Source organism: Jeotgalibacillus sp. R-1-5s-1 (assembly GCF_004405105.1).
GTDB lineage: Bacteria > Bacillota > Bacilli > Bacillales > Jeotgalibacillaceae > Jeotgalibacillus.
In genome coordinates this window covers 1-56,236 of sequence record NZ_SORW01000003.1, presented here as the reverse complement: position 1 = coordinate 56,236, position 56,236 = coordinate 1, and the positions used below count along the sequence as shown (strand labels likewise).

Sequence of the window (56,236 nt, the reverse complement as noted above, 5' to 3'; positions counted from 1 at the left end):
GAAATAGAAGATTCCAAAATGGCGTAACGAACACATAAAGGTCTGCTGCCAGAAACTGATCCAGCACATCATCCATGGCTTTAACCTTCTCTTTTTCCGTTTCTGTAAACGGCTCTCCGGAACGATGCTTCCCCCATGATGCCAATACGTCTTCATCAATTTCCTGCAGCTTCATTTCATATAAGTGCGCATATTCCACCTCTACATTTTCCTCAGCTTGTTTCAGCTCCTGGATAAAGGTGTCCGCTATCTCTTCACTGACAGATTTTTTATTGCGGGGATTGGCATTGATGTATAATACCTTCATTTCTCATTCCTCCCTAATTGTGGTCCTGCTACTATCCATATTACCTCTTTTTCTTACTTTTAAAAGCATTCGCACTTTTCAAAGTGCTTATATTTTGGCGATAATGGGTAAAAAGAAGAAACAAGATCCCCCTGCCCCGGCGTATAGTAGAAGTAAAATCTTTTTTTGAAAAGGCGTGGTAACGATGGTGATTATACATCAGAATGAGGATTTTTCACCCGATCGCAAGCCAGGAAACCTCCACAGGGAAGTAACCATTACGCTTCACTATCACCGTTATGATCATGATTATGACGGATGGAACCTGTGGGTGTGGCTCGAAGGACAGAAAGGAAAAATGGTGGAGTTTTCAAGCCAGGATTCCTATGGAAAGAAAGCTGTATTCACAATGGAAGATCCTGCAGGAATTAAGCGTGTAGGCTTTATTATCCGCAAAAGCACAGAAGAAAATGACTGGGCAAGCAAACGTTTCGATGACAGATTCATCTCTTCATTTAATAAGGAAGGTCAGGCGGAAGTCTGGCTGATGCAGGGAATGGAGAAGATTTATACCCATATAAATGATATTACGGTTTATCCGAGTATTTTGAGTGCGAAGTTGAACAAGTGGCATGAAATATGCGTCCGCACGAACCTTGCTTTTGACTGGGACCATGACAACATTGCCGTAAATCTTGAAGGTGCCACCATTAAGGAAATTCGAGTAAATAAAGATCATGAAGCATCTGATCTCGCTCATCATCTGACCATCGTCACAAACGAAAAGCTGTCATTAAGTCAGCGCTACCGTGTTGCGATTTCACATTTTGGTTACTGTGACGTTTCATACGGCGATATTGTCAGAACGAAGCCATTTGATCGCCGTTTCTATTACGACGGTTTTCTCGGATCGTTTTATACTCCGGAGAAAACGTCATTTGCATTCTGGTCACCTTCAGCGCATAAGGCAACGCTGGTTGTGTATCAAAACCGTAAAACGAAGGAGCCGAATCTTTACCAGATGAACAAGGGGTCGAACGGAACGTGGCATTTCGATCTCGATGGGGACTGGCATGAAGCCCGTTATTTATTCAGAGTTAAAATCGGGAAAGAGTGGTTTGAAGCTGTTGACCCATACGCTAAAGCTGTAACGGTGAATGGCACCCGCGGAGTCGTACTCGATATGGGTAAAACCAATCCTTATCACTGGAATCGCACGAAGCCTGCCCTGACATCGCCGACAGATGCTATTATTTATGAACTTCATATTCGCGATGCGTCGATTCATGAGGAAAGCGGGATTTTACAAAAAGGAAAGTATCTTGGCCTCGCAGAGCTTGGCACTGCAACGCCTGACGGATTTTCCACGGGTCTTGATTATATTGCGGATCTTGGTGTCACGCATGTTCAGCTGCTTCCGTTTTTCGATTACTGGACTGTAGATGAAACGATGCTGGATACCCCTCAGTACAATTGGGGATATGACCCGAAGCATTTTAATGCACCTGAAGGCTCTTATTCAACTGACCCTTACGACCCGGCACTTCGGATTAAGGAATTGAAAACATTGATTCAGGCGATTCATGATCGTGGCATGAGAGTGATTATGGACGTCGTCTATAATCATGTGTATGACGTAAATCGTTCTCCATTCCATCTGCTCATGCCGGGCTATTTCTTCCGGTATACCAAAGATGGTCTTTCCAACGGTACAGGAGTTGGAAACGATACAGCATCAGAACGCGCAATGATGCAGCGATACATGATTGACTCAGTCGTCTACTGGGCCAAAGAATACCACATTGACGGCTTTCGCTTTGATCTGATGGGCATACATGACGTGGAAACGATGAATGAAATCAGGCTCGCACTTGATGATGTGGACCCTTCCATTATTATTTTGGGAGAAGGATGGGATCTTCAGACTTCCCTTTCCGGAAATAAAAAAGCCAATCAGGAAAATGCGTATAAAATGCCGGGCATTGCGCATTTTAATGATTCGCTCCGTGATGACCTGAAGGGAAGCAACTTCTCTGATCAGGATAACGGGTTTGTAAATGGCCGCCCGGGCTATCGCCACCGTATGCTGCAGGGAATATCAGCCGGTATGAAAGTGCCTTACGACCGGAAGTCTTTTGTGTCACCTGCCCAGGTCGTTAACTATGTTGAAGCCCACGATAATCACACACTCTGGGATAAGCTGCAGTTGACGAACCCCGGATCATCAGGTATTGAACGCAGAAAAATGCATAAGCTTGCTACCTCCATTGTTTTGCTGTCTCAGGGAATACCTTTTTTACACGCAGGACAGGAATTTATGAGAACGAAACAGGGGGTTCACAACAGCTATCGTTCCCCGGATTCGATTAACCAGCTCGACTGGTTTAGACGCGAGGAATTCAATCAGGACATTGAATTTGTAAAGGGTCTGATCTCCCTGAGGAAGTCAGCACGTGTATTCAGGATGAGATCAATGGAAGAAATCATGCAGAACATGCACATTTATCCGACAGACGATCACTTCATTGCTTATAAGCTTAATGGGGATCAGCACTCTCCATACAGAGAATATATTGTGATTCATAATGCACATGTTCATCCTGTACCTTTTCACCTCGAGAAAAATGGCTCTTGGCATTTGCTGATCGACGGAGAACGTGCCGGCAGAGAACCGCTCAGTATCGTGCGGTCTGATTTGGTTGAGGTACCCGGACTATCCACATGCGTTGTTGCATTACCGTTTAATCCGGGATCATAACGGGAATACACATGTTAGAAAAATGAAAGGCAGATGATATCATGTTATATATTTTGGCCATCTTTTTACCTCCACTGGCTGTCTTGTTCACCGGGAGGTTCGGATCCTTCTTATTAAACATTCTGCTGACAATCCTGGGATACATCCCGGGCCTTATACACGCAGTTATTGTGGTAAGAGATCAGCGGCACCGGAAAGAAATGGACCGCTACATGAACAAAAACTGAGCACGGCAAGAAGCACCGGCCTGTCCGGTGCTTCTTTTTTGAACGAAAAGCGTCAACTTTTTTGAAAAGGATTGATAATGATGAAAGATCCGTTTGCTTTTACTGCTGAGGATAAAAAAATCATGGTGCAAAAAATACAGGGATATTTTATGGATGAATATGAAGAGGATATTGGTCAACTGCGTGCAACCCTCTTACTTGATTTTTTATTAAAGGAAATTGGACCGGCTATTTATAATCAGGGTGTAAATGATTCACACCGTTTTTTTGCTGAGAAACTGGAAGACCTGTTTGAAATTCAAAAATAAGACATCGTTCTTTACAATCCCTGCGTCTCCTTATACGATAGAAATACAATTAACATTCACTATACTCAAAGGAGTTCTTTATATGAATTACGATAAACAACAGCTCAATCGCTTAAAGCGTGCTGAAGGGCAGATTAAAGGGATCATCCGTATGATGGAAGAAGGAAAAGACTGTAAAGATGTCATCACACAGCTTTCTGCTACAAGGACGGCACTTGATCGGACCATTGGCTTAATTGTTGCACGAAACCTTGAAGAATGTCTTCGCAATGCAAAAGAAGGCGAAGAATCCGCTGATTATATCAATGAAGCTGTTCAACTCCTGGTTAAATCAAGATAAAAAAGAGGCTGGAACCTTTCTCCAGCCTCTTTTTTATGCACCGGTTCGAATCCGGTCTTTATATCGTGCAATACTCTTTTCAACGCTTGCTGCAAGCTGTTTTTCTATACGTCTCTCCATCCACCTCGAAGTCAGTGAATGTAAAAACATAAGAATGACAAACGGTACAATGCTTATGTAAATGAGTTGCGAAAATCCCTGGAGGACTCCTTGCAGGATAAACCACCAGTAAACTAGGTAAATCAAAGTAAAAATGAAATTAATCCAACCGTCATGTGAAGATTTTCTTCTTTTTTTACTCATATATTCACCTGCCTATCCCATTTGGTAAGGACATTGTACCATTAATCGTCAGAAAATTCACACCTGTTTATGAAGATTCGACAAGTTACTTTTCCGACACCTTGAAAAGTCAGGCAACCGTGTTATAAACCTGTTCAAGATACTGAATGCTCTGACTTAGTGACACAAGCAATGATACCGCGACCACTACTGTCAGCACAAATAAGCCAAGTGCAATTAAATCCTTTACTTTATAGCCCTCTTCCTTACGATTCTGATAAGCAGGCCATATCCGCTGTACTAAATAAACAATAAAAATCCCGAGCGTCAAAACGAGAATCCAGGATTGAATCGCGCGGTCAACCTCATTTTGATAAAGTACATAACTGAGTGCTTCGTTATCCGCCACCTGATCCGTTACCTGCTCTTTTCCAAACACACCACGCTCAAGCGTAATCTGCTCCGTTTCTTCATTGTAAATATATCCGTAACCACCCGGATAAATATTAAATAAAACGGCCATCGAAATCAGCATGATAATGATGCTGTAGGCTCCTGCTGTATACCAGAAATACTTCTTACTCTTCATCTTAACCCTCCGTGAAAACGCCATTACGCTTCATTTTATCAGACCATTTTTAATAAAGTAAGTTAAATGGTCCACCATCTGAAAATCTTTTTTCGTGAAAATTACAGAAATTTCACCCTATTTAAGAATATTTATAGTAGAATACTTAAGTAATAATGGGGTATATAAAAATGAATGCGTGTACAGTTTAGAAAGTATAAGCATTTGAACGAAAAAAAGTCTGCGTTATAATAGAGCAGACAACCGGATACTTTACTTTAGGATATGGGGTGCTGATGATGACACAGGCAAATGTAGGTCAAAAAATTAAATTTACTCGCCACGGTTTTGATATAACGGGTGAAGTAACCAAAATTCTTGAGCGATCCGTCATTGTAAATATATCAGAAGAAGATGCGCTGTTACTGGATTATGGAACCAACTTCACCGTTGTGTCCCACGAAAATTATGAGATTATCGAAAAATAATCATACATGAACAGCCTAACACCCTGTTCATTCCCTACATTAAAAGCTGCCCTTTCAGGCAGCTTTTTCTCATTGTATTTGTCTACGTCAGAGTTTTTTCCTTTAAATGTTATTGATGGTTTATCTACAATCAAAGTGCCCAAAACACCCTGGGACTTCTTTGTCCTCGGAAAAGATATAACTGCGGTACGATTTTTTTAAATCATACAACAACAAGGAATTGAGATGGACAACCACCTAGGGCTCGACTCACCCGCAGACTCCTGTGGCGGAAAGGGACAGGTGAAACCATTGTGCGAAGCACAAGGGGTTCACCGCCCGGCCTTAGAAAAGCGGAGGCGACTCGTCCAGCCCCGACAAGCATAAGGCGAAGATGAAAAGAGGGCTGACTTTCGCCCTCGTTCATCTTTGACTTATGACCTCGAGGGGCTAGTCGCAGCAGCTAGACAACGGAGCGGAGGGTGAGTCGAGCCCGATTCTTATTTAACCTCTACCATCTCCTCATAATACTCCCCAATCCCCACTTCATCTATCAACCCAACTGACACCATCTCAGGATCAAAATTCGCAATCACAATAAAGATACCCAAAATCATCAAGAGTACAAACACGACAATCCCGATCACAATTTTATTTCCACTCATTTCACTTCACTCGTTTCTTCCACTTTCATCAGCATATCCACATGAGGAATGCCGTCATCAAGATACTCCTCCGAAGTCGCCTTAAATCCGAATGATTCATAAAAATCTCTTAAATACGTTTGAGCCTGAAGCTTAATTTCTCTCTCTCCCCACTCCTCTGTCATAATGTCAATAGAATGCTGGACTAACTGCCGTGCAAGCCCTCTGCCACGAAATTTCTCCGGAACAATGATCCGTCCGATTGAGGCGATATCATATTTGACGCCTTTTTCTAATAACCTTGAATAAGCAGCAAGCTCTCCATCTATTTTTAAGGACAAGTGCCAACAATCCGGATCATGCCCGTCAATTTCATGATACGCACATTCCTGTTCCACCACAAAAATGGCGTTTCTGGCCTGCAAAATCGTGTAAAGTTCTCGCGTTGTCAAATCGTCAAACTGCTTTAATTCCCAATCCATTCCGATTCCTCCGTTCTTTCATCCAATACATGAATCCATTATAATCAAAGAACACAAAACTTTCATGTACAGATGAGTGAAAGCCTTAGATGTTAATGATGAATGTATTCATAAGGAGGATTTTTATGGATTCAGCCATAGACTGGATATATCAGCTCTTAATCGGAGCCGGCCTTATTTTCATATTGGGTACCGGTCTGATTTTTATGCTGCTCCTGCAAAAACAAAAGAATAAGCATCCTGACGATGATCACCGTTAGGATGCTTATTCTTTTTACTGATCAAGCTCAAGCGTTTGCGGGTCTTCACCCGAATTCATCAGGCGTATAGATGTCGGTTCAATTTCCAGCACAACATATTTCGGGTCATCCGGGCCTTCGAACCAATTTGAAAACCGGTCATTCCAAAGCTTATGCCTGATCTCCTCTGAATCCCTGATGACAGCGGTGCCTTCAATTTCCACGTAGGAATCTGCGTAGCCTTCCCCATCATATCCAAGAAGAATATGTACAAAAGGATTTTCATCGATTTCCTCAGCTTTATGTGTCTCGCTGCTTGTTGGTGTATGAAGAACAAACCCCTCATTATAAAATGTCATATAGCGCGAGTGCGGACGTTTGTTTTTAACCGTGGCAAGTGTTCCAACCTTATTATTTTCGAGTACGCTCAAAATATGATCTTTTAATTCCTTTTGATTCATGCCAAACATCTCCTTTTTTATCGTCTGCTTATAGTATTTCCACGAAAAGGGAGATTGAAAACATAACAGTGTTTTTTAACACCATCTTTTGCGATGAAAGCAAATCTGTGTCATCATAAAAAAAAATACGCAGGATAATTTCACACAGCCTGTCATGATATTTCAAAAGGAGCTGTCACACCATGACCGACGCATCTCTGTATAAGATCATCGAAGAAGCATTGCCGATAAAAATCGGCCATCCGCAGGCAGGACCAGCGTGGAACGTATCAGACTGGCTTACGGGGAACGCCGATGCAGATATCAAAAGCATACAGTCTGTGCAGAATGCATCAAAGATGATGACAGCCGGCTCCCTCGCGATAAAAAGAACCGCCCATACAGTGATTGCCGCTTTACTCGCTTATTATAAAGAAGGTGTGCAATGGGACTTATCTGAATCAAACGTGATCATTGCACATGAAAAAGAGGCACCGCTTTGTTTGAGAGTGTATTTGAACCATACCGTCTCATATGCAGAGAGAATGGATCAGAGCGCATTTATGAGACGGCTTTATTTTGACTGGTGCAAACCGCTAATTTTATCAGTTTCTGCGGTTTCCAACGTTAATAAGCTCGTCTTATGGGAAAACATCTATATTTATATTCGTTCATTTTACCTCAAAACGGCTCCACAGCTGGAAGGGCTCGTTCAGCTGGACTGGCAGAAAGAACTGGATGAGCTGACTCATGAGGATTTTTTCGGGATTGACGAACCGAATCCCTTTCATCATCTTCATCACTTTAAAGCCAAACGGGTTATGGAAGACGGCAGCCGGGTCAGAAGTACATGCTGCTATAAGGTGCAGCTGCCTGGAGGTAAAAACTGCAAAACGTGCTGCCAGCTTAAAGCATAAAAAAAGTGCCCGGAGTCTCCCGGGCACTTTTTTATCGCTTATAAAGGTCTCATCTGGTCATCTTCCTGATAAACCGTTGTCTGTTCAACTACCTTCGGCTTGCGTGCAAAACACATAATTCCTGCGATCAGGAATAGAAGCGCCGGCAACCAGCCTAACAGAAGCGTTGCCACTCCTACAAGCAGCGCACTGGCAATGAGAAGACTACCTGCAAGCTTTGGCTTTTTATTGCGTCTCATGGCAAATAATGCAACAAAGCTCAAAATAATACTAATGACCACAACAATATTAAAAGCAGCACCAAGGCCGTCAATTAAATCGAACAGCTGTTGTGGTGTGAATCCTGCTTCTGCTAAGGCAGGATCAGACTGAAATTGCAATTCAAATTCCTGACGCGCGATTGGGTCATTTAACAAAGCGATGAAAAATAATGCCCCGCCAATCATAAAAAAGTTAATCACAATACCAATAATCGTCAACACACCTTCAGCGGTACGTTTCATTATAAAACCTCCTTAAAATATGTATGGAATAATTTCCTTTCCCCTTTTTTACGGCTGCTTACACTTAAAAGTTTCAAAGAACGGAAAAAATTTCTTTCAGGCGGCTGATCGTGTGCGTCGGCTGTCCGTCAACGTCCTGCTGCGGGGAAGCTGAAGGATCGTGCCGGATCCAGACACTTTCAATACCTGAACGGTTTGCTCCGAGAATATCGGTTTTCAGATTGTCTCCAATCATCAGAACGTTATCCGGAGCCTCCTCTGTCAATCTTAGGGCATGATCAAACACAGCTTTTTCCGGTTTCCCTTCTCCGACGTTTCCTGAAATCACGATGTGTTCAAAATACGGCACGAGCTCCGGGGTAATCCGAAGTTTTTCCAGCTGCAGGGAAGGTGCACCATTTGTGACCATGACAAGACGGTGCTTACGCTGTTTCAGCTCCTCTAACACATCAAACGTTTCTTCGTATAAGAATGGAGAAGCTTTCCGGTATTCAATAAATTTATCACGAAATGTATCACTCTCCCCATTAACACCAAGGTTGTTAATGGCGGTTTTCCAGACGAGCCTCTGATAGCCGGGCACTTCCTCCCCCATCTTCCTGAAGCCATGATGAATCGCATCCCCAAATTCACCCCAGAGTCCTTCAAAGGGATTGATACCGATTTTCTTCGTAAACTCATAACTTGAAAGCCTGCTATAAAGCTCAGGGGCCACTTTTCTCACTTGCGCGACAAGCTCACCTGAATCAAGTTCGTACCGTTCTGCTGCATCATCAGCCGTTTTCCCGAGGGCTGTATCAATGCTTTTTTTATCCCATAAAAGCGTGTCATCTAAATCAAAAAACAGTGTTTTCGGCAAAACGCTCACTCCTTCACAATGGTTTTATTCATTGTCACAAAATTCAGGATGAAAAGCAATAAACGCAATAAACGAACGACAGCTGTTTTACCAAAATAAAAAGACCCAATCCGCAGATCAGGCCTTCCAAACATATTAAGACGGGTTCAACACCCGGTCCAGAAACTGTTTCGTTCGTGCTTCTTTTGGAGATTTTAAGATCTCTTCCGGTGGTCCCTGTTCGACGATCACGCCACCATCAATAAACATCACGTGATCTGCGACATCCTCAGCAAACTTGAGCTCGTGTGTCACAACAGCCATCGTCTGTCCTTCCTTCGCAAGCTCACGCATTACGCTCAGTACTTCCCCCACAAGCTCAGGATCAAGCGCAGAGGTCGGCTCATCAAATAGCATGAGTTCAGGTTCAATCGCCAGCGCACGGGCAATCCCTACACGCTGCTGCTGTCCGCCTGACAACTGGTGAGGGTATAGGTGCATTTTTTCAGCCAGTCCCACTTTTTTCAACAGTTCTTCTGCTTTTACGCGAACCTCTTCTTTCTTTTTCCGCTGGACAATCACCGGGCCCTCCATGACGTTTTCAAGCGCGGTTTTGTGTGGAAATAAGTTATAGGATTGAAACACCATCCCGGACTTTCTGCGAAGCTTTAAGATTTCTTCTTTTTTCGGTGAACGGGCAAAATCAAGTTCAAATCCGTCAGAAAATGAAAAGGTTCCCTTATTCGGCATTTCAAGTGCATTCAGACAGCGCAAAAAGGTTGTCTTCCCTGAACCGGAAGGACCGATAATCGCTACAACATTTCCTTTAGGAATCTCCAGATCGACTCCACGTAAAACGTCGAGATCACCAAATGACTTATGAAGATTTTTCACACTGATCAGCATCATTGTCCCTCCCTATTTTGCGACATAACGATCCAGCCTTTTTTCAATTCTGCCTTGTATAATCGATAGAATAAAGCAGATGATCCAGTATAGAAGTGCTGCTGTTAAATAAAGCTGCAGGAAATCATACGTCCTTGCTGCAATTTCCTGAGAACGTCTGAACAGCTCCACCACCAAGATTTGAGAGGCAAGGGAAGTATCCTTCACCAGACTGATAAACGAGTTTGATAAAGGCGGAATCGATACCCTTGTTGCCTGAGGTAGAATAATACGGAACAGCGTCTGACGATACGTCATTCCGATTGTGTAACCAGCTTCCCATTGTCCTTTAGGAACTGAAAGTATCGATGCACGGATAATTTCTGAAGCGTAAGCACCTACATTTAGTGAAAAGGCAATACAAGCGCTCGGAAAAGGATCGAGCACAAAGGCATTCCCAAGGTTCGGAAGTCCGTAAAAAATAATAAACAGCTGAACAAGCAGAGGCGTTCCACGGATGGCTGATACATACACGCGTGCAATGCCAGCGAGGATCTTACTTGTTGAAATACGTGCCAATGCTGTCAGGACAGCAATGACCAGACCACATGCAAAGGAAATAAGAGTAAGCGGAATCGTATTTTTGATTCCGCCTTCAATCATCGGTCCAAGTGAGGACCAGAATAAGTCCCAGTCCACAATTGGAGCCGCATTATTTATAATCAGTTCATTGAGAAACATCTTCGCCAAACCACTTCTCAGAGATTTCTGCTAATGTTCCATCTTCCTGCATTTCTTCAAGGTGTTTATTGAACTCTTCTACAAGCTCTACATTTCCTTTGCGGAACATAAATCCACTTTCTGCAACATCGCTTTCTTCAGCAGCAATTTTAATCCCTGCATCCGGCTGCTGCTTCTGGAAATCAAGAATCGCAAGCTTATCATTTACCGTCACTTCTGCACGGCCTGTTTTAATCAGTTCAATCGCCTGCGCCAACCCTTCAACCTGTACAAGCTCTGCGCCATATTCGGTCGCGATATCAGCGTAGTTACTTGTCAGTGACTGTGCAGATTGCAGTCCTTCAAGATCTTCAAACGATGCAACATCAGCATTTTCTTCAGGTACGACTACGACTGCTGAAGATAGTGTGTAAGGAATTGAGAAATCATATTCTGCCAGTCGGTCTTCACGGATCCCCACCTGATTGGCAATGACATCAAAACGCTCGGAATTTAAACCCTCGAACATAGAATCCCACTGTGTCTCCATGTATTCAATTTCGACACCCATACGCTCTGCTACTTCATTCATGACCTCAACGTCATAACCTGTCAATGTATCTGACTCATCGTGAAATGTGAAAGGTGCATACGTCCCTTCCGTTCCAACTTTAATGACTCCTTCTTCCTGGATCTGTTCTAAAAGAGTCAGATCCTCTGAACCCTCACTGCTACTTGATCCGTTCGTGCTGCTTCCCTCATCAGTTGAACCACAGGCTGCTAAAAGTCCCGCTAAAGCAAATGCTGAAAATGCAAATCGTTTCTTCAAAATGAAAACCACCTATTCTTATCGGATTTATAAACATACGCATGATTGTACTCCGATTCGTTAAAAATGTAAATAACTTTTTCAAACTTTGTTCTTGCTTTTATGTAATGAAGATGATTTAATACAAATATACCCCACAGGGTATTAATCATAAATAATTTCTGTGACTATTCAAGGAGGAGTGTAACGTATGTTATTCCGTTCTTATTTTGATGAAAAACTTGCACAATATTCATATCTTGTCGGTTGTCAGCGCACAGGAGAAGCCATCCTGATTGATCCGCCGCGAAGCGTTGAAGCCATACTGGCGGATGCCAAAAAAGAAGGACTTTCCGTTTCTGCTGCTGCGGAAACACATATCCATGCAGACTTCGTGTCAGGCGCACGGCAACTTGCTGAAAAACATGGTGTAAAGCTTTACCTTTCTGATGAGGGGGATGAAAATTGGAAATATCAATATACAGATAATCTTAATGTAGAGCCGGTAACAGATGGTAGCACCTTCAAGATCGGAAACATTGAATTCAAGGTGCTGCATACTCCGGGTCATACCCCTGAGAGTATCTCTTTTATCCTGACAGATCAAGGTGGCGGCGCAGACAAACCAATGGGCATTTTTACAGGAGACTTTGTCTTTGTTGGAGATATCGGCCGTCCGGACCTGCTTGAAAAAGCTGCCGGGGCTGCAGGTACAGCCGAAAGTGGAGCAAAAGCGATGTTTCAATCTGTCCAACGATTTAAGGAACTGCCTGATTATCTGATGGTATGGCCTGGCCACGGTGCAGGAAGCGCCTGTGGCAAATCACTTGGTGCTGTGCCGCAATCAACAGTCGGCTACGAGAAGCAATTCAACTGGGCGATGAAAGAGACAAACGAAGCTGCATTTATTGAAGAGCTACTGAAAGACCAGCCTGAAGCACCAGCTTATTTTGCTGAAATGAAAAAGGTCAACAAACTTGGCCCAGCCGTTCTTGATAAGGCAAACGTTGAATGGTTTGACAGTGCAGACGACCTGGCAGCTTTCAGTCAACAACCAGGAAACATCGTGATTGATACACGTCCTTCAAAAGAAGCTGAGAAAGGACTGGTGCCAGGCTCCATCAATATCCCATTTGGAAAGATGCTGCCGAACTGGGCTGGCTGGTTAATCAACTACGATGAAGATATTGCACTCATCGTCAAACCTGAACAGGCTGAAGAAGCTATCCAGACACTGCAGTCCATTCATTTAGACCGCATCGTTAAGCTTGCTGATCCGGCACTCATAGCTTCTGTTGCAACTGAAACATACACATCTGTTGATACGGAAGCATTTGCAAAGCTGAAAGATGAAATAGACTATCAGGTCATTGACGTGAGAAATGACAGCGAGTGGAAAAATGGACGAATTGAAGGAACCGAGCACAAAATGCTTGGCCACTTACGAAAAGAAGGATCAAAACTGGATCCAAATAAACCGGTACTGATCCATTGTCAGTCAGGCGCACGCTCTGCGATCGCAGCAAGTGTCATGCTTGGTCTTGGCTATAAAGACGTGACGCACCTGACCGGAGGATTCAATGCATGGTCAAAGAATCGTCCTCAGGAAGTACTCGTGTAATGGAGGGCTCGTCATAAATGGAATGGATCTTAATCGGAGCCGTTGTCCTCTTTTTTATCTGGCGTATGATGCCTGCTAAAGGAGTCAAGACGATCTCAGCAGACGAACTGAAAACATTAAAAAAGACAAAGAATTCCCAGTGGATTGATGTGAGGACCCCTGGAGAATTCAAAGCGCGCAACATGAGAGGGTTTCAAAATATACCATTAGGGAGTCTGCCCCAGCAGGCATCCTCGTTAGATAAAAACAAAGAAGTCGTCCTGCTGTGCCAAAGCGGAATGAGAAGCACACAGGCAGCAAAAGTACTAAAAAAACAAGGTTTCACACGCATTGTTAACGTACGCGGCGGAATGAACCAATTATAAGGAGTGTTTTGAATCAATGAATGCTGATCACAAACTGGATGCCAAGGGACTCGCCTGCCCGATGCCAATCGTACGCACTAAAAAAGCGATGGCTAACCTGCAGGAAGGAGAAATTCTTGAAATCATTACAACAGATAAAGGCTCAATGGCTGATATCCCTGCATGGTGTAAAAGCACAGGAAATGAATATTTATCAGGTTCCGAGGATGGAAACGTTCAAACTCATTATGTAAAACGTGCTGTACGGAAAAAAGTTGCACCTGTCGGAGATGTAAAAACCATTTCTAACGAAGAGCTGGAATCAACATTAAAAACGGGTCCGGTTATCTTACTGGATGTACGTGAGCCTGAGGAGTATGCAGGTGGTCATATTCCCGGCGCCCATTCAGTACCGCTTGCACAGGTGGAGCAGTATATAGCGGCGATTCCTGAATCAGAGCCGGTGTATGTGCTATGTAAATCAGGGATGCGCAGTCAGATGGCATGTGACAACCTGATGGTGAATGGACGATCCAATATCATCCGCGTCGCACCGGGGATGAGTGAGTGGAATGGCCCGATTACGAGTGAACTGCTGGCGACGGCGGGGATGAAATAATATAAACCGGGCCGGACTCATCCTTCCGCGGCCGGACTGTGAACCCGTACGCACCAAGCTGTCTCACCTGTCGCTTTTCTGACGGAAGAATCTGCGGATGCGTCTGGTATTAGCAACATCTAATTGATTTGAGAAAATAGAACAGGACCCTGTATCCCCTTTTTCACGGCTGCGTGATGAGGGGATACAGGGTCCTATTGTTTATATAAAAAGTATTTTTATTGAGTAAGTGTGGAGTAGGAAGCTGTACTGGGCTTGTTAGTCTCCGCGCATAGGTCAATTGGTACAATTCTCCGAAAGTGATGCGGGATTTTGTGAAACGAGCCAAAAATCCTTCGAAACATCCTTGAAATTCCGCGAACATCAGCTCACATTCTGCGAACCCTGTCCATTATTTTACGAACCTGTCCCCGCGATCAACCCACCTGCGGGAATCTCATCCTCACAGTCCCCTTGTAGGAGAGAATTGTGCCGAACAGAGGCTGATAAATATGAATGTGGACGTCGAACAGGTCTTTTTCCTGGTTGTATTCTTCTATAACTGTTGCTTTCACGCCAAGAAAAGATGGTATTTTAATGACATTGCCAAAAAGGTGGGCCGTCATGGTTCTTGAGGTCAGCAGCATGCCACCTGTTTTCGTAACTTTCAGGTCAAGCGGCAACCGGACAATTCCCCATTGGTCAGTCAGATTATCGACTGTATCCGGTGAATCTCCTTCTTTCATTTCATCGTGAAAATAGCGGACGGTTTTTGGAAACCGGAATGTTCTTTTCCATGTCATACTTTCTTTCCCTCGATGATCTATATATGCCTTATTTTCCATGTAAAAAGGGATTTCATCTCCGCGCTCCGGAAAAGCGAAATTAAGCTTCGTGCCAAGAATCGATACTTTTCTGACCAGTAAAGATCCTCCTTTAATTTCATGCATGGTTCCTTCTGTGATGACCATATAGCCGGACTCGCTATGGAGGGCGTATTTCTTTTGAAGATCAGGGTGCATCTGGTTAAACTGTTCTCCGATGGCCTTTTCAAACATTGATTTCATCTCAGGTCCTCCTGATAAGTGAAATGGGTATTATCAGTATAGCACCGCAATCGTTATTTCAAGAGAATGTGTGTGTTCGTTTATTGCTTCATCTGTTTTTAGACATTTAACCTTAGAGACGTGGGAGTGACATCCTTCGCGGCTGTGGCCTGGCGGTGAGTCAACTTGCGCTTTGCGCTACATTGGCTCACCTTTCGCGTCTCTGCCACAGGCGTCTTCGGATGTCACTTTTCATCTAGAGGCAGTCTCGTTATAAATGAGGATTGTTAAATAACATTAAATAGTTGTTAAATAACGTCCGGGAGTTGTCTAATAAGCTAAAAGAGTTGTTATATTACGCTCAAGAGTTGTCAAATAACCAAAAAAAGTTGTCAAATCACCCTTCCCGTCTAGCTCAAAATAAAAAATCCGGCCGAAGCCGGATTTTTAACGGTAGTGCGCTTTTTGCTGCTGGGAAATTTTCTTCCACTTCTTTTTCTCCAGGAGCTGTTCTTTTTTATTTGTTTTACGCTCCAGGTAAGCAAGCTCTCTCTGCAGTTTGACATAGCTGTCGAATCGGGATTGATCTATTTCGCCATTATTTATTGCCCGGGAAATAGCGCAGCCTGGTTCTGATTCGTGATGGCAGTCCCTGAACTGACATTGTTCAGCAATCTGTTCAATGTCCTGAAAGCTGTGGGACAGACCGCTTTCTGATTCCCAAAGCTGCAGCTCTCTCATCCCTGGTGTATCAATAATTACTCCATGTTCAGGAAGTAATAGCAGCTCTCTGTGTGTTGTCGTATGCTTTCCTTTTCCGTCATCTTCCCTGATTTCGTGGGTCAGCATCCGCTCTTCTCCAAGCAGTGAATTGATAATGGAGGACTTCCCGACACCGGATGATCCCATGACAGCGATCGTCATTCCCTCTTTGATGTAGGATTTCACCTCTTCAATACCGGTACCATTTTTCGCACTTGTGATCGTGATCGGTACACCCATGGCAACCGATTCAGCCTCAGCTAACTTCTCATCCGGATCCAAGCATAAGTCTGCTTTAGACAAAATCACGACTGGATTCGCACCACTTTCCCATGTTGAAAGCAGATAACGCTCGAGACGTCTTAAATTAAAGTCCTGATTTAATGCCATAACTAGAAAAACAGTATCGATATTCACAGCCACTATTTGTTCTTCAGTAGTATCTCCTGGTGCCTTTCGTGAAAACTTCGAGGTTCTCGGCAGAATTTCATGGATTGTCGCTTTTCCTTCTTCCGGGCGGATGTCTGCCATCACCCAGTCTCCGACAGCAGGATAGTCTTCACGTGAAATCGCCTGGTGTCGGAATTTCCCTGAGACTTCACCAATTAATAACCCATGTTCCGTTTGAATACGGTAAATGTGTTTATGCTCCGTAATAATTCTGCCTGGAGTCAGTTCTGTTTTAAAAATTTTATTTTCCCAATCCTGATTCCAGCCCATTTTTGATAATAAAGTTGTCAATGTAATTCCTCCTGATTTTTCAAATATAAAAAAGCCCGCTAATTTGTGAATGTACACAAACCCGCGGACTTCTGATTTGAAAAATAACAGAAGAATCCTATTCCTGAATGGAAGACCTCAAATGGTCATACGGGTTGTGTACGTTTAAGACAATGATCATATATACGCTGTTTGTCATATTCAACACACCCTTTCCATTTACTTCTTTTTTAGTATAATTGAAAGCGCTCCATCTGACCAGCACTTTTTATATATTTATTAAAGGAGGATTTGTTTAATGAAAAAGATTCTGATTATCGGATCCGGCGGTGCCGGGAAATCGACCATAGCCAGAAGGCTTTCAAACATTTTAAGCATCCCGGTGTATCACCTTGACGCTTTATTCTGGAAACCCGGCTGGGAACAGAGTGACCGGGAGGAGTTTCGTCATAAAATACAGGACATTATGATGCAGAAAACATGGATACTGGACGGAAACTTCAACAGCACGATGGAGCAGAGGCTGGAAATGTGCGACACCGTAATTTTCCTGCACTACTCACGTTTCGTCTGTACAAGTCGCGCAATCAAAAGAAGGCTGCAGTATGCCAACCGCTCCCGTCCGGATATGACAGAGGGCTGCAAGGAAAAACTGGACATGGATTTTTTGAAATGGATCTGGTTTTATAATGACCGTCATGCTCCTGTTGTCATGGATCGCCTGAATAAAACAGATGCCAGGATCATTATTCTACAGTCACCATCTGAGACTGCCAAATGGCTTAATGATCTCTCTTCCTTTTAAAAGCAACAGCTGCCACGGCAAGCTCAGGCCAAAATCTTCTGTAGGAAAGAGTCACATGCTCAAATCCTGCTTTTGTAAGACGTTGATATAGTTCATTACCCATCATGCGGGTCAGATTCGGACTTGCTGTATCTTCACGTGGCTGCATCGTAATAACAATCCTTCCATCTTCCTTTAATGCATGATACAGCTTTTTCAGTCCCTGATCAGGATCTTCCCAAATGGTAAAGTTGTTAACGGATAAAATTTTGTCATAATAATTTTCAGGCAGATGAATGTGTTCAACCTTACCCTGCATCACTCTTGCCTTCCCGCTTTCGATGGATTGCTCCAATCTTTTCCCCGCCTGTTCCGCCATTGCCGCAGAAGCATCAATACCATCAATGGTGATATTTTTCTTAATGATCTCTTTCATACATGCACCCGGCCCATAGCCGATTTCAAGAATTCTTTCACCGTTTTTCACATCAAGACAGCCCGCAGACCAGCGATTCAGCTTTTTGTTTTCCTTTGACATAATGTATCCCGCCACTTTCCCCATTGCACCTTTTGGACGGCTGAACTGTTTAAAAAAGGGAACACTCATCCTCGCACCTTCTCCGTTTAAATTTTGATAGTTTATTATTGACTGATTCTCTCCAATTCAAACACATATTTTCCGTTTAATGAGAAGCCCTACAGGGAAATAAGGACTAGAGCACGTAAACATTCAACTACGAAAGGAGACAACATGAAGAAAGAAAAAAAATCACTTGGACTCGTTTTTTATGTATCAGCTGCCATCATTACGGTGTTAGTGCTGATTGGAGCATTCCTTCCTGCACAGTTTTCTGCGGGTGCGAATGCTGCGTTCGGATTCACAACAGAATCATTTGGATGGCTATATTTATTGGCGGTATTCTTTTTTGTTTTATTTCTGCTGTTTTTAGCGTTGACCAGATATGGAAGGGTCAGACTTGGAGGTGATGATGATCGTCCTGAATATCCGTTCTTCACCTGGATCGGAATGCTGTTTTCAGCAGGCTTTGGCGTCGGTCTCGTATTCTGGGGAATCGCTGAACCAATGAGCCACTTTTTCACTTCTCCTGAAGCATCAACAGAGCCTTTAACTGAACAGGGCGCCAGACTTGCCATGGCTTACTCCTTTTTTCACTGGGGAATCAGCCAGTGGTCCGTGTTCGCTATTGTCGGATTGATTATTGCTTATTTTCAGTTCAGACGAAAAGAGAACGGGCTGATTTCGACCAGTCTGTCACCTTTGGTTAAAGAACGCTCCTACAAAAAACCTCTGAATCAGACGATTGATATCCTGGCTGTCATAGCCACTGTTATGGGTGTCGCTACCTCAGTCGGGCTCGGTGTCCTTCAAATTAACGGGGGACTTAACAGCGTGTTTGATGTTCCGAATAACGGAGCCACGCAATTGATCATCATGGTGGTCCTTACTGCCCTCTTCATCATTTCCACAACTACAGGGATCGATCGTGGAATTAAATGGCTGAGTAACGTGAACCTTGGTGTTGCGTTACTGTTAATGCTATTTGTTTTTTTCGCTGGTCCTACTGTTTTTATTCTCGAAACCTTTGTTTTAGGTCTCGGAGACTACATTACGAATTTTGTCCGCTACAGCTTACGTCTGCAGCCATATCAGGGTGGAACATGGGTGAATGACTGGACCATTTTCTACTGGGCATGGGCGATCGCCTGGTCACCGTTTGTTGGAGCGTTTATTGCCCGCGTATCAAAAGGCCGTACAATCCGCGAATTTATTGTAGGTGTGTTAATTGTTCCTCCGGTTATTGCCATTCTGTGGATTGCAGTCTTTGGTGGAACTGCGCTGCATCTGGATTTATTTCAGGGGACAAATATAGCTGAAGCCGTTAATGATGACATTACAAGCGCATTATTCGTAACATTCAACGAGCTGCCGCTTTCATTGGTTCTTTCAATCCTGGCCATTTCGCTTATTTTCACCTTCCTGATTACATCTGCTGACTCTGCCACATATATCATCAGCAGCATGACAACAACAGGTGGACTGAATCCCCCGCTGATCGTCCGCATTATTTGGGGCGTACTGATTGGAGCCATTACACTTGTCCTTCTCGTTGCGGGTGAAAATGGACTCGAAGCCCTGCAGACAGCCTCATTGGTCTCAGCACTGCCATTTACCATCATCCTGATTCTGATGGTCTATACATTGTTCAGGCTTTTGCGAAAGGAGTTTCCTGCTCCTCCTATTCGAAAAGCGAAGAAGAGAAGTGGTGAGTAAGAAGTTGATGAGACTGGAGATGATGGCACATTGCGATCATCTCCAGCTCTTTTTTATAAGTGATTCATAGTGAAATTCATCTTTTTAAGCTATTCTGATAAAAGAACCGTTCATTATTATGAGTAAAGTAGGGATCATCATGTTAAAGAAAATTACTGAACTGAAAACACTTTGTGAGCAAACGGATGGAGTCCAATTAAAACTGAACGAGGATACCATACAATCAGGTGAAGGTGTTAAGATGTTTTATCACTTTAAAGGTGATGAACTGATCGCTTATCTGGGCGTTTATTATTTTGGCTCCGTAGGCGAGGTTTGTGGAATGGTTCACCCCGATTACAGAAGACAGGGTCTTTTTTCAGCTCTGTTCAAAGAAGCCTGCGATGCGGTACCTGATATGGGCATTAAAACAATGCTGCTGAATACTCCGGCTCAATCCGAATCAGGGCAGGCATTCGTTAAATCGGTAAAAGCCACTTATAAAATGACGGAATATCAAATGAAGTGGGAACCACAGATCATTCCTGCTGCTTCAGAGGCAGTATCAATCCGTCAGGCTGAAGAAAAAGATCGTCAATTCCAAATCAAGCTCGATGCGAAAGGCTTTTCCGTGCCGGTGGAGGACGCTGAACAATTTCTGAACGCAGAACGCAACGATCCTTCCACCATCACTTATATCATTGAGTGGAATGGTGTACCGGCCGGAAAAATCCGAATCCATTCAAACGATGATCAGAAATGGATTTACGGATTTGTAGTCTCATCAGATCTAAGAGGAAAAGGGATTGGCCGAAATGCATTGCTTCTTGTTCTGAACCAGCTTCAGCAGGAAAATGCTGAGGTACATCTTGAAGTTGAAGCTGAGAATAAAGGTCCTTTAAAGCTTTATGAGTCATGTGGATTCAAGGTTTACCATGCCCAGGATTATTTTAACTTTCCGCTGAGCTGACGTTAAGGAAGCAGGAACATAAAAAAGAAGCCGGAGAGAAATCCCGGCTTCTTTTTCAATCACGCGTGCTTCACTTTTGAATTGACTAATGTACCCTCTTCATTTCTCTTAATTAAATCGGCTGTCAGCTGACCGGATAACGTGACCATTGGCACACCGCCACCTGGATGAGTTGAGCCACCTACGAAATACAGGTTTTCATACAGCTCACTCTTGGCAGGGATTTTAAATCCACCATTCTTTTTCTTGTCAGACGCAATGCCATAAATTGAGCCGCCATTTGGACCGTAAAGCTCCTCAAGGTCTTCCGGTGTAAAGCGGTACTCAAATTCAATGGAGTCGCGCAGCCCTTTTGCTCCCATTCGCTCAAGCTTGTCCAGAACAAGCTCACGGTATTCTGCCCAGTCATATTTGCCCTGATCACCTTCTTTAAGAGGCGGGACGTGTGTAAGAACGAACAGATTGTCTTTTCCGGCAGGTGCCTGTGAGTCATCTGAGCGGGAAGAGATTCCTACATAGACCGTTGGATCATCTGAAGGTATACCCTTTTCGAAAATATCACTGAATTCCTTTTCCGGGTCTTCTGAGAAAAAGAAATTGTGATGCTTCAGGTTTGTGAACTGACGGTCCACGCCAAGAAGAAGGACAAGTCCTGACACGCTTGGTACGAACGTTTTATTCAGCTTTTTCGCTTCTTTTTTACCTTCTTTGTGCGGAACAAGGTTGCGATAGGCAGGGATCGCTTCCAGGTTCGAAACAACGATATCGGCTTCATGAAGTGTACCATCAGTTGTTCTGACTCCTGTTACTGTTTTGCCTTCGAACACAAGATGATCAACAGGAGAGTTCAGCTGAACGTCCACGCGGAGTTCATCAAGAAGCTTTTTCATCCCGATCGCAATATTATACATGCCGCCTTTTACATAATGAATACCCAGACCCAGCTGGACGTAAATGAGCTGGTTCAAAATAGCCGGAGCCTGATATGGATTGGAACCAACGTACATCACAAAGAAGTTAAACAGCTGTTCCAGATGCTTATTGTTCAACTTTTTCTTCGTTCCTTCCGCCACTGTATTCAGCGGGTCCATAGACATTAAATCTTTTAGCGTATGATATTTTTTCAGATCTTTTAAATCTGCAAGACTATATTTATAAAAACTCTTCATACAGAGGTCGTACATCTTTTCTGAATAGTTGATGAGTTCACTGATGCTGGCATCTGTGTTGCCACTCACTTTTTTCATTTCATCAATCATGGTAGGAAGATCGCTCGTGACATCCAGCTGGACGCCATCTTCAAAGAATGTCCGCCACTGGGGCTCAATTCTCTCGATCGTTATGTAGTCCTCAATCCGGCGGTGTACACTTGAAAACAACTGCTCAAGTACCCACGGCATCGTCAGAATAGATGGTCCTGTATCAAACGTAAAACCTTTTCCTTCACGGCGATTCAGCTTACCACCCACGTTACTGTTTTTCTCAATAATCTTCACGTCGTACCCGTCAGCTGTTAATCTGATTGCTGCTGACATACCTGCTAAACCTGCACCAATAACCAATGCTTTCTTCTTCATTCTGCCACTCCCCTTTTTCAATATATAAATGGAATCAGCCTGTACCGGCTTTTCATCCATTCTTGATACTCTGGTCCAAACTGCGAAATCAGCAACTTCTCCTCATATTGAATCCGGTATAAAAGTGTGAAAAGTAAAGCAACGGAACCGAATGCGGCGGCTATCAGACTCATGAAAAACAGCGTCATGCCGATACCGATTAAAAAGAGACCGGTATACAGCGGATGTCTCAGCTTACGGTAGGGTCCTGAGCTGACGATACGGTCCCCCTCGCGGACGGTTACATGACGTGTAAACTGCGCTTTTAGATGAAGAATGCCCCAGTAGCGCAGGAAAACGCCTCCCGCAAAAAGAATGAGACCTGTCCATCTCAATGCTGTTTCCAGCCCGCTTCCTCTCATCTCCTGAAGTGTGAGTGCAAGAGCGATGGCACCGAGCAGACTTCCGAGAATGTAGAAAAAAGACCGCGTTTCAAGCGGATCACCTTTTCCGGTGCCTCGGTTCCGGAAGAATATAAATTCCCCCACCCATGCGGCACTGACAAGGATGAAGATCCATTCTGCTATAGACATTGGCCTCTCCCCCCGCTCCTTTAAATATAAAGAATTTTCAGACTTAATACAATGAGGAATTATTGCACATATTCCTGTTATTGCCTACTTCATGTATAAAAAAACCTCCCTTCATCAGAAAGGAGGTCATACGGGAAAATATTTATGGGTCTAGTGCAAATCAGAGGAACGTTAAGGCAGTATTCCTCAAAACAGGACAGCAACTGGATCATTATTCGTCACTGTACTGTTTTGAGGAACCTTTCAGGCGACACAACCTGAAAGGCCTCTATATTAAACCCTAAACTCACATTTTTTATGCAGTCTGATCAAACTCGTCATCCACTACGATCGGACGAAGACCTGAATCGTTTGCTGCCAATCTTGCCTTTACTGTATAGAAGAAAGCAACAATGGCACCGATTGTGATGAGAGCTGCTCCTGCATATGAGACTTCAATCGGCAGTCTGAGGCCAATTTCAGCATTCAGGATATACGTAAAAGTAGCCATTGTGATAAAGGCCGCCGGTACAGCTGCAATCCAGAAATTTTTACGCTGAAGTGCAAGGTACATCGCACCAACCCAAAGCGCAATCATCGCAGTTGACTGGTTCGCCCAGGAGAAGTAGCGCCATAGAATATTGAAATCAATCTGAGTTAACACAACTGAGATCACAAAAAGTGGAATCGCAATCCAAAGTCTGCTCATAATCTTCTTTTGTCCAACCTTAATATAATCCGCAATAATCATACGTGCACTTCTGAAAGCTGTATCGCCTGATGTAATAGGCAGTACGATAACCCCGATAATCGCAAGCGTTCCACCAATTGCGCCAAGCGTTGTAATCGATACTTCACGAACGACTGCAGCAGGACCGCCTGCAGCAAGAATTTCATTTAGATCCGCACCATTGAACAGTGCCATACCGGCAGCTGCCCAGATCATCGCGATAATCCCCTCTAGAATCATCATGCCGTAGAAGATTTTTCTTCCCTGGCTTTCTTTCTGTGTAGTTCTTGAAATGATTGGCGACTGTGTTGCATGGAATCCTGATAAAGCTCCACATGAGATTGTCAGGAATAATAACGGGAAGATCGCCAGTCCACCCGGATGCATGTTCTCTAATGTCATTTCCGGAATCGGGTGCCCCTGAACGACAAGTGCTCCACCGACTCCTATCGCACTGATCAGAAGAAGAGCACCAAAGATCGGATAAAGACGTCCAATGATTTTATCAACCGGAAGCAATGTGGCAAAAATATAATACAAGAATATCGCAGCAATAATTACGCCCATTGTAATCCAGGCCGGCGTCAGGTCTGCGATCAATGCAGCCGGTGCCGTGACAAAAACGGTTCCGACAAGTACAAGAAGTAAAATGGAGAAAGCATTTACTACGTGCTTGAAGGCCTTACCTAAAAATTTTCCTGCAAGCTCGGGAAGGTGAGCCCCTTTGTTCCGGATTGAAATCATACCGGTCAGATAATCGTGAACCGCACCGGCAAAAATACAGCCGAATACAATCCATAAAAACGCAACCGGACCGTATAATGCCCCCATAATCGGACCGAAGATCGGTCCAACCCCAGCGATATTTAACAGCTGGATCATGGAATTTCTCTTTGTATCCATCGGTACATAGTCCACGCCATCCGCATGGGAATAAGCAGGTGTGAGGCGCTGTTCTTTTACCCCGAATACTTTCTCTACAAATTTTCCGTACGTAAAATACCCAACAATTAAAATAGCGATAGCGACGAGAAATGTAACCATCTGTTGTTTCCCCCTCACGCATTTTGTATACGCTTTCATTTTAGCGGGAGAGAGCCTTTTTGAGATCAAATATGGATAACATGTTTGTATAAAAGTCTGAAAAGTAAAAAATAACGCCTGACGTGTAAAGAGGGTGCTCAAAGCCCCCTCTTACAATTCAAGCGTTTCCCGTAATTCTTTTACATAATTGCGACTGACTGGTATGGATTCAGCCCTGTTACGCACTTTCAGCTCAAAAACGTTTGTGCTCCAGGAAACAAGCTCCTCCACCTTTTTTATATTGACGAGGTATCCCTTATGGACACGGAAAAAAGAGAAGCTTTTCAGCTTTATTTCAAGATCCTTAAGCGCAGCCTTTGTTGGATAAGTTCCCTTTTCACTCACCACAAAGGTATCTCTTCCTTCTCTGTAGACATATAAAATCTCTTCAGGCTTTAAATAAATAATCCGGTCCTCACTCTGCACAGCCAATCTTCCTGCACCGGGAGAAGAAACTTTTACCTCAGGAGGAGCGAGACGCTGCTTCAGTCTGTTAACAGCCTGTTCGAGCTGGATTTCATCAAATGGCTTGAGCAAATAATCAACGGCTTCTACACGAAATGCTTTGACTGCATAATCCGGATAAGCGGTCGCAAAAATAATCGCAGGCGGTTTTTTCATCCGCTGAAGCGCTTCAGCGAGTTCAACACCATTCATCCCTGTCATTTCAATATCCAGAAACAATGCATCCGGCTCTTCTTTCAATACAATCTCAAGTCCCTTTTCAGCTGAGGAAGCTTCGGCAATCACACTGATTTCAGGATGCATGCCGAGGAGGTGAAGCAATTCCTGTCTGCTAAGCGGTTCATCATCAATGATGACAGCTTTAATCTCCATTTCACATCACCTCTCCTATGAACTCGTCTGCAGGAGCCGGAACAGAAAAACGGACGGTTGTACCATTCCCTTTTTCAGAACTGACCGCAAGCCCCGCCTCCTCATCGATGACTTTAATTAAACGTTCGTTTAAGTTATATAAGCCGATTCCTGTGCCTTTTTCAGAGGGAACGGCAGAGGAGATCAGGGAATGAAGACGTTCTGTCTCCATGCCAAGACCATTATCTTCTATTTCTATTTTAACGCGGTCACCCTCTTTATATACCCGCACAACCAGCCTGCCTCCTTCACTTTTACCTTTCAGCCCATGCTTTATGGCATTTTCCACTAGCGGCTGCAGGGTCATAGGTGGCACGGCAGCCGACAAAGCATCCGGGTCCACGTCATACGAAACATCCAGCCTGTCATAAAAGCGTGCTTCCTCAATCGACAGATAAGCTTTTACATGCTCTATTTCCTCACTTACCGTCGAAATTTTTTTTGTTGTCCCGGACAGGTTTTGCCTGAAGAATGCTGATAATGAGATCAACAGTTTTCTGGCATGATCCGGGTTCGTTCTCGTCAGTGAGACGATTGTATTCAACGCATTAAACAGGAAATGTGGACTGACCTGGGCCTGCAGCATCCGGATTTCTGACTCTCTGGCCAGTTCTTTATGTTTTTCCCCATCTGCAATTTCAAGCTGATGACTCAGTAATGTTGATAACCCACGGATCAGCTCCAGCATGATCGGAGAAATCATCCGCTCAGATGAAAAATAAACCTTGAGTGTTCCGATCGTTTTATCTTTCTGCTTAAGTGGAGCAATAACAGCGGCCTGAAGCGGGCAGTCAGGATCATCACATTGTATAGACTGCTTCCCAACGGTAATGCCCTGTCCGGTTTCGATCACATATTTAGTCGCTTCCGTACGGATTTCCTCCCCTGTTCCATGATGATCAAGACCGTTACCGATATGTGATAAAATCGTGGTCCGGTCTGTAATCGCAACTGCCAGCGAAGGAATTTCCTTATACAAAATAGCACAGACTTCAGCTGCTGAAACAGGCGTCAAACCTTTTCTCATGTGAGTCAGTGTCAGGTTTGCAATGCGTAAGGCTTTCTGTGACTGAACCGCTCCCATCCGTTCCTCTTCCTGAATAACACTTCTGATAATCAGAACAAAAAGTGCGGTACCAATTCCATTAGCCACAATCATCGGGATCCCAATATCCTGCACAAGTGCCCACGCCCGGTCAAACGGCCTTGCCATTCCCAGTATAATCAACATTTGAACAGCTTCAGCTGAAGCCCCCACTACAAGTGCTGCCTTCGGTGTGATGATGCGGCTTTTTTTCTGCTTTGAGGAGATGATACCTGCCATAGCACCTGCCACAATCGTCGCAAGGCCGCAGGCAATGCCTGTGAATCCTCCAAGGAAAAAACGGTGTACGCCGGCAATCAAACCTGCTCCGACACCAATACGCCACCCTCCTAAAAGCCCGGCTACTACGACACCGAGCACGCGCGAATTCGCAATAGCCTCATCATCATTTAACACCCGGGTCCAGCGGTCAATCGAATCCTCCATCGGATTGATAATGATGCCTGTGTAAGTGCCGATAATTCCAAAACAGCCAAATACGATGACCAGCAGAATTCGCTGCTTCACATCAATTTGCCCGTGAGAATCGAAAAGTCTTCTAAAAAAAGATAAACGAGTCAGTAAAAATGCCACCGTGACAATGATGCCCAGACGTTCGATCATCGCAAGAATCAGCATCCAATCACCTTCATCCCTTTATTGTTAACGCTATCATAACACCTTTTACTGAATAGAGAGAAGCTGCATTTCCTTCCTTTATGATAAGATAAAAGAAAAAATGGTGATCTCACATGACGATTCAGCATAAAGTAAACATTCACGGTACAAATGTCTATGGACCGCAGATTGACCATGAAACAAGATGTACACATTATCATACCCAACTCGATATTATTGCCATTAAATTTTACTGCTGCGGTCGCTATTATCCATGCAAAAGCTGTCACGATGAAGCCGGCTGCGGAAAGCATCAGGTCTGGCCTGCTGATCAGTTTGATCAAAAAGCCATTCTCTGCGGGGCCTGTGGAACAGAATTAACGATAAACGAATACCTGAATTGTGACGCTGTCTGTCCTTCTTGCCATGCTTCTTTTAACCCGGGCTGCAGCCTGCATAAACACTATTATTTCCAAGTGGTCTGACCGCTTTTTAGTTGATTCATAGAGCCTCAATATGTTTAGATTAATAGAGTATAAAAAAAGGGGTAACGACACGTGCTTCATTACAGAACCTATCAAAATAACGAATCTCTTCCATGGGTTACTTTTATTCACGGTGCCGGTGGAAGCTCCAGTATCTGGTTTAAGCAAATCAAGGAATTCAGAAAACATTTCAACGTCATTGTCGTCGATCTGCGTGGTCACGGCCAGTCTGAGCGGGGCCGCTGGAAAAAAGGGGATACCTTTAAAGAAGTCTCTAAAGAAGTGATTGACGTTTTAAATCATTTACAAGTAAAACAATCACATTTTATCGGAATTTCATTAGGAACAATCGTTGTTCAAACGATCACAAGTGAGTTCCCTCAATATGTCCGCTCACAGATCTTATGCGGAGCGATTATTAAGCTTGATATCCGCACCAAGTTTTTATTATGGTTCGGCCGGACAACGAAACGGTTCATTCCATACATGCTGCTGTACAAGCTATTCGCCTGGATCATTATGCCGAATCGCCGGCATGAAGAATCCCGCTTAGCTTTCGTTAATTCAGCCAAAAAAATGTGTCAGAAGGAATTCATTAAGTGGTTCTCACTGACTAAAATGATTAACCCTTATTTATCAAAACTTCAGCTTGATCATAAAGGAATTCCGACGTTTTTTGTAATGGGACAGGAAGATTACCTCTTCCGTGCACCTGTAGAAGAGCTCGTCAGACGGGACCACACTCTTCAGTACATTACAATCCGCCGTTCGGGTCATGTATGCAATATCGATCAGCCGGAGGAATTTAACCTTCAGACGATTGATTATATTTATAAGCAGGAAAACAAAAGTAAGCAATTGGCTACTGGATAATGAGACAGGATGGAGCATGGCTTCATCCTGTTTTTTGTCTATTCAAATATGTACTATCTTTTCCCCTTTTCTATTTTTATAATAAAAAGAAAAGGCGGTGATCATATGTTGAAGGAATTTAAAGAGTTTGCAATGAGGGGAAATGTACTGGATCTTGCGATTGCGGTCGTTCTCGGTGCGGCATTCGGAAAAATTGTTACTGCACTTGTTGAGAACATTATCACTCCGCTGATTGGCATTTTAATGGGCGGTGTTAATTTTTCAGGACTTGCCCTCACGATTGGTGATGCAGCTGTAACATATGGTGTGTTTATTCAAGCTATTATTGATTTTATTATTGTAGCGTTTGCTATTTTCCTTTTTGTGAAGCTGCTGAATCGTTTTAAGCGAAAGGAAGAGGCAAAGGAAGCCGTTCCTGTGCCGGATCCTCAGGTTGAGCTTTTGCGTGAGATCAGGGATTTGTTGAAAGAGGAGAAGACGCTTTAGTTTATAAATCGGGCAGCAGCAGGCATTTGTTCTCAGGATTTCGGTTGAGGTTCGTGGAATGTTGCCGGTGGTTCACAGGATTTGCGCCCTGGTTCGGAGGATTATACGACACGTTCGTAAGGTTTTCAGATTTGTTCGAAGAATCGTGCCATTTGACCTATACCCTGTCCCCACCAGCAAATCATAGACAAACATCTATATACCATGTAAAACAAAAAATTCGCCGGCATCACCGGCGAATTTTTTTATGTTTTCATTTTAGGGTCAAGTGCGTCACGCAGACCGTCACCCATCAGGTTGAAGCCCAATACGGCCAGCATGATGGCCAGACCCGGGAAGAATAGCGTCCATGGTGCCTGAACGAGCAGGGCACGTGACGCTGCAAGCATGGCTCCCCACTCCGGCTGCGGTACCTGAGCACCAAGCCCGAGGAATCCTAATGCTGCTGCTTCCAGTATGGCTGTTGCAACGGCAAGTGATCCCTGTACAATGATTGGTGTCATTGAATTCGGCAGAACGTGTGAGAATAAAATCCGTGCATCACTCATCCCAATTGCTTTCGCTGCCATAATATATTCCTCTTCTTTTACACTCAGAACCCTTGAGCGGATCAGTCGTCCAAAGTTCGGTATATTAATGATCGCAATGGCAATTAACGCATTTCGCAGGGATGGGCCAAGAATGGAAACGACTGCAATCGCCAGCAAAATACTTGGAAATGCAAGCATGATATCAAATAGACGTGAGATAATGGTATCTACCCAGCGTCCATAATATCCGGCCAGAATGCCAAGCAGACTTCCAACAGCTGCAGACCCTACTACCGCCAAAAATCCAACGGTCAGAGAGATTCGCGCTCCATACACAACGCGCGAGAAAATATCACGGCCAAAATCATCGGTTCCAAACCAGAATTCAGACGATGGCGGCTGAAGACGATTTGGCAGGTCCTGTTCATTGATTCCCTGAGGAGCAATCCATGGTGCAAAGATTGCCATCAGGACAAAGAACAAAACAATACTCGTCCCTACTAGAGCAATTTTATTTTTGCGAAATTTTCTCCATCCTTCTTTCCATGGAGAAATCGTTTCTTCTTGTGGCTGCACTGGAGCTGGCGGCTCCTGTATTTTGGCTGGTTCACCCATACAAACACTCCTCTCTTACGTGAAATCCCATCAGTTGTAGCGAATCCTAGGATCAATAATTGAGTAAAGGATATCGACAATCAGATTGATCATGACAAAAATAAAGGCAACGACCAGAATGCCTGATTGAATAACCGGATAGTCACGGGATGAAATACCTTCATAGATGTAGCGTCCGATTCCAGGCAAGCTGAAAATGGTTTCTGTCAGAATCGCTCCGCCGAGCAGTAATCCTGTCTGCAGACCGATTACTGTCAGAACGGGAATAACAGCATTCTTGAGAGAGTGCTTATAAACAACCCAGAACATTTTTTCACCCTTCGCACGTGCAGTACGAATATAATCTGATTTCATGACCTCAAGCATGCTTGACCTTGTCATACGCGCAATGATTGCCATTGGAATCGTTGCAAGTGCAATACCCGGCATGATCAGATGCTTAAGCACCGTCCAGAACTGATCGAATCTTCCCTGGATTAATGTATCGAGTAAATACAAATTTGTAATAGCAGTTACAGGGTCCCGAACATCCTCACGACCTGATGTCGGCAGCCAGTCCCACTGAAGGGAAAACTGATACTGCATCATCAAACCAAGCCAGAAGATAGGCATTGACACACCTACAAGTGCTAAAATCATCGCTGTATAATCGAACCATGAATTTTGAAACCATGCTGAGATAATCCCTGCATTAACGCCAATAATAACGGCAATTAAAATCGCAAAAAATGAAAGCTCAAACGTTGTAGCAAGATAAGGCCAGATTTCTTCGTTTACAGGGGTACGCGTCCGGATTGATTCCCCAAGGTCTCCTGTAAACAAGTTACCAAGATACTGAAAATATTGAACATACCACGGTTCATCCAAACCAAGAGATGCCCTTAATGCGGCCACGGCCTCCTCTGTAGCCTGCTGTCCCAGAATCACCAATGCAGGGTCTCCGGGAATCGCCCGTATGATTAAAAACACAATAAACGTCATTCCGAGTAATACCGGTATGAGCTGCAGCAATCTTCTAATGATGTATTGAAGCATCTTTTTTCACCTCTCAACACTTCTATTCAATATGTAGTTCTAACCATAGAAAAAGGAGGAAGGCGAATGATCACCTTCCCCCGCAATGGTGTTACTGATTATTCAAAGTATACTCTGTGAAGATCATCAGAGCCTGTTGGGTGAGCAAGGAAATCCTGAAGTGCTGCAGACCCTGCCATCAAAGGTGTAGAGTGAGCAAGCGGTACCCAAGGAGCATCCGCATGAATCAGTTCCTGTGCTTCCATGTAAAGCTGGTTACGCGTATCTTCATCTGTTTCAGACTGTGCCTGAATTAACAGATCATGTACTTCCTGATTTTCGTAATACGTATAGTTGTTGCTTCCGATGTTATCCTGATCCAGAAGAACATACAGGAAGTTATCCGCATCACCATTGTCTCCAGTCCATCCAAGAAGGAATGCATCCGCTTCTCCAAGACGGGCCTTTTCAAGGTAAGTCGCCCACTCATACGTTACGATTTCAGCTGTAATCCCTACCTCAGCAAGGTTACTCTGGATTGCTTCAGCAACCTTCTGTCCATCCGGCATGTATGGACGTGGAACCGGCATTGCCCAAAGTTCCATTTCAAAACCGTCGCCAAGACCTGCTTCTTCAAGAAGCTGCTTCGCTTTTTCAGGATCATACTCATAACCTTCAATTTCATCGTTGTAGCCTGAAATTACAGGTGGCATAGGGTTTTTAGCCACTTCTGCACGGCCTTCAAAGAATGCATCCACGATCGCCTGACGGTCAATTGCGTGGTTCATTGCCTGACGTACTTTCGGATCGTCAAATGGCTCACGAGTTGCTGTAAGACCAAGGTAGCCAATGTTCATTGATGGACGTTCGAACAGCTGAAGCTGATCATTCCCTTCAATCTGTGCAGCATCACTTGGATTAATACCGTCAGCAAGATCAATCTCATTATTTAATAGTGCATTCAAACGTGCTGAGTTTTCAGGAATTGAACGGAAAATAATCTGGTTCAGCTTCGGATAGCCTTCCTGCCAGTAATCTTCGTTCTTTTCAACCACAATACGCTCATTTCTTCTCCACTCAACAAATTTGAATGGACCTGTACCAACCGGTGCCTCATTGAATCCTTCGTCACCAAGCTCTTCAACCGCAGCCGGACTCGCAATACCGAACGGGCTCATCGCAAGGTTCTTCAGGAATGGCGCCTGTGGACGCTTCAGTTTAATTTCAACTGTCATATCATCGACTGCTGTAACAGATTCGATTACGTGACCTTCGTCATCACCAAACCCACCGAACATTGATTTGTAATAGTAGAACTTATCTTCTGTTCCGTTAGCCCAGCGGTCAAAGTTAAACACAACCGCATCCGCATTAAATTCAGTACCATCGTGGAATGTTACACCTTCCTGAAGCATGAAAGTATAAGTCAGACCATCTTCAGAAACTTCCCAGTCTGCAGCAAGTCCAGGCTGGATTTCTGTATCCTGCTCACCGAAGAAAATCAGTGTGTCAAAGATGTTTTTTGTTACTTTGAAAGATTCACCATCTGTTACTGTAATTGGATCAAGTCCGACTGAGTCGCCCCCGCGTCCAAAGACAAGTGTATCTTGTGTTTCTTCAGCAGAATCGCCGCCCCCATCATTTCCTGAGCCATCTTCTGACGCCCCATCCTCACTGGAACAACCAAATAATGCAGTTGAAACCGTAAGAAGCAATACGAAAAATAATAACCATGCTTTCTTATTCATGCTTTCCCTCCTCAAGTACTTGTGTATTTTGACTCGCTGCACTACCGTTCTCTGTATATAAATGGCAGGCAACGTAATGTCCTGACTCATGCTCCCTTAATTCGGGAACCTTCTGAGCACAAACATCCATTTTAAATGGACATCTTGTGTGGAATGTACAGCCTGATGGCGGATTCGATGGACTTGGAATATCTCCTTCGAGCACCACAGACTCTTTTTCAAACAGTGGATCCGGAATTGGAACGGCTGATAATAATGCCTGTGTATACGGATGTAATGGATTTTCATAGAGCCTTTCACTGTCAGCAAGCTCAGCCATCTTACCCAGATACATCACACCGACGCGGTCACTGATATGGCGAACGACACCGAGATCATGCGCAATCACGATATACGTTAGCTGAAATTCTTTTTGCAAATCCTGCATCAGGTTCAGCACCTGAGATTGGATTGATACATCCAGCGCTGACACCGGTTCATCCGCGATAATTAATTTAGGGCGGGTCATCAGTGCACGGGCGATGCCAATCCGCTGACGCTGCCCACCGCTGAACTGATGCGGATAACGCTTAGCGTGATAACTGCTCAGCCCTACGATTTCAAGTAATTCCCTTACTTTCTGTTTACGTTCTTTTGGTGTTCCAATCCCGTGAACCTTTAACGGCTCTTCAAGAATCTTTTCAACCGTATGTCGCGGATTGAGTGAAGCAAATGGATCCTGAAATACCATCTGCATATCACGTCTAAGCTTACGCATTTCAGATGTGCTTAATGTCGTGACGTCCTGGCCTTCAAAATAAACTTTCCCGTCTGTAGGCTCAATCAGTCTGAGCAGCATTCGTCCTGTTGTGGACTTTCCACAGCCCGACTCTCCAACAATACCAAGCGTTTCCCCTTTATGTACGGTAAACGATACACCTTCAACTGCTTTTACACTGCCAACTTCTTTACCTAAAATTCCCCCACGAACAGGGAAATGCTTTTTAAGATTTTCAACTTTCAACAGTGGCTCTGCTGTCATGAGCTGCGCCCTCCTTTTCATCGAACAGGAAACATCTTGTGGAGCGGCCTTCCGCCGTATGATACAGTGGCGGGTCTTCCTGTCTGCAACGGTCAAATGCAAATTCACAGCGGTCTGCAAAGCGGCAACCCGTTTTTATTGAGCCCGGTTTCGGAACGTTACCAGGAATCGAATATAGTCTCTGCTTTTTGTATCTCATATCAGGCACCGATTGAATCAAACCTCTTGTATAAGGATGTTGAGGATCTTTAAAGATATCAATGGATGCACCTGTTTCTACTACTTTTCCTGCATACATGACTACGATACGCTCACATGTTTCAGCCACGACACCAAGGTCATGTGTAATTAACATGATCGCTGTGTTTAACTCCACGTTCAGGCGTTTCATCAGCTTTAGAATCTGTGCCTGAATCGTCACGTCCAATGCTGTTGTCGGTTCATCCGCAATCAGCAGCTTCGGATCACAGACCATCGCCATTGCAATCATGACACGCTGTCTCATACCACCCGACAGCTGGTGAGGATAATCATTCATTAATTCCTCAGCACGTGGCAATCCAACAAGTTTAAGCATATCGATCGCCCGTTTTTTCGCCTCGCGTTTATTTCCTTTTTTATGTATAAGCATGGAATCCATCAGCTGATTCCCAATTGTAAAAAGCGGGTTCAGTGACGTCATCGGCTCCTGAAAGATCATGGCAATATCATTTCCCCTGATTTGCCGCATCCTTTTTTCGGAAGCCTTCGTTAACTCCTCATCGTTCAGCTTGATACTACCTCCGACAATTTTACCGGGAGGACTTGGGATCAGTCCCATTACTGATAAGGACGTGACACTTTTGCCACAGCCCGACTCTCCAACAATTCCGAGAACTTCACCTTTTCGGACGTAAAAATCGATATCGTCAACTGCCGGCACTTCCCCATCATCTGTAAAGAAGGAAACCTTGAGCCCCTTGACGTCAAGCACCTTTTCCTGCGTGTTCATGGTAATCCCCCTCGAAATCTAAATCATTTTTATTTTTCTAATATACTTAGTTTTCTGAATTTGATAAGCCTAATTATACGATGTTACAAGAATATTTCAATACTAATTTTTTAATTTTTCTGTAGATTGCATAATTTTGCATTGAGTATAAATATGACAAACCCTTCTAAATCAAAGATAAGTCCATCTTTTCCTTTGTACAAAGATAATAAAAGATCCGTATCAAACGAGAAATGTTGGCATGAACCTTTACGTATTCTTTATTTTCATTTTCTCACTTGTATATTTATGAACAAATCATGACTATACAAGGAAAATGTATTGAGCAGAAGACGACTTACTGCCTGATACTTAAAAAAACTCCCCGGTATATCCGGAGAGTTTTGAATTGGTTTTCTTATGGAGTTGATTCATCCTCTGTTCCGCCACCAAAAATGCCTGAAATGGCGTCGATGATCCCCTGGAAGAAGTCGCGTACTCCCTGCCAAAAGCCTTCATCATTGATCACGTCGCTGAGCTGATCCTGGATCGCTGTGGATAAATCATTCAGCTGCTGTGATACGTTATCAAAATTGATATTTAAATTTCTCATCTGTTCAAACAGGTCTGTTAATCTTTGACGATCTTCCTCACTCAGATTAATTTCAAGATTTGTCAGCTGATCGTTAACAATCTGCTCGACATCTTCACGAGTTGCCGGATTCTGCTCAGCAATCGCCTGTTTGATTTCTGTTAAGAGTTCACTTACTTTTTCCTGATCAATGCCTTCTTCGTTTGCAAGGTCCGTTGCCAGATTTAATTCATCGTTGGCTACTTCAAGTCTTGCTGTATCAAGCTCTTCACCACTGACTTCATACGCTTTATAAATTCCTGTCAGAGCAGAGTGCCCACTTACCTTTACAGGAGAAGCGATTTCAACTGTGGCATTTTCAATCCCTGCTGTTAAAAGGGCATTGGCATACATGCTGTCCGTTACTTCTGTAATGTTTTCCGGATTCACGCGTTCAATGACAAGCCCGTGCCCATCATCTTCACGGGTAATTTTAGCAGAAGAAAACATACGCGCATTGCGATCTTCTCCGTCAATATAACGTACAAGATCTTCACCCGTGACAACCACTTCCTCTACCATCTCAGGATCGGTTACTTCAAGCATTTCACGGACTTCCTGTTTTTGATCCTCAGAAAGCGTTCCACCAAGTACCAGAATAGGCAGACCGAAGCGCTCATCAATACTTTCTTCCGTGTTATGGTCAGATGCTCCTGCGTTAAAAGCAGGTATCAAAAGCATAACCGCCATTGCAGATATGAATATGCGTTTTAACATGTTATTTCTCCTTTTGATTTCCATATTTAGCAGAGCAGTCGTATTGACTGTCTCTTATATAGACGTTTTTTCTGAACAAAAGGTTTCAGGATTATTTTTTCAGGTTAGCCATCAGGTCATTTGCCTGTCCTTTTACCTCATCGGCAAAGGATTGGATGTCGTTAAATGTTTGTTCTAATCTGTTCATGGAATCAATGATGCCTTCAATACTTTGATCATTTTCTGATGCGTGCTGCTGCAGTACCTGCATGGCTTCGTGAACAGACTGTCCGCTTTGAGCGGAACCCTTTGATGCCTCAATCACCTGATTGAGCTGCTGCTTGAGTTGTTCCTGGCGCACAATCAGCTGCTGAAAAACAGAAGCGGTGTCATGGATGGAAGCCATACTGATATCGATTTTCCCTTTTGTGCTATTCAACGACTGAACAACTTCCTCTTTAGCGTTTGAGATATCGGATACGATCGCTCTGATGTGTTCAGAAGAAACAGAGGATTGCTCTGCAAGCTTTCTCACTTCATCTGCTACAATTGCAAATCCTTTTCCATGCTCACCTGCTCTTGCCGCTTCAATGGATGCATTCAGTGCCAGAAGATTTGTCTGATCAGCGATTCCTTCAATTAAATTCAATGCCTGATCGATTTCCTTCGTTTTTTCATCCAGAACCTGAACGGTATCAACGGATTTTTCAGACGAACTTTGGACTTCTGACATCTGTCTGATTGTATCCTTTAAATTTGACTGATTTTGAGCGGCAGTATGGATCACTTCATCTGTTAAAAGGTGCATCTCATCTGTACGCGCTGATACATTTCTGACCTCATTGATAATGCCATCAGCATGCTGTTCGGCAGCTGCTGAAGATTCTCGGTAATGCAATGATACCGCTTCCATTTTTTCCAACTGTCTGCTTACAGAACTAACAGCCTGTGATGATCCATCTAACTGATCAGTCAGGCTCTCAACTTTCCCTTCCAGTTCAACAGCGGTATTTTCCACTTTTCCAAGCATTTTTTGCAGCGCTTCTTTCAGTTCTTCACTTTGTTCAGTTTTGATCCGTGCACGACGTACAGCATATAAAAGAATAATTGCGATCGGAACATATTGAACGATATGATAGGCTCCTGTTAAAATGGCAAATTCCATAGACGTCGTAACGGTCATCGGCTCTGCAAAATACAAATGAACAAACTGAGCCACTCCCAGCAGAACCGCGGTCGCAATCAATGCTTTTTTCATCAGCTTTGCATCCGCATAAACCGCTGCAATTCCCAGTGGTACAAACCAGAAATACGGAACATTCACCCAGGCGTTTGAATAAAAAATAAACGCCAATAAAAGAGTGGACAAAACAGATAACTCCTTAAAATAGACCGGTTCCCTGGACAATTTATAGTAAAGAGGCGGTAAGATCAGCAGCAGGAACTGTGTGTTATACAATACATTCATTACCGTCAAATCAGGTATTCCATATAGCAAAACCTGCGCAACCATATTGACAACCATTAAAGCAGCAGAAACAATAAATATTTTGCAAAGAAGACCTGACAGTTTGTGTTCTGTCTCACGCTTCTCTACTCCCCCATTTGTCATAAAAATAATCCCCCTATATGTATCTATGTAAGTCAATTAACCTAATTATAGTGTGATCATTATGGGATGAAAAGGAATTTTTATAAAATTCAATCGACTTTTCTTTCGACTTCTTTCGAAATGGCGTATGATCAATAATGACTAAAACTGAATTGGAGGTTTGCATCATGAATATTCTAATTGCCGGTGCCGGGGGAATTGGAGGCTATTTCGGTGGGAGACTGATGGAAAAAGGACAGGAAGTAACGTTTCTTGTCCGTGAAAACCGCAAGCGTCAGCTGCAGCAAATGGACCTCGTCATCAAAAGCCCCCATGGAGATTATTCAGCAGCGCCTATTTTACTGACTGCTCAGGATCAGGGCGAGACGTTTGACCTCATCATTCTGACAACCAAAGCTTATCATCTCGATCAGGTGATCAAGGATATTACTCCTTTTGTCCATAATGAAACCATGATCCTTCCATTGCTGAATGGTATCGCTCACCTCGATCCATTGATTGAAGCGTTCGGAGAGAATCGTGTTCTTGGAGGACTCTGTTTTATTGAAACGACACTTGATGAAAATGGAGCCGTTGTTCAATCGAGCCCTGTTCACGATCTCGTATACGGCGAACGGGATGGCCGTCAAACTGACAGAATTACAGCATTGGAAGAAATTTTTAATGGGACGAAGGCATCCTTTAAAAGAAGTGACACGATTATGCAGGAGATGTGGCACAAATATTCTTTCATCACAGCAATGTCCGGAATTACTACGCTCATGCGCGCTCCGGTCGGCCCTGCCGTTGAAATTCCTGCTGCCAAACAAACCCTGGAGCGTCTATTTAAAGAAATTTCACTGATCATGAAAGCGATTGAAGCTCCGATTGCTCATAATTTGCCGGACATTCAGATGAAGAGAATGCAGGAGATGGAATACGGTATGAAATCTTCCATGCAGCGCGATATGGAAAAGGGACTTCAGACTGAAACTCATCACCTGCAGGGCTGGCTGCTGGAAAAAGCCAGCCAGCATCAACTGGAAGCACCTGTTTTGGAAGCAGCATATGCCAACGTGAAAATATACGAAACGCTGTTAAACCGCTGAAGATGACGAACCCCGTCCTCCTCCTGTATACTTAGATTGACTAAACGCATCTTTCATATAAAGGAGGGAAAAGGATGGCCGCGATGTCTTTATGTCCCAAATTCGAGCAGGCGTTTCAAATTCTCGGCAAACGCTGGAATGGTGTGATTATCCGTGTACTTGCCGAAGGACCTAAACGCTTTTCGGAAATTGCAGAGCCGATCCCTCAGATCAGCAATAAAATTTTAACGGAACGTTTAAAGGAACTGGAGGAACATGGTCTCGTTTCAAGAGACGTCTACCCTGAAACTCCAGTACGAATTGAATATAGTCTGACTGACAAAGGACACTCGCTCACTCCTATTCTGGATGGCGTACAGAAGTGGGCGGATGAATGGATTGACTCCAGTCATTGAATACAAAAAAACAGCGGGGAATTTTCCGCTGTTTTTTTGTCTGTCATTCTGCTTCCTGGTATTCCAGCCGTTTTATTTTCATCTGACCGTTCTCATCTGTGATCAAAAAGCGGTAGGAGTAAAGTTTTTTTTCAGATTTACCTGAAACAATTTCCTCTTTTTCAACAGTGGCTCTCACTTCTACCTCCCCAGAGATCGCAATACCCTCAGAGGACTTCAACGAAATAGAAAGAAGGTTTCTAAACTCGTCTTTAAACGTGTTAAAGCTTGTCTCATTCTGATAATCTGCTCCCAGCAAAGAATAAGCCGTGACATAGTCTCCAAATTCAATACTGGATAAGTAATATTGTGCAATATACAATGCCTGTTCTTCTAATGTTGGAACGACAGCATCCTGTGGCTGATCAGCATAATTCTCAAATGACGGAAGCTCCTGCATCGGTGAGGCGATCCATTCATCAATCTGATCCTTTACATCAGTAATGGGGATACTATAACCAAGATTTTGTTCAGGTTCCTCCGCTGAATTAATACCGATTACCTTCATGGTATCTGAATTCAGTAAAGGACCACCGCTATTTCCCGGAGAAATCGCAGCAGTAAACTGATCAATATTCTCGTATATAAACGGCTCGATGGTGAATGAACGGTTTATCCCGTTGATCTCACCTGCTGTTACCGTATTTTGAAAGCCAAGCGGACTTCCCAGCGCCAGCACCTGATCAAGTACCTGCGCTTCCCTGTTCAGTTCCAGTTCCAACGGCTCTTTTCCCTGTAATTCATCAACCTGTATCACGGCGATATCCTCTGTCTCGCTGATGCCAATGACAATACCAGTGTAACGTGCAGAGTCAGCCGTAATGACAGTCACTTCAGAGGCATTTGCAACGACATGGGCATTCGTGACAACTGCCCCTTCCGTGTTATAAATAAATCCTGATCCTATTGAACCAATAGGGGTTTCGATCTGAATGACTTTCTGTTGCGCTTCAAAAAGTGCCTCTTCACGATTAAGAGAAAGCTGTTCAATAAAATTCCGCTGTGAGGAATCCAGCTGGTTACTAATCAGATAAGAAGGTTCTTCTCTAACGTTTTGCTGTATTTCTTCCCTAAGCATAAGGCCTCCCCAAACCGTAAGAACAATTAAAGCAATGGAGACAAGTATGCTGGAAATCCAATTTTTCTTCATACTTCACCCCTATTCCAAATACCATGTAATGGATGTAATCTCCACTTTTTCATAGTCTCCTGACAAATTTAATTCATCTTTAAATGAGCCCTGTCCTTCAGGTAAGACATATTCGGGGTCCACTACCGTCAGACTCTCGGACAACACCTGTCCATCCTTCCCTGTAACGGTCCATTCAATCTCAATCCAGCTGATCGGTCTTGTTCCGATATTCTTAATCGTACCTGTCAATTGAATGGTGTCATTAATATTTTTCACTTCCCATTCTTCTACTGACACTGCTTCAGTACGGTTAAAATGATCTTGTCTTTCAGCTTCTTCCTGCGCTTCAGCAAGTCTGATATATTCCTCTTCCTGATAGGCATTACGCTCAGCTTCAATGGTTTTCTTGTAGCTGATCAATTCTTCATGTAATGGCGCATACCCAAGTCCGATTTCGACAATGTTTAAAGCCTCAGTAAAATGAAACTTATCGAGTTCAACAGATGCCTGCTCAATAGAAAGGCCTGCTATCTGGTTACGTATAAGATTTTGCACTTCATCTGCTTCCGGATGGTTAATTTCAGAAACCTCGAGCAGTTTCCCGGCGAGTGCCTGAATGGATAACGGCTCTTTAATTTCGTTTTTAATAGAGCTAACCAGCGACGCTTCCTTTAAGGACATGATCTTTTCCTGTTCGAGAAAGAGAAGGCTATTTTTAGATTTTTGAAGTGTCTCCCGGATATCGCGGATCTCATTTTCCACTTGTTCAACCTGTCCGGCCGCTAACTGCTCTTCCAATCGGGCAATTCTATTTTCAAATAAACGGGCATCTCTGACTGCTGACAGGCTTTGATGAACCGATTCATACTCAGGGCGTACAGAAGCCGCTTGCGCCAGATCTCTTTCCGCGTCTTTCCACTGTTTATTATAAGCAGCATTTTCTGCTGATGTCTTCCATGCTTCAACCTGCTGATTTCTCCATGTCTCATAGGCATACACTGCTGCAAGAGACAATATACAGATAACAAAAACCATCACGACCAGCATTGACGGTCTGAAAAAAGGTTTTGAAGGTGTACTGTAATCTTTTGAAGGAGATTTGGACGATGGTTGATCTGAAGATGATTGCTGGGAATGTCTGTTACTCATCGTGTCACCCTCCTCTATTCTTTTATTCTACTACCCTTTCTTACCATTTTTCACTCTATTTCCAGAGAATTCAATGATAATTGTGTGAAGAATACATTTTGTGATAAAACGTTAATTCTGCCCCTTCTCTTCGTATTTTTCAAGTTTGAGCCTCATCTCCACCTTACATTTACAGATTACAGACTTTTCCTAAAATCATGCGCCGAAAAAAATATCTCGAATTCGAGAGAAATGTGTTGACTTTCTTTTTACCGCAGAATATACTAATTACAAATACTAACCAAGTTACTTAATGTAACTTATACAAGGAGGATTTTTTTATGACAAAAAAATGGGCAGTAGACGCAGCACACTCAAGTATCGATTTTTCAGTAAAGCACATGATGATCTCAAAAGTGAAGGGTTCTTTCCACGACTTTTCAGCAGATGTAACAGCTGATCCGGCTGATCTTACTGGAGCTGACATCCGCTTTTCGATTACAGTAAATTCAATTGACACACGTAATCAGGACCGTGATAATCACCTTCGCTCAGCTGATTTCTTTGAAGTTGAGCAATTTCCAAACATCACGTTTGTTTCAACTGATGTTAAGAAAATCGGTGACGATGAATACGAGTTAACTGGTGATGTAACGATCAAGGATGTAACTCGCAAAGAAACGTTCACTGTGGAATATGAAGGTGCAGGAAAAGATCCATGGGGGAATGAAAAAGTCGGTTTCTCTGCTACTGGTAAACTGAACCGTAAGGAATACGGCTTAACGTGGAACCAGGCGCTTGAAACAGGCGGCGTGCTTGTAGGAGAAGATATCAAAATCAACCTTCAGATTCAGGCACAGGAAGCGTAAATCAGTTATAAAAAGTAAAAAGGGTCAAACATGACACGATCATGTTTGACTCTTTTTATAGTATAAGTAAACCGTGCCGTGTCATTCCTTTGCTTTTCTTTGTGTCTAGCTGCGACGGGCAGGGACTAGCAAACTTCCCATCCTCTCGTTCGATAAATCAACATCGGCTCACTATGCCGTGTTTCCTTTATCTCCGTCGGGGCCAGTCCAGTATGCACATCCCTTTACGCCCGCCTCCGCTTTTCCTGATGTCCAGCTCCGGCGGCTAGCCCCTCGAGGTCATAAGTCAAAGCTGAACGAGGGCGAAGATCAGCCCTCTTTTCATCTTCGCCTTATGCTTGTCGGGGCTGAACGAGCCGCCTCCGCTTTTCAAAGTGAAGTCTAAATGTCGCTTCAAATGTTCTAGGAGTTATATCAGACCTCCAAACAAATAAAATATGAAGACCACATATAAAACGCCTAGTGGAATAGATGTTAACGAAATATATTTAAGAACTCCTTTTTCCTTTTTAAAGAAGGCAATGATGCCATATGTTACCCCTATCAAAAAAATGAAAAATCCAATTGGAATTGCTAGCATTGATCCTTTACCCAAGGATATATTAAATGGCGGAAAGATCATGTAGGCAACAAAAAGACCAACGATGGTTAAAATCAGAGCGTAAATACTATTTTTCATCTTAGCCTCCTTTTCAGTTTGATCATAATCGATTAATGATCAATTCACCATCTTCCCATCCTTATCCCAGAATTCTTTTCGCAGCACGACTTTTTGAATTTTCCCTGATGCTGTTTTTGGAAGCTGATCAGTGAAGCTGAAGCTTTTTGGAATTTTAAATCGTGCCAGCTTTTCATTCGCAAAAGCAATGACTTCTTCCTCTGTTAACTCATAGCCTTCTCTCTTCACAATGACTGCATGCGGAACTTCTCCCCATTTTTCATGAGGGACAGCAATTACCGCTGCCTCAAGAATCGCTGGGTGATCGTATAGAGCGGCCTCTACTTCAATAGAAGAGATATTCTCACCACCGCTGATAATGACATCTTTTTTGCGGTCTACAATTTCGATATACCCCTGGTCATCCACAATCGCCATATCTCCTGTATACAGCCAGCCATCGCGGATCGCTGCTGAGGTAGCTTCCGGATTTTTAAAGTAGCCCTCCATCACGTTGTTGGAGCGGACCGCAATCTCACCGATGGCTTTTCCATCATGAGGTACTTCCACCCCAAGTTCGTCAAGCACCCGCACCTTTGACCCGATGAGTTCATACCCCGTTTTAGATTTTAATTTAGCTGAATGGGCTGCGTCCTTTACTTGCGTATTACTCCGGTGAGCTGACATCGTGACGAGCGGTGAAATCTCTGTCATGCCGTATACCTGAATAAATTCCCACCCGAGTTCCTCTTCCACTTTCCTGACAAAAGCCGGAGGTGGTGCAGAGCCGGCTATGACTACTCTTAAGGCGTGATCAAATTTTGCGTTCGTGTGGGCTGCTTCTTCAATAAGCATATTTAAAACGGTCGGTGCCATATGCATAATGCTGACCTGATGTTTAGCCACATTTTCAAGGATGGCTTTCGGATCCACTTTACGCTGCATCACCTGTGTGGCACCATTTGCCGTGTAATAAAATGGTGATCCCCATCCGTTCACGTGAAACATCGGCAGGACGTGAAGCAGTGTATCCTGATCACTGATTTTTAAGTGATGCATTGTCGTTAAAGCATGGAGATAGTTTGATCGATGTGACAGGAGCACTCCTTTTGGATCTCCCGTTGTCCCACTCGTATAAAGAAGCGAAGCGATATCCGTTTCTTCAAGTGGTACTCTGTCATAAGCTTCTTCTGAATAGCCCGACAGCCATTTTTCATAAGAAAGACAGCCTTCCGCATCCCTGCCCTGGATAATAAATGTATGTACAGTCTCAAGATTTGTCCGGATTGATTCAATGAGCGGATATAAATCTGCATCTACAAAAAGCACTTTACTTTCACTATGATTTAAAATGAACTGATAATCCTCCGGACGAAGCCTCGTGTTGAGTGATGTCATCACAGCCCCCACCTGGTACAGTCCATAAAACCCTTCAAACATCTCCAGCGAATTCGGCGTCAAATAAGCTACTTTATCACCTTTTTTAATACCGAGTTCAGCTAATCCCCTTGATAATTGATTAACCCTTTTTTCAATGTCACGGTAAGTCAATGAGCGCTCCCCGTCAATAACGGCTGTTTTACCACCGTAAAGTGTAACAGCGCGATCAAGAAAATCCGTTAAAATTAATGGCACATGCATATTCCCATCCCCTTTTGATCGTTCTATGATTGCCTTAACCCTTATGATAAATCCTGTAAGATATGCTGTATTGTATCCGTTTTCATAAAAGAAATCAAATATTGACAGAAATTTCAGAGTAATGATCCTGGAGAATAAAATGATTTATTTTAATGATACTAATTTAAAAAGGAGGAGATTAACCATGAGCTATAAAAAGAAAACGCAAATTGAAGAATCATTCGCTGAAGAACAAATCCAGCGCATGTACGAAGAAGGCACCGTTGACCGGAAAGAAAGAAATGCCGGAATGATAAAAGATAAAAAACTGGAAGGACCGGATCAGCCAGCCACATAGAAAAGCAGAAGCAGGCGTTTAGGGACGTACAAACTGGACTGGCCTCGACGAAGATAAAGGAAACACGGCGAACGAAGTGAACCGATGTTGACTTATCGAACGAGAGGACGGGAAGTTTGCTAGTCCCTGCCCGGTGGAGCTAGACAAGAAAAGCGGAGGGGGGCTGAGTTTGGTCACTTTATTGCCTCGCTTGGACATTTTCGCAGGCTATTTGGTCACTTTATGCCCGAACTTGGACACTTTCGCAGGCTATTTGGTCACTTTATGCCCGAACTTGGACACTTACGTGAAAAAACCACAGGCCGCGATATGTTGAGGAGGCGGGCTGAGCTTGGACACTTTTGTGAAAATCTCGCGGTCTCAGAGTGAACGCGACCTGGCAAAGTTGATATTCAGTTCCATAAAAAATTCCTCCCCACACACGTGGGGAGGAATTTTTTATGAGCGGTTCACAGTCAATGTGCAGCATCTAAATGAGCCGCCTGATTTAATAATTTCTGAGATATCCAGTTCAAGAACGTCATAGCCGGCCCGTTTCAGTTTTCGGTTCACTTCTTTATTGACCGGTAGACTGATGACTTTATCATTTCCAATGGATAATACATTTGGTCCCATTGTGAATTGTTCATCCTCATTGACCGACATCAATTCATATCTTTCCGCAAAACGGTCGATGGTTTTCTGATCGAATGCTTCTTTGTAAATAAGTGCATCATTGTCTGAAACAATGTTGAACAGGCAATCCAGGTGAAGGAATTGGGAGTCGAATGGGACTTCAATGACTTCATATTCCGGCAGGGCAGTGCGCAATTCTTCAACAGCCTCAATAGTGGTTCGGCTGCTGATGCCTACCCAGATCGTTTTCCCATCAACCACGACATCTCCACCTTCAATGGAGGAAGTTTTGATTTTCTTATGAGGAACACCTGATTCTCTCAGCCAATCAAGCAGAATGGATTCCTCACCATCTCTCATTTCTGTGCCCATTGACGAAATAAAAACGGTATCTCCGATTGTAAAGCCGATATCACGTGTAAAAACCTGTTCCGGATAAACGGAAAGTGGCGGTAGCTGTACAACGTCAGCTCCATGTTCATGAAGGAGCTGAATAAATGCTTTATGCTGCTCCATCGCTTTTTCCTGATCAATATTATCCTTCAGAAAGTGCTTTTGAGTTTCGTTAATCGCTTCTTCGATTTTCATAAAGGCCGGTGGACAGACTAATACACGTTCGAGGGTTCCATATTCGTTTTCACAGCCGGCGCGTTTGTTACTCTCTTTTCGTTCCATTAACATATCCAGTCCTCCGAATTTTCTCTTTTTGTGTATTATTCCTTTTTTAAAAGAGATTAAACGGAAATAGCTGGATTTTATTTTGCGGTCTGGGCTTTAGCCTTGCCATGACTGCCCTCAAGAATTGAAAAGATTTTTTCCTTATAGACAGTAAGATTAATGTCGCTGCGGCTTCTCGGCTTTGGCTGTTTTATTTTCAGCTCGGCGGCAATCGTGCCGGGCTGACCGCTCATCACGAGCACCCGGTCACACAGATAAAGCGCTTCGTCTATATCGTGAGTGACAATGGCCATCGTTGTTTTTTCCTGCTCCCATATATCAAGCAGCAGATCCTGCAGCTGCATTTTAGTGAAAGCGTCCAGTGCGCTGAACGGTTCGTCTAAAAGCAATACCGAAGGCTTCGATGCGAGTGCTCTGGCAATCGCTGTACGCTGCGCCATCCCACCTGATAAGTCTCGTGGCAGAGATTTCGCAAAATCTTTTAATCCAACAAGTGATAAATAGTGGCCGGCTTTATCCGTATGTTTTTTCGGCTGCTCAAAGCCAAACAATACGTTGTCTTCAACTGAAAGCCACGGCATTAATCTCGGTTCCTGAAAAATCATCCCCCCAGCCTGCTGACTTCCCTGCTCGTCTCCGGTATGAATGGTCCCGCTGTCTGACTGCTCAAGACCTGACAACACCCTCAGAAGCGTACTTTTCCCACATCCGCTTGTACCGAGAATCCCGACAATTTCGCCTTTTTGTATCGTAAAACTGACGTCTTTGAAACCCGCTGTTCCACCCTTAAATAACTTTGATGCTTTTTTGACTGTCAGCATATGCTTTCACCTCTTTACTGAGCGTTTTGAAGATTATCCTGCCATTTCAGCGAGCGGACTTCCACCTGCTTCAATAAGGCATCTGTTCCTTTTCCTAAGGCAGCAAACAGTAAAATACTCGCAATAATCAGTTCAGGGGATGACGTATTCTGTCCGAGCACAAGCAAATAACCAAGTCCTTCACTGGCACCAAGAAGTTCAGCTGCTACAACAAACATCCAGCCAAGTCCAAGCCCGCTCCGGATACCGACTAAAAAGGATGGGAGCGAGGCAGGAAGAATGATTCTTTTAACAAGCTGGAATGAACTGAAACGGTAAACCTTCCCTACCTCAATCAGCTTTCTGTCGACCCCCTGGATACCTGAGACAATGTTCAGATAAACCGGGAAAAAGACACCGACTGCAATCAGCGTTACCTTCGACGGCTCCCCGATTCCCATCCATAAAAGAAACAGCGGAACCCATGCAAGGGAAGGAATGGAACGGAAAGCCTGAAGGATCGGGTCCATCAGCTGCTCGAACCGTCTGAAATAGCCGACTGCTGAACCAATGACAAGCGCTGCAGCCGTTCCTATCAAAAATCCGATCAGTACACGGTACAGCGTGATCGATACGTGCCCCCATAACGTGCCGTCCTGCGCCATATCAATGATGGAAACAACGACAACCGTTGGGGCAGGCAGGAGATAAGGCTCAATCAAGCCTAGTCTCGCCGCTCCCTCCCAAATCACCAAAAGTAAAACGGGCAGTACGAGTCCAATTCCAAATACCGATAATCTTTTATTGACCTGTTTCATAAACGAGCCTCCTATTCAGATCCCAGTGACTCTGTAAATGAGGGATTTAACAATTCATCAACAAGTGATTCCACATCGGCATCCGCATCAATGACCTCTTCATTCCTAAGTACTTCTCCTGCCGCAATCAGGGCTTCTGTATGTTCAGAACCTATAACGGGATTTGAAAAATCGTTTCGTGCGACGCTTGCTTTGGCCACTTCAATATTCATATCTGCTTCCTCAGACAGAATAGCCGCTGCTTCATCCGGATTTTCAATCGTCCATTCTCTTGCGATTTCATATTGCTCAATGACCGTCTCCACCAGTTCAGGGTAATCCTCAGCAAAATCTGACCGGACATTCAGCGTACCGTATGTGTTAAAGTCAGCATTTCGGTAAAACAGCTCTGCCCCTGTATCAAGTTCGGCTCTCGCCATATGCGGATCAAGTCCTGCCCATGCATCCACCTGTCCGGAGCTTAACGCATTTGCTCCATCCGGATGCTGAAGGTTTACAATTTCAACGTCCTCTGATGAAAGCCCGGCCTCTTCCAATGCTCTTAGTAAAAAGATATAAGGATCAGTCCCGAGTGTTGCAGCTACTTTTTTACCTGCTAAATCCTCTACGCTCTGAATGTCAGATCCTTCAGCGGCAACAAGTGCTGTCCACTCAGGCTTGGCATATAAGTAAACCGATTCAATCGGTGAACCGTTCGATTTGGCAATCAACGCCGCAGCACCGGCTGTTGAGCCGAAATCCACACTGCGTGAATTGAGGAACTCAAGTGCCTTATTACTGCCCTGACTCAGCACCCACTCTACTTCTACACCTTCATCAGCAAGCGCCTCCTCAACAAGTCCCTGTTCCTTCAGTACTAAGCTGGTAGGCGAATAATAAGCATAATCAAGGGTGATTTTATCAGGTAATTCATCCGAATCCGCATTCGCAGAGCAGCCAGCGAGGACTCCAATTGCCGCTATGGATAAAATAAAGCCTTTTGTTTTTTTATTCATCATAATTCCTCCCTGTTTACTCTGTTTTATGTTTAAAAGAAAGAGGCAGCCTGACTGCCTATTCTTTGTTTTCAAAATGATGTTTAATCACCGGTCCCCATTTATCAAATTCAACTAAAAATCCGTCGTGTCCGAAATGGGTGTCCACTTCATGATAGGAACCACCTTTCACCAGCGCTGAAAAACGTCTGATATCCTCCGGCGGATAAAGAAGATCTCCCTTAAATCCAACACCTAAAAACTTTCCTTTAATTCTGGCAGCTGCCTGGTCAATCCCACCTCTGCCACGTCCGATATCATGATGATTCATGGCATAGAGAAGCGTTAAATAACTGTTTGGATCAAACCTTCTGGTGATTTTCTCACCCTGGTAACGCAGATACGATTCGACCTGATAATAAGGCTGCTTTTCCTCAGACAGTTTTTCCTCCCGTTTAAAACGGCCTGTGAAAAGCGCCGGACTCCTGTAGGTGACAAGCCCGATCATTCTGGCTACTTCAAAGCCCTTAACCTCTGAAGCATGCTCATAATTGCCCTGTTTCCACCCCGGGTCATTTTCAATCGCATGAATACCAATTCTGTTAAAAGCGATGCCGTAATCACTCAATGACGGCGTTGCAGCCAGCAGCACGATTTTATCCATAAAATCAGGATACGTTACGCTCCATTCAAGCACCTGCATGCCTCCAAGCGATCCGCCAATGATGCCATGCAGTCGGTGGATCCCGAGTTCATTTAACGCTTTATGCTGGGCATTAACAATATCTTTGATGGATACAAAGGGAAAATCCGAGCGATAAAGTTCATTGTCGGGATTGAGGGAAGCCGGCCCGGTTGAGCCACTGCATCCCCCGATCACATTAAAGGTAATAACCTGAAACCTCGTCAGATCTACAGAACCGCCTTCTGAGATAAAGCCTCTCCACCACCCCGGATCTTCCTCTGTACCGTAGGATTGATGAGTACCTGTTAGCGCATGACAGATCAGGATAACAGGAAGCGATGGATCTCCAGCCCGCTCATAGCGGAGAGAAACGTCCCGGAGTATCTTTCCGGACTCGAGCACTAATGAGCCAATATGAACAGTCCCCTCACTCTGCCTCGTTTTCTCTGTCACAGGTGTCTCTCCCATTCCTGATTCCTCCTCCATTTATGAATGTGCAGGAACTGCTGATTTTTCAATCGCCTGATTTAAATCATGAATTAAATCTTCCACCGATTCGATCCCCACTGAGAGGCGAATCTGCTCCTCTTTGACGCCGGCTGCCTCGAGATCTGCTCCTCTTAGCTGGGCATGAGTGGTTGTTGCCGGATGAATAATCAGTGATTTTGCATCTCCAACGTTGGCTACATGAGACCAAAGCTTCGTGTTATCAATGACTTTTCTTCCCGCTTCACGTCCACCTTTAATGCCGAACACAATAATCGAGCCCGGTCCTTTAGGCAGATATTTTTTCGCAAGCTCATGTGAAGGGTGATCCTTCAGTCCCGGATACTGAACCCATTCGACGGATGGATGAGCTGCCAGGTATTCAGCAACCTTTTGGGCATTTTCAACATGTCGTTCGAGGCGCAAATGCAACGTTTCAAGCCCCTGCAGTAAATAGAATGCATTTTGCGGACTCAGGCACGCCCCTGTATCACGAAGCAGGTTAACGCGAAGCTTTGCAATAAACGCCGCTTCCTCTAAATCAACGAAACGCAGTCCGTTATAGCTTGGGTCCGGCGTTGTAAAATCCGGGAACCGGCCATTATCATAATTGAACTTGCCTGCATCAACCACGACACCACCAATCGTTGTTCCATGACCGCCAATCCATTTTGTTGCCGAGTGAACCACAATATCTGCCCCATGCTCAAATGGTTTATTCAAATAAGGTGTCGCAAACGTGCTGTCCACAATGAGCGGTACACCTTCTTCATGAGCCACCTTCGCAACCGCTTCTGTATCCAGCACATGCAAACTCGGATTTCCAATCACTTCAGCAAACACTGCCTTCGTTTTCGGACCAATGGCTTTCCGCACATTTTCCGGGTCCGAAACATCAACAAACGTTACATTGACGCCATAACGGGGCAACGTTTGCGCAAATAAATTATAGGTTCCACCGTATAAGTTCGTAGCTGCAACAATATCATCACCCGCACTCGCCAGATTCAACACTGCATAAGTGATCGCAGCCATTCCGGACGAAACAGCAACAGCCCCCACTCCGCCTTCTAAAAGAGCAATCCTGTTTTCAAAAGCCGCAACAGTCGGATTCCCGATACGCGTATAAATATTGCCTGCTTCCTCTAAAGAAAACAGCTTCTGCGCATGCTCAGCACTGTCAAACACATACGACGTTGTCTGATAAACAGGAATCGCACGTGAACCAGTCGTTGGATCCGCTTCTGTAGCACCGTGTAATAATAACGTTTCAATATTGTACTGCGGGTTTTCGTTTGTCATGATCAAATCTCTCCTTTAGTGGTTGAATAAGTTGTCGAGTGGCTGCGGCAAAGGGATAAAGGAGAAGAGGGAAAAAGAAAAACCCCCTTCATAAGAAGAGGGTTTTGATCCTCCTCTTATCTTTCAGATCAGTCTGATCTGTAGGAATTAGCACCTTTCCAAGTCAAGGCTGACTCGTTGGTTGCCGGGCATCGCAGGGCCTAGTCCCTCCGCCACTCTGGATAAGAGTTTATTAAGTTATGGTTTTGGTATGCATTGATGTTAATCTCTTGTTGAGGATTATAGAGCGGTTAGAAACAGAAGTCAACCTTTTTCTGAATATTTTATTTTTTGATTTTAGCTTTAATTTTTATAAAAAGGCGGGCAGAGACCATCCTCCGCTTTCCTTTGTCTAGCTCCAGCTGGCAGGGACTAGCAAACTTCCCGTCCTCTCGTTCGATAAGTCAACATCGGATCGCTAACGCTCTCCGTGTTTCCTTTATCTTCGTCGAGGACAGTCCAGTTTGTACGTCCCTAAACGCCCGCCACAGCTTTTCTTGGTGTCTAGCTCCGGCGACTAGCCCCTCGAGGTCATAAGTCAAAGCTGAACGAGGGCGAAGATCAGCCCTCTTTTCATCTTCGCCTTATGCTTGTCGGGGCTGGACGAGTCGCCTCCACTTTTCCAAGGCCGGGCGGTGAACCCGCCTGTGCTTTAGCCGGTTTCACCTGACCCTTTCCGCCACAGGAGTCTGCGGATGGTCTCTGCCCTTATGATATTACAAAGTGAAAGCAGAATTTTGATCGACAGTTGATTTCTTGAAAACCTAAACCGAAGTAGAGTATTAATTAGAAATCGGTCAGGGGGCCTCCTGACCTTGGGCGTAGTTTTAGAAACATGTAAATCGCACTGAATTTGTTAAAGGTAGTCAGTTCTCAAATTCATAGATTGGTACGTTTGGATCGTAGTTGAGCTGTGTGTTTTCAGGAATCTGAATGTGATAGAAATCACCGCCTGACTGGAAGTTGAAGTTCCAGTCTCTGTTTGATCGGTCATCACTGAATTGACTTCCCGGGATTGGCATTTGAAACTCTGCAAATTCCAGGTTCACATAGTCTCTTGTCAGATTGTTGACGATGATTTCTCCGTTGTCGTAACGCATGTCCGCAGCTTCAAATTCTTCTGAGATATCAATACCATTAATACTGAATGGTACCCTGTAGTAATCAATAATGATTTCTCCTTTTACATCAGGGTCTTTAGTGACGACGATGTTATAAGAGTAGGTATCCATATTCTGATCGGCAAAACGGATAGACAACTCATCTGAATCGAGTCCGATTTTTTCCTGTCCAAAATAGTATTTGTCATCAATCTCATCAAATTGTCTGTTAAATATTTTTTGATGCAAATCAAAGTCTTCACTTTCAACTGATGATTCAATCTCCCTGCCTGCTACCTCTTCACTTTGCCCGATCATATAATACGTAACCAGACTTAACAATAAGATTCCCACATAAGCACTGAGCATATATTTGAGCGGAATACGGGAGGTTTGTCTACGAAAGGATTTGTTCCTCGTCATAAAAAACACCAGGATAAGTCCTATCATTATAACCGGCAATAGTGTAATAACGGCTACCATGTCCGCACCTCCTTTTTAGCTGAAAGCAACCACCCCAACATGAAAAGGAGGATTGCTGTGATGAGCACTTTCATTGTAAACATCATGACAGAGGTTTCAGTAGTGAAAAAGGTAACAACGTCTGTAAGAATAGGAACCTGAACATTCATAAAGCCGGGTAAAAATATCAAGACGGGAATCACTAAACTGAATATCCTACTAATCTGAACGAGCGCACCAATGATATATCCAACTGATGAGGCTAACAGAAGATATCCCCAAACTGCTGCAAATGAGGATAGGATTTCTGAAAAATCCCCAATTGTATTCGATCCGTACAGTATATTTACATCCTGTGTCAAATACATCACCATAAAAATGAAATAGGAGCTAAGCATCGTAAAGATGGCTGCTATAGTCGTGATCGAGGCAACAAACAGAATCGCTGAAACAGCGCTTGTTGTACGATTACTCACATAAGAAAAATCCTCATACGTATAACTGTTGGTTGTGACTAAAAACGATGCAATAAAAGCCCAGAACACAGTAAAGAAAAAAACAACATCAACTGAATAATTCGTGACATTTATACTGTAAAAGTCACCTGATGTAGTCCCTCCACCTGTTGAAAATGAAGAAATGGCAAGTGCGATTAATTGAGTGATGATCAGGCTTTTCCAGGCATCTCTATAAGAAGTCATTTTGTGAATGTATTGCTTTTTTATGATGTTAGCTGTACTGACGTTTGTTAAAGACATCATCAATCCCTCCTTTTTCACGGTTTGTCAGGTAAATCGACATATCGCTGGCTGATACCGGGGAAAACCTTAATCCGGCAGCCGTTGCCTTGTCAGCTGCTGTAAAGTCATTTTTAACGATCACGGTAACCATTCCCGAAGCTTCTTCTTTTCTAGCGATGACTGTCTTGTGCTGAATCCAGTTATTCACGGCTGCTGCCGGACCCGAGATCGCCATCCCGAATTCCTTCAATTCTTCAACCGGCAGATGCAGAATTATTTTACCAAGATCAATTAAAACGATATCTTCCAAAAGGTCCTCTATCTCATCAAGGTGATGGCTGGAAATCAGAATCGTTCTCGGGTGAGTCAGATAATCCTTTAACAGCGCCCTGTAGAAATCTTTTCTCACAGAAGCGTCCATCCCTGTGGTCGGTTCATCAAAAATGGTTAACGGGCATCTTGCGGCAAGACCTATGATTCCGTGTAACGTGTTTCTCTGACCTTTAGACAAGCTTCCACGGACTGCTTTTTGAGAAATGGAGAAATAAGCGAGCAGTTCCACTGCAAGCTGCTGATCCCAGTTTGGATAAAACCTTCTGTGATGTTGAAACAGTTCGCCAATCGGAGTAGAATCTGAATACACCGTAAACTCATCCAGGTACATACTGTTAGCAGAAACTTTCAGGCTATTAAACGGCCTTTCACCAAACACTTTCACTTCTCCTCCAGTGGGCTTCAGGTAGCCTGCAAGCATTTTTAGCAAAGTCGTTTTACCTGCACCATTACGACCAATCACACCTGTTATCGTATTTTCACGAATGGTGAAATCAGCATGAAGGATTCCATGTTCTCCCCTATACTTCTTCTCAGCCTGGCGACATTCAATGACATTCATCGTACTGCCCCTTTCCGGCGTTTTCCCTCCTGCTGAATCATGTGAATTAACTCCTGTTCTCCAACATTTAAGTGCGCTGCTTCTTCCACAATTTCAGAAACGAGTGCTGTTAATGTTTCGTTGATTCTTCTGTGTCGAATTTGGTCTGCTGCCTGTTCTGTCACAAACATACCGAGTCCCCTTTTCTTATATAAAATTCCTGCGTCAGCTAAAATGGTAAGTCCTTTCGCGGCTGTTGCCGGATTGATGTTGAATTGATCTGCAAGCTGATACTGGGAATACATTTTGTCATCTGCTTTAAACCGCTCCTGAAGAATTTCTGTTTCAAGCCATTCGGCAATTTGAACATAAATCGGTTTTACACTGTCCGGATTCAGCATAAGGTTCACCACCTTCCTTTTTCTAGTGCATTACTGTTGTAATGTACTATATACTTATTTCTTGAAATTGGCAACTGTTTTTTGGAAAAGATTTTGGTTTGTGAGGTTGGAGATGGAATTCGTGAGGATAGACGCTGAGTTTGCCAGCTTAGCACCTGAGTTCGTGAGGTTAGGGGAAGAGTTCGTCAGTTTCTCAGAAAGTTTGTCAGTACAGTGACATTTGACCTACTCCGTCCCGGACATCACTTTTAAAAGCGCGTGTTTTTTGGAGAATATCAGGTTTGTGAGGTTGTACCGTTAATTTGTAAGATTAGGCGGAGGATTCGTGAGGTTAACACGGGAGTTCGTGAGGTTAACTTCCGAGTTCGTAAGCTTATCAGAAAGTTCGTCAGTTCAGTGAAATTTGGCCTACTCCGTCCCGGACATCACCTTTAAAAGAGAGTGTTTTCTGGAGAATATCATGTTTGTGAGGTTGTACTGTTAATTTGTCAGGTTAGACGGGGGATTCGTGAGGTTAACACGGGATTTCGTGAGGTTAACTTCCGAGTTCGTAAGCTTCTCAGAAAGTTCGTCAGTTCAGTGATATTTGACCTACACATTCATTTGATCTATCTACCATTTTCACAAAATCCCCTCAATAAATGTGTTCAACTCTATAAATTCGCCACCACCGTAATAAGTCATATTTCACAATTTTACGAACCTCCATTGAAATCCTGTGAACCAGCACCCAAATTCTGCGAACCGTTCTCCACATCCCACGAAACGCACGTGAAATTTCATGAACATCAGCTGAAATCTTGCGAACCATTCCCCCCGCCGCACACCTATCTCAAAAAGAAAAACCGACCAGCTGAGTGATATGCTCCCTTCAAAGTAGACAGAGAAATAAAAAAAACTCTCTACTACTCTGAAGGGGGCATTTTTATGTCTAAACGAGTTACTA

60 protein-coding genes and 1 riboswitch (1 of these 61 cut by a window edge) are annotated in these 56,236 nt (G+C 43.8%); of the genes, 20 read left to right on the top strand and 40 right to left on the bottom strand.

What is annotated here, in order from left to right:
- Window positions 1-307, bottom strand: partial view of an FMN-dependent NADH-azoreductase gene (locus tag E2491_RS02890; protein WP_134372399.1) — the 5' end (the start) only. The gene continues 317 nt to the left of window position 1, outside the view; the window shows 307 of its 624 coding nt (coding positions 1-307); the start codon lies at window positions 305-307; the stop codon falls past the left edge of the window.
- Between the two features lie 184 nt (window positions 308-491).
- On the opposite strand from E2491_RS02890, the gene pulA reads away from it, so the two are divergent.
- The 4 genes from pulA to E2491_RS02870 all read left to right on the top strand — a co-directional run bounded on the left by pulA (window position 492) and on the right by E2491_RS02870 (window position 3,919).
- On the top strand, window positions 492-3,044 hold the full coding sequence (pulA, locus tag E2491_RS02885; protein WP_134372397.1) for a type I pullulanase: 2,553 nt from the start codon (window positions 492-494) through the stop codon (window positions 3,042-3,044).
- Between the two features lie 41 nt (window positions 3,045-3,085).
- Window positions 3,086-3,271 carry a YqaE/Pmp3 family membrane protein gene (locus E2491_RS02880; protein ID WP_134372395.1) on the top strand — a complete coding sequence of 62 codons (186 nt, stop codon included), beginning with the start codon at window positions 3,086-3,088 and terminating at the stop codon, window positions 3,269-3,271.
- 77 nt (window positions 3,272-3,348) lie between these two features.
- Complete coding sequence (locus E2491_RS02875) at window positions 3,349-3,579, top strand: DUF2164 domain-containing protein (protein WP_244093860.1); 231 nt, start codon at window positions 3,349-3,351, stop codon at window positions 3,577-3,579.
- An 82-nt stretch (window positions 3,580-3,661) separates the two neighbouring features.
- Complete coding sequence (locus E2491_RS02870; protein WP_134372393.1) at window positions 3,662-3,919, top strand: metal-sensitive transcriptional regulator; 258 nt, start codon at window positions 3,662-3,664, stop codon at window positions 3,917-3,919.
- A 33-nt stretch (window positions 3,920-3,952) separates the two neighbouring features.
- On the opposite strand, the gene E2491_RS02865 is transcribed toward E2491_RS02870, so the two are convergent.
- Both E2491_RS02865 and E2491_RS02860 read right to left on the bottom strand, forming a co-directional pair.
- Window positions 3,953-4,222, bottom strand: coding sequence for a hypothetical protein (locus E2491_RS02865; RefSeq protein WP_134372391.1), 270 nt, complete (start codon window positions 4,220-4,222; stop codon window positions 3,953-3,955).
- 109 nt (window positions 4,223-4,331) lie between these two features.
- Window positions 4,332-4,790 carry a hypothetical protein gene (locus E2491_RS02860; protein ID WP_134372389.1) on the bottom strand — a complete coding sequence of 153 codons (459 nt, stop codon included), beginning with the start codon at window positions 4,788-4,790 and terminating at the stop codon, window positions 4,332-4,334.
- 275 nt (window positions 4,791-5,065) lie between these two features.
- Between E2491_RS02860 and E2491_RS02855 the strand changes: the two genes are divergently transcribed.
- Entirely contained in the window at window positions 5,066-5,257 is a 192-nt protein-coding gene (locus E2491_RS02855) for a DUF2187 family protein (RefSeq protein WP_134372387.1), read from the top strand.
- A gap of 479 nt (window positions 5,258-5,736) precedes the next feature.
- Here the strand turns inward: E2491_RS02855 and E2491_RS17425 are convergent, their stop codons facing one another.
- Window positions 5,737-5,901, bottom strand: coding sequence for a hypothetical protein (locus E2491_RS17425; RefSeq protein ID WP_166805771.1), 165 nt, complete (start codon window positions 5,899-5,901; stop codon window positions 5,737-5,739).
- On the bottom strand, window positions 5,898-6,362 hold the full coding sequence (locus tag E2491_RS02850) for a GNAT family N-acetyltransferase (RefSeq protein ID WP_134372385.1): 465 nt from the start codon (window positions 6,360-6,362) through the stop codon (window positions 5,898-5,900). Before E2491_RS02850 ends, E2491_RS17425 begins: the two co-directional genes overlap by 4 nt.
- 125 nt (window positions 6,363-6,487) lie before the next feature.
- Here E2491_RS02850 and E2491_RS17700 point away from each other — a divergent pair, with 125 nt between their 5' ends.
- Complete coding sequence (locus E2491_RS17700) at window positions 6,488-6,622, top strand: hypothetical protein (RefSeq protein WP_256369340.1); 135 nt, start codon at window positions 6,488-6,490, stop codon at window positions 6,620-6,622.
- Between the two features lie 14 nt (window positions 6,623-6,636).
- Here the strand turns inward: E2491_RS17700 and E2491_RS02845 are convergent, their stop codons facing one another.
- Window positions 6,637-7,062 carry a pyridoxamine 5'-phosphate oxidase family protein gene (locus E2491_RS02845; protein WP_134372383.1) on the bottom strand — a complete coding sequence of 142 codons (426 nt, stop codon included), beginning with the start codon at window positions 7,060-7,062 and terminating at the stop codon, window positions 6,637-6,639.
- 182 nt (window positions 7,063-7,244) lie between these two features.
- On the opposite strand from E2491_RS02845, the gene E2491_RS02840 reads away from it, so the two are divergent.
- Window positions 7,245-7,958 (top strand): hypothetical protein, encoded by a 714-nt coding sequence (locus E2491_RS02840; RefSeq protein WP_134372381.1) that lies wholly within the window; start codon window positions 7,245-7,247, stop codon window positions 7,956-7,958.
- 38 nt (window positions 7,959-7,996) lie between these two features.
- On the opposite strand, the gene E2491_RS02835 is transcribed toward E2491_RS02840, so the two are convergent.
- From E2491_RS02835 to E2491_RS02815, 5 genes are all read right to left on the bottom strand, one after another.
- The gene (locus tag E2491_RS02835) at window positions 7,997-8,461 is read right to left on the bottom strand and encodes a DUF4064 domain-containing protein (RefSeq protein ID WP_134372379.1); all 465 of its coding nucleotides are present in this window, start codon (window positions 8,459-8,461) and stop codon (window positions 7,997-7,999) included.
- Window positions 8,462-8,534: 73 nt separating this feature from the next.
- A complete protein-coding gene (locus tag E2491_RS02830) occupies window positions 8,535-9,329 on the bottom strand; it encodes an HAD family hydrolase (RefSeq protein ID WP_371414447.1) in 795 nt (264 codons plus the stop codon).
- A 126-nt stretch (window positions 9,330-9,455) separates the two neighbouring features.
- Window positions 9,456-10,202: an amino acid ABC transporter ATP-binding protein gene (locus E2491_RS02825; RefSeq protein ID WP_134372423.1), complete on the bottom strand. Its 747-nt coding sequence runs from the start codon at window positions 10,200-10,202 to the stop codon at window positions 9,456-9,458.
- A gap of 15 nt (window positions 10,203-10,217) precedes the next feature.
- Complete coding sequence (locus tag E2491_RS02820; RefSeq protein WP_134372375.1) at window positions 10,218-10,925, bottom strand: amino acid ABC transporter permease; 708 nt, start codon at window positions 10,923-10,925, stop codon at window positions 10,218-10,220.
- Window positions 10,912-11,733: an amino acid ABC transporter substrate-binding protein gene (locus tag E2491_RS02815; RefSeq protein ID WP_134372373.1), complete on the bottom strand. Its 822-nt coding sequence runs from the start codon at window positions 11,731-11,733 to the stop codon at window positions 10,912-10,914. The genes E2491_RS02820 and E2491_RS02815 overlap by 14 nt, the downstream gene beginning before the upstream one ends.
- A gap of 190 nt (window positions 11,734-11,923) precedes the next feature.
- Between E2491_RS02815 and E2491_RS02810 the strand changes: the two genes are divergently transcribed.
- From E2491_RS02810 to E2491_RS02800, 3 genes are read left to right on the top strand one after another with little or no spacing between them, the layout of a single operon-like run.
- Entirely contained in the window at window positions 11,924-13,333 is a 1,410-nt protein-coding gene (locus E2491_RS02810; RefSeq protein ID WP_134372371.1) for an MBL fold metallo-hydrolase, read from the top strand.
- 17 nt (window positions 13,334-13,350) lie between these two features.
- Window positions 13,351-13,698 (top strand): rhodanese-like domain-containing protein, encoded by a 348-nt coding sequence (locus E2491_RS02805; RefSeq protein WP_134372369.1) that lies wholly within the window; start codon window positions 13,351-13,353, stop codon window positions 13,696-13,698.
- A 16-nt stretch (window positions 13,699-13,714) separates the two neighbouring features.
- On the top strand, window positions 13,715-14,296 hold the full coding sequence (locus tag E2491_RS02800; protein ID WP_134372367.1) for a sulfurtransferase TusA family protein: 582 nt from the start codon (window positions 13,715-13,717) through the stop codon (window positions 14,294-14,296).
- 416 nt (window positions 14,297-14,712) lie between these two features.
- On the opposite strand, the gene E2491_RS02795 is transcribed toward E2491_RS02800, so the two are convergent.
- Window positions 14,713-15,342 (bottom strand): DUF4166 domain-containing protein, encoded by a 630-nt coding sequence (locus E2491_RS02795; protein ID WP_134372365.1) that lies wholly within the window; start codon window positions 15,340-15,342, stop codon window positions 14,713-14,715.
- A gap of 426 nt (window positions 15,343-15,768) precedes the next feature.
- A complete protein-coding gene (gene rsgA, locus E2491_RS02790) occupies window positions 15,769-16,803 on the bottom strand; it encodes a ribosome small subunit-dependent GTPase A (RefSeq protein ID WP_134372421.1) in 1,035 nt (344 codons plus the stop codon).
- Window positions 16,804-17,101: 298 nt separating this feature from the next.
- Between rsgA and E2491_RS02785 the strand changes: the two genes are divergently transcribed.
- Window positions 17,102-17,608: a DNA topology modulation protein gene (locus E2491_RS02785; protein WP_134372363.1), complete on the top strand. Its 507-nt coding sequence runs from the start codon at window positions 17,102-17,104 to the stop codon at window positions 17,606-17,608.
- Here E2491_RS02785 and E2491_RS02780 read toward each other — a convergent pair.
- Window positions 17,586-18,194 (bottom strand): class I SAM-dependent methyltransferase, encoded by a 609-nt coding sequence (locus E2491_RS02780; RefSeq protein ID WP_134372361.1) that lies wholly within the window; start codon window positions 18,192-18,194, stop codon window positions 17,586-17,588. The genes E2491_RS02785 and E2491_RS02780 overlap by 23 nt on opposite strands.
- Window positions 18,195-18,338: 144 nt before the next feature.
- On the opposite strand from E2491_RS02780, the gene E2491_RS02775 reads away from it, so the two are divergent.
- Together E2491_RS02775 and E2491_RS02770 are read left to right on the top strand one after the other, a co-directional pair.
- Window positions 18,339-19,880 carry a BCCT family transporter gene (locus E2491_RS02775; protein ID WP_134372359.1) on the top strand — a complete coding sequence of 514 codons (1,542 nt, stop codon included), beginning with the start codon at window positions 18,339-18,341 and terminating at the stop codon, window positions 19,878-19,880.
- A gap of 139 nt (window positions 19,881-20,019) precedes the next feature.
- Window positions 20,020-20,829, top strand: coding sequence for a GNAT family N-acetyltransferase (locus E2491_RS02770; protein WP_166805770.1), 810 nt, complete (start codon window positions 20,020-20,022; stop codon window positions 20,827-20,829).
- A gap of 59 nt (window positions 20,830-20,888) precedes the next feature.
- On the opposite strand, the gene E2491_RS02765 is transcribed toward E2491_RS02770, so the two are convergent.
- From E2491_RS02765 to E2491_RS02745, 5 genes are all read right to left on the bottom strand, one after another.
- Entirely contained in the window at window positions 20,889-22,406 is a 1,518-nt protein-coding gene (locus E2491_RS02765) for a phytoene desaturase family protein (protein ID WP_134372355.1), read from the bottom strand.
- A 17-nt stretch (window positions 22,407-22,423) separates the two neighbouring features.
- The gene (locus E2491_RS02760) at window positions 22,424-22,978 is read right to left on the bottom strand and encodes a methyltransferase family protein (RefSeq protein WP_134372353.1); all 555 of its coding nucleotides are present in this window, start codon (window positions 22,976-22,978) and stop codon (window positions 22,424-22,426) included.
- A gap of 295 nt (window positions 22,979-23,273) precedes the next feature.
- On the bottom strand, window positions 23,274-24,731 hold the full coding sequence (locus E2491_RS02755; protein WP_134372351.1) for a carbon starvation CstA family protein: 1,458 nt from the start codon (window positions 24,729-24,731) through the stop codon (window positions 23,274-23,276).
- A 150-nt stretch (window positions 24,732-24,881) separates the two neighbouring features.
- Entirely contained in the window at window positions 24,882-25,607 is a 726-nt protein-coding gene (locus E2491_RS02750) for a LytR/AlgR family response regulator transcription factor (RefSeq protein ID WP_134372349.1), read from the bottom strand.
- A 1-nt stretch (window position 25,608) separates the two neighbouring features.
- Window positions 25,609-27,369: a sensor histidine kinase gene (locus tag E2491_RS02745; RefSeq protein ID WP_134372347.1), complete on the bottom strand. Its 1,761-nt coding sequence runs from the start codon at window positions 27,367-27,369 to the stop codon at window positions 25,609-25,611.
- Window positions 27,370-27,482: 113 nt separating this feature from the next.
- Between E2491_RS02745 and E2491_RS02740 the strand changes: the two genes are divergently transcribed.
- The 3 genes from E2491_RS02740 (at window position 27,483) to mscL (ending at window position 29,192) form a co-directional block, all read left to right on the top strand.
- Window positions 27,483-27,833, top strand: coding sequence for a CHY zinc finger protein (locus E2491_RS02740; protein WP_134372345.1), 351 nt, complete (start codon window positions 27,483-27,485; stop codon window positions 27,831-27,833).
- Window positions 27,834-27,905: 72 nt separating this feature from the next.
- On the top strand, window positions 27,906-28,706 hold the full coding sequence (locus tag E2491_RS02735; protein ID WP_134372343.1) for an alpha/beta fold hydrolase: 801 nt from the start codon (window positions 27,906-27,908) through the stop codon (window positions 28,704-28,706).
- 105 nt (window positions 28,707-28,811) lie between these two features.
- A complete protein-coding gene (mscL, locus tag E2491_RS02730) occupies window positions 28,812-29,192 on the top strand; it encodes a large conductance mechanosensitive channel protein MscL (RefSeq protein ID WP_134372341.1) in 381 nt (126 codons plus the stop codon).
- Window positions 29,193-29,437: 245 nt separating this feature from the next.
- Here mscL and E2491_RS02725 read toward each other — a convergent pair whose 3' ends face one another.
- From E2491_RS02725 to E2491_RS02695, 7 genes are all read right to left on the bottom strand, one after another.
- Entirely contained in the window at window positions 29,438-30,337 is a 900-nt protein-coding gene (locus E2491_RS02725; RefSeq protein ID WP_134372339.1) for an ABC transporter permease, read from the bottom strand.
- 30 nt (window positions 30,338-30,367) lie between these two features.
- Window positions 30,368-31,372, bottom strand: coding sequence for an ABC transporter permease (locus E2491_RS02720; protein WP_134372337.1), 1,005 nt, complete (start codon window positions 31,370-31,372; stop codon window positions 30,368-30,370).
- 98 nt (window positions 31,373-31,470) lie between these two features.
- Window positions 31,471-33,099 (bottom strand): ABC transporter substrate-binding protein, encoded by a 1,629-nt coding sequence (locus E2491_RS02715; RefSeq protein WP_134372335.1) that lies wholly within the window; start codon window positions 33,097-33,099, stop codon window positions 31,471-31,473.
- The gene (locus tag E2491_RS02710; protein WP_134372333.1) at window positions 33,092-34,120 is read right to left on the bottom strand and encodes an ABC transporter ATP-binding protein; all 1,029 of its coding nucleotides are present in this window, start codon (window positions 34,118-34,120) and stop codon (window positions 33,092-33,094) included. Before E2491_RS02710 ends, E2491_RS02715 begins: the two co-directional genes overlap by 8 nt.
- Entirely contained in the window at window positions 34,092-35,111 is a 1,020-nt protein-coding gene (locus E2491_RS02705) for an ABC transporter ATP-binding protein (RefSeq protein ID WP_134372331.1), read from the bottom strand. The genes E2491_RS02710 and E2491_RS02705 overlap by 29 nt, the downstream gene beginning before the upstream one ends.
- A gap of 397 nt (window positions 35,112-35,508) precedes the next feature.
- The gene (locus tag E2491_RS02700) at window positions 35,509-36,438 is read right to left on the bottom strand and encodes a DUF1002 domain-containing protein (RefSeq protein WP_134372329.1); all 930 of its coding nucleotides are present in this window, start codon (window positions 36,436-36,438) and stop codon (window positions 35,509-35,511) included.
- Window positions 36,439-36,529: 91 nt separating this feature from the next.
- On the bottom strand, window positions 36,530-38,029 hold the full coding sequence (locus E2491_RS02695; RefSeq protein WP_134372327.1) for a methyl-accepting chemotaxis protein: 1,500 nt from the start codon (window positions 38,027-38,029) through the stop codon (window positions 36,530-36,532).
- Window positions 38,030-38,196: 167 nt separating this feature from the next.
- On the opposite strand from E2491_RS02695, the gene E2491_RS02690 reads away from it, so the two are divergent.
- Both E2491_RS02690 and E2491_RS02685 read left to right on the top strand, forming a co-directional pair.
- The gene (locus tag E2491_RS02690; RefSeq protein WP_134372325.1) at window positions 38,197-39,117 is read left to right on the top strand and encodes a ketopantoate reductase family protein; all 921 of its coding nucleotides are present in this window, start codon (window positions 38,197-38,199) and stop codon (window positions 39,115-39,117) included.
- Window positions 39,118-39,191: 74 nt separating this feature from the next.
- Window positions 39,192-39,512: a winged helix-turn-helix transcriptional regulator gene (locus tag E2491_RS02685; protein ID WP_134372323.1), complete on the top strand. Its 321-nt coding sequence runs from the start codon at window positions 39,192-39,194 to the stop codon at window positions 39,510-39,512.
- 43 nt (window positions 39,513-39,555) lie between these two features.
- On the opposite strand, the gene E2491_RS02680 is transcribed toward E2491_RS02685, so the two are convergent.
- Together E2491_RS02680 and E2491_RS02675 are read right to left on the bottom strand one after the other, a co-directional pair.
- Entirely contained in the window at window positions 39,556-40,701 is a 1,146-nt protein-coding gene (locus E2491_RS02680) for a S1C family serine protease (protein ID WP_134372321.1), read from the bottom strand.
- 9 nt (window positions 40,702-40,710) lie between these two features.
- Window positions 40,711-41,832 (bottom strand): hypothetical protein, encoded by a 1,122-nt coding sequence (locus E2491_RS02675; protein WP_134372319.1) that lies wholly within the window; start codon window positions 41,830-41,832, stop codon window positions 40,711-40,713.
- A gap of 320 nt (window positions 41,833-42,152) precedes the next feature.
- Here E2491_RS02675 and E2491_RS02670 point away from each other — a divergent pair, with 320 nt between their 5' ends.
- Window positions 42,153-42,680, top strand: a complete 528-nt coding sequence (locus E2491_RS02670) for a YceI family protein (protein WP_134372317.1) — start codon at window positions 42,153-42,155, stop codon at window positions 42,678-42,680.
- A gap of 409 nt (window positions 42,681-43,089) precedes the next feature.
- Here the strand turns inward: E2491_RS02670 and E2491_RS02665 are convergent, their stop codons facing one another.
- Both E2491_RS02665 and E2491_RS02660 read right to left on the bottom strand, forming a co-directional pair.
- A complete protein-coding gene (locus E2491_RS02665; RefSeq protein WP_134372315.1) occupies window positions 43,090-43,359 on the bottom strand; it encodes a hypothetical protein in 270 nt (89 codons plus the stop codon).
- Between the two features lie 39 nt (window positions 43,360-43,398).
- Complete coding sequence (locus E2491_RS02660) at window positions 43,399-44,979, bottom strand: long-chain-fatty-acid--CoA ligase (protein ID WP_134372313.1); 1,581 nt, start codon at window positions 44,977-44,979, stop codon at window positions 43,399-43,401.
- 184 nt (window positions 44,980-45,163) lie between these two features.
- Here E2491_RS02660 and E2491_RS17420 point away from each other — a divergent pair, with 184 nt between their 5' ends.
- Window positions 45,164-45,316, top strand: coding sequence for a hypothetical protein (locus tag E2491_RS17420; RefSeq protein ID WP_166805769.1), 153 nt, complete (start codon window positions 45,164-45,166; stop codon window positions 45,314-45,316).
- Between the two features lie 438 nt (window positions 45,317-45,754).
- Here the strand turns inward: E2491_RS17420 and E2491_RS02655 are convergent, their stop codons facing one another.
- The 10 genes from E2491_RS02655 to E2491_RS02610 form a co-directional block, all read right to left on the bottom strand.
- A complete protein-coding gene (locus E2491_RS02655; protein ID WP_134372419.1) occupies window positions 45,755-46,606 on the bottom strand; it encodes a dimethylarginine dimethylaminohydrolase family protein in 852 nt (283 codons plus the stop codon).
- Window positions 46,607-46,686: 80 nt separating this feature from the next.
- The gene (locus E2491_RS02650; protein ID WP_134372311.1) at window positions 46,687-47,430 is read right to left on the bottom strand and encodes an ABC transporter ATP-binding protein; all 744 of its coding nucleotides are present in this window, start codon (window positions 47,428-47,430) and stop codon (window positions 46,687-46,689) included.
- A 14-nt stretch (window positions 47,431-47,444) separates the two neighbouring features.
- Window positions 47,445-48,227 carry an ABC transporter permease gene (locus tag E2491_RS02645; RefSeq protein ID WP_134372309.1) on the bottom strand — a complete coding sequence of 261 codons (783 nt, stop codon included), beginning with the start codon at window positions 48,225-48,227 and terminating at the stop codon, window positions 47,445-47,447.
- An 11-nt stretch (window positions 48,228-48,238) separates the two neighbouring features.
- Window positions 48,239-49,225 (bottom strand): aliphatic sulfonate ABC transporter substrate-binding protein, encoded by a 987-nt coding sequence (locus E2491_RS02640; protein WP_134372307.1) that lies wholly within the window; start codon window positions 49,223-49,225, stop codon window positions 48,239-48,241.
- A 55-nt stretch (window positions 49,226-49,280) separates the two neighbouring features.
- Complete coding sequence (metX, locus tag E2491_RS02635) at window positions 49,281-50,354, bottom strand: homoserine O-acetyltransferase MetX (protein WP_134372305.1); 1,074 nt, start codon at window positions 50,352-50,354, stop codon at window positions 49,281-49,283.
- Between the two features lie 18 nt (window positions 50,355-50,372).
- Complete coding sequence (locus E2491_RS02630; protein ID WP_134372303.1) at window positions 50,373-51,674, bottom strand: O-acetylhomoserine aminocarboxypropyltransferase/cysteine synthase family protein; 1,302 nt, start codon at window positions 51,672-51,674, stop codon at window positions 50,373-50,375.
- Window positions 51,675-51,787: 113 nt separating this feature from the next.
- Window positions 51,788-51,902: riboswitch (SAM riboswitch) on the bottom strand.
- Window positions 51,903-52,579: 677 nt separating this feature from the next.
- The gene (locus E2491_RS02625) at window positions 52,580-53,296 is read right to left on the bottom strand and encodes a hypothetical protein (RefSeq protein ID WP_134372301.1); all 717 of its coding nucleotides are present in this window, start codon (window positions 53,294-53,296) and stop codon (window positions 52,580-52,582) included.
- Window positions 53,290-54,036: a hypothetical protein gene (locus E2491_RS02620; RefSeq protein ID WP_134372299.1), complete on the bottom strand. Its 747-nt coding sequence runs from the start codon at window positions 54,034-54,036 to the stop codon at window positions 53,290-53,292. Before E2491_RS02620 ends, E2491_RS02625 begins: the two co-directional genes overlap by 7 nt.
- Window positions 54,005-54,910, bottom strand: a complete 906-nt coding sequence (locus E2491_RS02615; protein WP_134372297.1) for an ABC transporter ATP-binding protein — start codon at window positions 54,908-54,910, stop codon at window positions 54,005-54,007. The genes E2491_RS02620 and E2491_RS02615 overlap by 32 nt, the downstream gene beginning before the upstream one ends.
- Window positions 54,907-55,290, bottom strand: a complete 384-nt coding sequence (locus E2491_RS02610) for a GntR family transcriptional regulator (RefSeq protein WP_134372295.1) — start codon at window positions 55,288-55,290, stop codon at window positions 54,907-54,909. The genes E2491_RS02615 and E2491_RS02610 overlap by 4 nt, the downstream gene beginning before the upstream one ends.
- Window positions 55,291-56,236: the final 946 nt, after the last annotated feature.

What these genes read in the sequence shown, in the direction of transcription:
- pulA (WP_134372397.1), top strand. Translation starts at nt 492, where the DNA reads ATGGTGATTATACATCAGAATGAGGATTTTTCACCCGATCGCAAGCCA.
- E2491_RS02880 (WP_134372395.1), top strand. Translation starts at nt 3,086, where the DNA reads ATGTTATATATTTTGGCCATCTTTTTACCTCCACTGGCTGTCTTGTTC.
- E2491_RS02875 (WP_244093860.1), top strand. Translation starts at nt 3,349, where the DNA reads ATGATGAAAGATCCGTTTGCTTTTACTGCTGAGGATAAAAAAATCATG.
- E2491_RS02870 (WP_134372393.1), top strand. Translation starts at nt 3,662, where the DNA reads ATGAATTACGATAAACAACAGCTCAATCGCTTAAAGCGTGCTGAAGGG.
- E2491_RS02865 (WP_134372391.1), bottom strand. Translation starts at nt 4,222, where the DNA reads ATGAGTAAAAAAAGAAGAAAATCTTCACATGACGGTTGGATTAATTTC.
- E2491_RS02860 (WP_134372389.1), bottom strand. Translation starts at nt 4,790, where the DNA reads ATGAAGAGTAAGAAGTATTTCTGGTATACAGCAGGAGCCTACAGCATC.
- E2491_RS02855 (WP_134372387.1), top strand. Translation starts at nt 5,066, where the DNA reads ATGATGACACAGGCAAATGTAGGTCAAAAAATTAAATTTACTCGCCAC.
- E2491_RS17425 (WP_166805771.1), bottom strand. Translation starts at nt 5,901, where the DNA reads ATGAGTGGAAATAAAATTGTGATCGGGATTGTCGTGTTTGTACTCTTG.
- E2491_RS02850 (WP_134372385.1), bottom strand. Translation starts at nt 6,362, where the DNA reads ATGGATTGGGAATTAAAGCAGTTTGACGATTTGACAACGCGAGAACTT.
- E2491_RS17700 (WP_256369340.1), top strand. Translation starts at nt 6,488, where the DNA reads ATGGATTCAGCCATAGACTGGATATATCAGCTCTTAATCGGAGCCGGC.
- E2491_RS02845 (WP_134372383.1), bottom strand. Translation starts at nt 7,062, where the DNA reads ATGAATCAAAAGGAATTAAAAGATCATATTTTGAGCGTACTCGAAAAT.
- E2491_RS02840 (WP_134372381.1), top strand. Translation starts at nt 7,245, where the DNA reads ATGACCGACGCATCTCTGTATAAGATCATCGAAGAAGCATTGCCGATA.
- E2491_RS02835 (WP_134372379.1), bottom strand. Translation starts at nt 8,461, where the DNA reads ATGAAACGTACCGCTGAAGGTGTGTTGACGATTATTGGTATTGTGATT.
- E2491_RS02820 (WP_134372375.1), bottom strand. Translation starts at nt 10,925, where the DNA reads ATGTTTCTCAATGAACTGATTATAAATAATGCGGCTCCAATTGTGGAC.
- E2491_RS02810 (WP_134372371.1), top strand. Translation starts at nt 11,924, where the DNA reads ATGTTATTCCGTTCTTATTTTGATGAAAAACTTGCACAATATTCATAT.
- E2491_RS02805 (WP_134372369.1), top strand. Translation starts at nt 13,351, where the DNA reads ATGGAATGGATCTTAATCGGAGCCGTTGTCCTCTTTTTTATCTGGCGT.
- E2491_RS02800 (WP_134372367.1), top strand. Translation starts at nt 13,715, where the DNA reads ATGAATGCTGATCACAAACTGGATGCCAAGGGACTCGCCTGCCCGATG.
- E2491_RS02795 (WP_134372365.1), bottom strand. Translation starts at nt 15,342, where the DNA reads ATGAAATCAATGTTTGAAAAGGCCATCGGAGAACAGTTTAACCAGATG.
- rsgA (WP_134372421.1), bottom strand. Translation starts at nt 16,803, where the DNA reads ATGGGCTGGAATCAGGATTGGGAAAATAAAATTTTTAAAACAGAACTG.
- E2491_RS02785 (WP_134372363.1), top strand. Translation starts at nt 17,102, where the DNA reads ATGAAAAAGATTCTGATTATCGGATCCGGCGGTGCCGGGAAATCGACC.
- E2491_RS02780 (WP_134372361.1), bottom strand. Translation starts at nt 18,194, where the DNA reads ATGAGTGTTCCCTTTTTTAAACAGTTCAGCCGTCCAAAAGGTGCAATG.
- E2491_RS02775 (WP_134372359.1), top strand. Translation starts at nt 18,339, where the DNA reads ATGAAGAAAGAAAAAAAATCACTTGGACTCGTTTTTTATGTATCAGCT.
- E2491_RS02770 (WP_166805770.1), top strand. Translation starts at nt 20,020, where the DNA reads ATGTTAAAGAAAATTACTGAACTGAAAACACTTTGTGAGCAAACGGAT.
- E2491_RS02765 (WP_134372355.1), bottom strand. Translation starts at nt 22,406, where the DNA reads ATGAAGAAGAAAGCATTGGTTATTGGTGCAGGTTTAGCAGGTATGTCA.
- E2491_RS02760 (WP_134372353.1), bottom strand. Translation starts at nt 22,978, where the DNA reads ATGTCTATAGCAGAATGGATCTTCATCCTTGTCAGTGCCGCATGGGTG.
- E2491_RS02755 (WP_134372351.1), bottom strand. Translation starts at nt 24,731, where the DNA reads ATGGTTACATTTCTCGTCGCTATCGCTATTTTAATTGTTGGGTATTTT.
- E2491_RS02750 (WP_134372349.1), bottom strand. Translation starts at nt 25,607, where the DNA reads ATGGAGATTAAAGCTGTCATCATTGATGATGAACCGCTTAGCAGACAG.
- E2491_RS02745 (WP_134372347.1), bottom strand. Translation starts at nt 27,369, where the DNA reads ATGCTGATTCTTGCGATGATCGAACGTCTGGGCATCATTGTCACGGTG.
- E2491_RS02740 (WP_134372345.1), top strand. Translation starts at nt 27,483, where the DNA reads ATGACGATTCAGCATAAAGTAAACATTCACGGTACAAATGTCTATGGA.
- mscL (WP_134372341.1), top strand. Translation starts at nt 28,812, where the DNA reads ATGTTGAAGGAATTTAAAGAGTTTGCAATGAGGGGAAATGTACTGGAT.
- E2491_RS02725 (WP_134372339.1), bottom strand. Translation starts at nt 30,337, where the DNA reads ATGGGTGAACCAGCCAAAATACAGGAGCCGCCAGCTCCAGTGCAGCCA.
- E2491_RS02720 (WP_134372337.1), bottom strand. Translation starts at nt 31,372, where the DNA reads ATGCTTCAATACATCATTAGAAGATTGCTGCAGCTCATACCGGTATTA.
- E2491_RS02715 (WP_134372335.1), bottom strand. Translation starts at nt 33,099, where the DNA reads ATGAATAAGAAAGCATGGTTATTATTTTTCGTATTGCTTCTTACGGTT.
- E2491_RS02710 (WP_134372333.1), bottom strand. Translation starts at nt 34,120, where the DNA reads ATGACAGCAGAGCCACTGTTGAAAGTTGAAAATCTTAAAAAGCATTTC.
- E2491_RS02705 (WP_134372331.1), bottom strand. Translation starts at nt 35,111, where the DNA reads ATGAACACGCAGGAAAAGGTGCTTGACGTCAAGGGGCTCAAGGTTTCC.
- E2491_RS02700 (WP_134372329.1), bottom strand. Translation starts at nt 36,438, where the DNA reads ATGTTAAAACGCATATTCATATCTGCAATGGCGGTTATGCTTTTGATA.
- E2491_RS02695 (WP_134372327.1), bottom strand. Translation starts at nt 38,029, where the DNA reads ATGACAAATGGGGGAGTAGAGAAGCGTGAGACAGAACACAAACTGTCA.
- E2491_RS02690 (WP_134372325.1), top strand. Translation starts at nt 38,197, where the DNA reads ATGAATATTCTAATTGCCGGTGCCGGGGGAATTGGAGGCTATTTCGGT.
- E2491_RS02685 (WP_134372323.1), top strand. Translation starts at nt 39,192, where the DNA reads ATGGCCGCGATGTCTTTATGTCCCAAATTCGAGCAGGCGTTTCAAATT.
- E2491_RS02680 (WP_134372321.1), bottom strand. Translation starts at nt 40,701, where the DNA reads ATGAAGAAAAATTGGATTTCCAGCATACTTGTCTCCATTGCTTTAATT.
- E2491_RS02675 (WP_134372319.1), bottom strand. Translation starts at nt 41,832, where the DNA reads ATGAGTAACAGACATTCCCAGCAATCATCTTCAGATCAACCATCGTCC.
- E2491_RS02670 (WP_134372317.1), top strand. Translation starts at nt 42,153, where the DNA reads ATGACAAAAAAATGGGCAGTAGACGCAGCACACTCAAGTATCGATTTT.
- E2491_RS02665 (WP_134372315.1), bottom strand. Translation starts at nt 43,359, where the DNA reads ATGAAAAATAGTATTTACGCTCTGATTTTAACCATCGTTGGTCTTTTT.
- E2491_RS02660 (WP_134372313.1), bottom strand. Translation starts at nt 44,979, where the DNA reads ATGCATGTGCCATTAATTTTAACGGATTTTCTTGATCGCGCTGTTACA.
- E2491_RS17420 (WP_166805769.1), top strand. Translation starts at nt 45,164, where the DNA reads ATGAGCTATAAAAAGAAAACGCAAATTGAAGAATCATTCGCTGAAGAA.
- E2491_RS02655 (WP_134372419.1), bottom strand. Translation starts at nt 46,606, where the DNA reads ATGGAACGAAAAGAGAGTAACAAACGCGCCGGCTGTGAAAACGAATAT.
- E2491_RS02650 (WP_134372311.1), bottom strand. Translation starts at nt 47,430, where the DNA reads ATGCTGACAGTCAAAAAAGCATCAAAGTTATTTAAGGGTGGAACAGCG.
- E2491_RS02645 (WP_134372309.1), bottom strand. Translation starts at nt 48,227, where the DNA reads ATGAAACAGGTCAATAAAAGATTATCGGTATTTGGAATTGGACTCGTA.
- E2491_RS02640 (WP_134372307.1), bottom strand. Translation starts at nt 49,225, where the DNA reads ATGATGAATAAAAAAACAAAAGGCTTTATTTTATCCATAGCGGCAATT.
- metX (WP_134372305.1), bottom strand. Translation starts at nt 50,354, where the DNA reads ATGGGAGAGACACCTGTGACAGAGAAAACGAGGCAGAGTGAGGGGACT.
- E2491_RS02630 (WP_134372303.1), bottom strand. Translation starts at nt 51,674, where the DNA reads ATGACAAACGAAAACCCGCAGTACAATATTGAAACGTTATTATTACAC.
- E2491_RS02625 (WP_134372301.1), bottom strand. Translation starts at nt 53,296, where the DNA reads ATGGTAGCCGTTATTACACTATTGCCGGTTATAATGATAGGACTTATC.
- E2491_RS02620 (WP_134372299.1), bottom strand. Translation starts at nt 54,036, where the DNA reads ATGATGTCTTTAACAAACGTCAGTACAGCTAACATCATAAAAAAGCAA.
- E2491_RS02615 (WP_134372297.1), bottom strand. Translation starts at nt 54,910, where the DNA reads ATGAATGTCATTGAATGTCGCCAGGCTGAGAAGAAGTATAGGGGAGAA.
- E2491_RS02610 (WP_134372295.1), bottom strand. Translation starts at nt 55,290, where the DNA reads ATGCTGAATCCGGACAGTGTAAAACCGATTTATGTTCAAATTGCCGAA.